General features: G+C 37.3%; 40 protein-coding genes, 1 tRNA gene and 3 pseudogenes. 7 read left to right on the top strand and 37 right to left on the bottom strand.

Going from position 1 to position 57,671, the window contains the following annotated elements:
* Positions 1-101: 101 nt before the first annotated feature.
* From WJM97_RS01745 to WJM97_RS01700, 10 genes are all read right to left on the bottom strand, one after another.
* Entirely contained in the window at positions 102-752 is a 651-nt protein-coding gene (locus WJM97_RS01745) for an LON peptidase substrate-binding domain-containing protein (protein ID WP_353931349.1), read from the bottom strand.
* A gap of 336 nt (positions 753-1,088) precedes the next feature.
* Positions 1,089-1,406 (bottom strand): 30S ribosomal protein S10, encoded by a 318-nt coding sequence (gene rpsJ, locus WJM97_RS01740; RefSeq protein ID WP_010998474.1) that lies wholly within the window; start codon positions 1,404-1,406, stop codon positions 1,089-1,091.
* Between the two features lie 156 nt (positions 1,407-1,562).
* Complete coding sequence (tuf, locus tag WJM97_RS01735) at positions 1,563-2,795, bottom strand: elongation factor Tu (RefSeq protein ID WP_353931348.1); 1,233 nt, start codon at positions 2,793-2,795, stop codon at positions 1,563-1,565.
* A 22-nt stretch (positions 2,796-2,817) separates the two neighbouring features.
* Positions 2,818-4,896: an elongation factor G gene (gene fusA, locus WJM97_RS01730; protein WP_353931347.1), complete on the bottom strand. Its 2,079-nt coding sequence runs from the start codon at positions 4,894-4,896 to the stop codon at positions 2,818-2,820.
* A gap of 138 nt (positions 4,897-5,034) precedes the next feature.
* Positions 5,035-5,505: a 30S ribosomal protein S7 gene (gene rpsG, locus WJM97_RS01725; protein WP_353931346.1), complete on the bottom strand. Its 471-nt coding sequence runs from the start codon at positions 5,503-5,505 to the stop codon at positions 5,035-5,037.
* A gap of 360 nt (positions 5,506-5,865) precedes the next feature.
* On the bottom strand, positions 5,866-6,249 hold the full coding sequence (gene rpsL, locus WJM97_RS01720) for a 30S ribosomal protein S12 (protein ID WP_353931345.1): 384 nt from the start codon (positions 6,247-6,249) through the stop codon (positions 5,866-5,868).
* A gap of 168 nt (positions 6,250-6,417) precedes the next feature.
* Complete coding sequence (locus WJM97_RS01715; protein WP_353931344.1) at positions 6,418-6,738, bottom strand: iron-sulfur cluster assembly accessory protein; 321 nt, start codon at positions 6,736-6,738, stop codon at positions 6,418-6,420.
* An 80-nt stretch (positions 6,739-6,818) separates the two neighbouring features.
* A complete protein-coding gene (locus tag WJM97_RS01710) occupies positions 6,819-7,235 on the bottom strand; it encodes a phosphomannose isomerase type II C-terminal cupin domain (RefSeq protein ID WP_353931343.1) in 417 nt (138 codons plus the stop codon).
* Between the two features lie 303 nt (positions 7,236-7,538).
* Positions 7,539-9,452 (bottom strand): phosphodiester glycosidase family protein, encoded by a 1,914-nt coding sequence (locus WJM97_RS01705; RefSeq protein WP_353931342.1) that lies wholly within the window; start codon positions 9,450-9,452, stop codon positions 7,539-7,541.
* Positions 9,453-9,725: 273 nt separating this feature from the next.
* Complete coding sequence (locus tag WJM97_RS01700; RefSeq protein ID WP_353931341.1) at positions 9,726-9,962, bottom strand: hypothetical protein; 237 nt, start codon at positions 9,960-9,962, stop codon at positions 9,726-9,728.
* Positions 9,963-10,359: 397 nt separating this feature from the next.
* Between WJM97_RS01700 and WJM97_RS01695 the strand changes: the two genes are divergently transcribed.
* Positions 10,360-15,036 carry a glutamate synthase-related protein gene (locus tag WJM97_RS01695; protein WP_353931340.1) on the top strand — a complete coding sequence of 1,559 codons (4,677 nt, stop codon included), beginning with the start codon at positions 10,360-10,362 and terminating at the stop codon, positions 15,034-15,036.
* A gap of 73 nt (positions 15,037-15,109) precedes the next feature.
* On the opposite strand, the gene WJM97_RS01690 is transcribed toward WJM97_RS01695, so the two are convergent.
* Both WJM97_RS01690 and WJM97_RS01685 read right to left on the bottom strand, forming a co-directional pair.
* Positions 15,110-16,021 (bottom strand): polysaccharide deacetylase family protein, encoded by a 912-nt coding sequence (locus WJM97_RS01690; protein WP_353931339.1) that lies wholly within the window; start codon positions 16,019-16,021, stop codon positions 15,110-15,112.
* 609 nt (positions 16,022-16,630) lie between these two features.
* A pseudogene (locus WJM97_RS01685) lies at positions 16,631-16,822 on the bottom strand (glycosyltransferase); the annotation flags it as partial.
* A 396-nt stretch (positions 16,823-17,218) separates the two neighbouring features.
* Here WJM97_RS01685 and WJM97_RS01680 point away from each other — a divergent pair.
* The 5 genes from WJM97_RS01680 (at position 17,219) to WJM97_RS01660 (ending at position 23,303) form a co-directional block, all read left to right on the top strand.
* The gene (locus tag WJM97_RS01680) at positions 17,219-18,043 is read left to right on the top strand and encodes a hypothetical protein (protein WP_353931338.1); all 825 of its coding nucleotides are present in this window, start codon (positions 17,219-17,221) and stop codon (positions 18,041-18,043) included.
* Positions 18,044-18,220: 177 nt separating this feature from the next.
* Positions 18,221-18,991 (top strand): DUF2207 domain-containing protein, encoded by a 771-nt coding sequence (locus WJM97_RS01675; protein ID WP_353931337.1) that lies wholly within the window; start codon positions 18,221-18,223, stop codon positions 18,989-18,991.
* 5 nt (positions 18,992-18,996) lie between these two features.
* Positions 18,997-19,662, top strand: coding sequence for a sigma-70 family RNA polymerase sigma factor (locus WJM97_RS01670; RefSeq protein ID WP_353931336.1), 666 nt, complete (start codon positions 18,997-18,999; stop codon positions 19,660-19,662).
* A 30-nt stretch (positions 19,663-19,692) separates the two neighbouring features.
* Complete coding sequence (locus WJM97_RS01665; protein ID WP_353931335.1) at positions 19,693-20,832, top strand: DUF1822 family protein; 1,140 nt, start codon at positions 19,693-19,695, stop codon at positions 20,830-20,832.
* A gap of 23 nt (positions 20,833-20,855) precedes the next feature.
* Positions 20,856-23,303, top strand: a complete 2,448-nt coding sequence (locus tag WJM97_RS01660) for an ABC transporter substrate-binding protein (protein WP_353931334.1) — start codon at positions 20,856-20,858, stop codon at positions 23,301-23,303.
* A gap of 316 nt (positions 23,304-23,619) precedes the next feature.
* On the opposite strand, the gene WJM97_RS01655 is transcribed toward WJM97_RS01660, so the two are convergent.
* The 20 genes and pseudogenes from WJM97_RS01655 to rpmB all read right to left on the bottom strand — a co-directional run bounded on the left by WJM97_RS01655 (position 23,620) and on the right by rpmB (position 49,243).
* Positions 23,620-24,660 carry an agmatinase family protein gene (locus WJM97_RS01655; protein WP_353931333.1) on the bottom strand — a complete coding sequence of 347 codons (1,041 nt, stop codon included), beginning with the start codon at positions 24,658-24,660 and terminating at the stop codon, positions 23,620-23,622.
* 1,227 nt (positions 24,661-25,887) lie between these two features.
* A pseudogene (locus tag WJM97_RS01650) lies at positions 25,888-26,046 on the bottom strand (D-aminoacyl-tRNA deacylase); the annotation flags it as partial.
* 258 nt (positions 26,047-26,304) lie between these two features.
* A complete protein-coding gene (locus WJM97_RS01645) occupies positions 26,305-27,411 on the bottom strand; it encodes a GTP-binding protein (RefSeq protein ID WP_353933084.1) in 1,107 nt (368 codons plus the stop codon).
* Between the two features lie 187 nt (positions 27,412-27,598).
* A complete protein-coding gene (locus WJM97_RS01640; RefSeq protein ID WP_353933083.1) occupies positions 27,599-28,999 on the bottom strand; it encodes a PP2C family protein-serine/threonine phosphatase in 1,401 nt (466 codons plus the stop codon).
* A gap of 1,161 nt (positions 29,000-30,160) precedes the next feature.
* Positions 30,161-31,798: a signal recognition particle-docking protein FtsY gene (gene ftsY, locus WJM97_RS01635; RefSeq protein WP_353931332.1), complete on the bottom strand. Its 1,638-nt coding sequence runs from the start codon at positions 31,796-31,798 to the stop codon at positions 30,161-30,163.
* Between the two features lie 145 nt (positions 31,799-31,943).
* Entirely contained in the window at positions 31,944-32,585 is a 642-nt protein-coding gene (gene nusB / locus WJM97_RS01630; protein WP_353931331.1) for a transcription antitermination factor NusB, read from the bottom strand.
* 171 nt (positions 32,586-32,756) lie between these two features.
* Positions 32,757-33,518: a DUF502 domain-containing protein gene (locus WJM97_RS01625; RefSeq protein WP_353931330.1), complete on the bottom strand. Its 762-nt coding sequence runs from the start codon at positions 33,516-33,518 to the stop codon at positions 32,757-32,759.
* A 381-nt stretch (positions 33,519-33,899) separates the two neighbouring features.
* The gene (locus WJM97_RS01620) at positions 33,900-34,745 is read right to left on the bottom strand and encodes a glycosyltransferase family 2 protein (RefSeq protein WP_353931329.1); all 846 of its coding nucleotides are present in this window, start codon (positions 34,743-34,745) and stop codon (positions 33,900-33,902) included.
* Positions 34,746-34,860: 115 nt separating this feature from the next.
* Complete coding sequence (locus tag WJM97_RS01615) at positions 34,861-35,700, bottom strand: HpsJ family protein (protein WP_353931328.1); 840 nt, start codon at positions 35,698-35,700, stop codon at positions 34,861-34,863.
* 248 nt (positions 35,701-35,948) lie between these two features.
* A complete protein-coding gene (locus tag WJM97_RS01610; protein WP_353931327.1) occupies positions 35,949-36,587 on the bottom strand; it encodes a TIGR04282 family arsenosugar biosynthesis glycosyltransferase in 639 nt (212 codons plus the stop codon).
* Positions 36,588-36,604: 17 nt separating this feature from the next.
* The gene (locus tag WJM97_RS01605) at positions 36,605-37,123 is read right to left on the bottom strand and encodes a prepilin-type N-terminal cleavage/methylation domain-containing protein (protein ID WP_353931326.1); all 519 of its coding nucleotides are present in this window, start codon (positions 37,121-37,123) and stop codon (positions 36,605-36,607) included.
* Between the two features lie 38 nt (positions 37,124-37,161).
* Positions 37,162-38,142, bottom strand: a complete 981-nt coding sequence (gene hpsC / locus WJM97_RS01600; protein WP_353931325.1) for a hormogonium polysaccharide secretion pseudopilin HpsC — start codon at positions 38,140-38,142, stop codon at positions 37,162-37,164.
* Positions 38,143-38,205: 63 nt separating this feature from the next.
* Positions 38,206-38,877: a hormogonium polysaccharide secretion pseudopilin HpsB gene (gene hpsB, locus WJM97_RS01595; protein ID WP_353931324.1), complete on the bottom strand. Its 672-nt coding sequence runs from the start codon at positions 38,875-38,877 to the stop codon at positions 38,206-38,208.
* A 94-nt stretch (positions 38,878-38,971) separates the two neighbouring features.
* Positions 38,972-43,309, bottom strand: a complete 4,338-nt coding sequence (hpsA, locus tag WJM97_RS01590; protein ID WP_353931323.1) for a hormogonium polysaccharide biosynthesis protein HpsA — start codon at positions 43,307-43,309, stop codon at positions 38,972-38,974.
* A 294-nt stretch (positions 43,310-43,603) separates the two neighbouring features.
* Positions 43,604-44,332, bottom strand: a complete 729-nt coding sequence (locus WJM97_RS01585; RefSeq protein WP_353931322.1) for a type II secretion system protein — start codon at positions 44,330-44,332, stop codon at positions 43,604-43,606.
* A 53-nt stretch (positions 44,333-44,385) separates the two neighbouring features.
* Positions 44,386-44,874 carry a type II secretion system protein gene (locus tag WJM97_RS01580; protein WP_353931321.1) on the bottom strand — a complete coding sequence of 163 codons (489 nt, stop codon included), beginning with the start codon at positions 44,872-44,874 and terminating at the stop codon, positions 44,386-44,388.
* Entirely contained in the window at positions 44,846-45,631 is a 786-nt protein-coding gene (locus WJM97_RS01575) for a prepilin-type N-terminal cleavage/methylation domain-containing protein (RefSeq protein WP_353931320.1), read from the bottom strand. The genes WJM97_RS01580 and WJM97_RS01575 overlap by 29 nt, the downstream gene beginning before the upstream one ends.
* A 20-nt stretch (positions 45,632-45,651) precedes the next feature.
* A complete protein-coding gene (locus tag WJM97_RS01570) occupies positions 45,652-47,169 on the bottom strand; it encodes a pilus assembly PilX N-terminal domain-containing protein (protein WP_353931319.1) in 1,518 nt (505 codons plus the stop codon).
* Positions 47,170-47,822: 653 nt separating this feature from the next.
* Complete coding sequence (locus tag WJM97_RS01565; protein ID WP_353931318.1) at positions 47,823-48,494, bottom strand: hypothetical protein; 672 nt, start codon at positions 48,492-48,494, stop codon at positions 47,823-47,825.
* 512 nt (positions 48,495-49,006) lie between these two features.
* Positions 49,007-49,243, bottom strand: coding sequence for a 50S ribosomal protein L28 (gene rpmB / locus WJM97_RS01560; RefSeq protein ID WP_353931317.1), 237 nt, complete (start codon positions 49,241-49,243; stop codon positions 49,007-49,009).
* A 48-nt stretch (positions 49,244-49,291) separates the two neighbouring features.
* Here rpmB and WJM97_RS01555 point away from each other — a divergent pair, with 48 nt between their 5' ends.
* Positions 49,292-50,116, top strand: a complete 825-nt coding sequence (locus WJM97_RS01555) for an alpha/beta hydrolase (protein WP_353931316.1) — start codon at positions 49,292-49,294, stop codon at positions 50,114-50,116.
* On the opposite strand, the gene WJM97_RS01550 is transcribed toward WJM97_RS01555, so the two are convergent.
* The 5 genes and pseudogenes from WJM97_RS01550 to WJM97_RS01530 all read right to left on the bottom strand — a co-directional run bounded on the left by WJM97_RS01550 (position 50,110) and on the right by WJM97_RS01530 (position 57,015).
* Positions 50,110-51,174, bottom strand: a complete 1,065-nt coding sequence (locus WJM97_RS01550) for a J domain-containing protein (RefSeq protein ID WP_353931315.1) — start codon at positions 51,172-51,174, stop codon at positions 50,110-50,112. The two genes, WJM97_RS01555 and WJM97_RS01550, sit on opposite strands and share 7 nt — an antisense overlap.
* A 66-nt stretch (positions 51,175-51,240) precedes the next feature.
* Positions 51,241-51,591: pseudogene (locus WJM97_RS01545) on the bottom strand (carotenoid oxygenase family protein); the annotation flags it as partial.
* A gap of 352 nt (positions 51,592-51,943) precedes the next feature.
* Positions 51,944-52,014 (bottom strand) — tRNA-Gly (locus tag WJM97_RS01540).
* Between the two features lie 223 nt (positions 52,015-52,237).
* Positions 52,238-53,377 (bottom strand): hypothetical protein, encoded by a 1,140-nt coding sequence (locus tag WJM97_RS01535; RefSeq protein ID WP_353931314.1) that lies wholly within the window; start codon positions 53,375-53,377, stop codon positions 52,238-52,240.
* A 107-nt stretch (positions 53,378-53,484) separates the two neighbouring features.
* Positions 53,485-57,015 (bottom strand): response regulator, encoded by a 3,531-nt coding sequence (locus WJM97_RS01530; protein ID WP_353931313.1) that lies wholly within the window; start codon positions 57,013-57,015, stop codon positions 53,485-53,487.
* Positions 57,016-57,671 lie beyond the last annotated feature (656 nt).

The following is a 57,671-nucleotide window of genomic DNA, read 5'->3' as shown; positions in this document are numbered from 1 at the left end:
ATAAAGCCGTCCTAGAAGGACGGGGCTTGTATCCCATTCTTTTGGTCAATTACCAACAAGTAACCAAAACAAAAACGGATTGAAGTTTTGAAAGTTAATAACTAACCCATATTATTAAAAGTGTCTTTTAAAACAGAGCGTGCAGCCAGATGATTACGAGTAGAAGTTAAAATTTCTGCTTCTCTTTGCAAACGAGCCGATGTATCTTGTAGTTCTAACAACGCTTGCTGTTCAGGAGCGACACCGTAAAGATTGCTCGCTACCCAGTAAGACAACTCAGTAGGTAAATCAGGTAAATCTTCTGGTAGTTCAATATCTTTTTCAGTTAACTTAGCTGAAAGACGAACAACATCACGTAGTAATTGTTCTACTTCTGTTGATAAAGAGTGTAAATCATCAGATGTTGGTTGGTCTTCAATCCATTCTACTAAACCCACACGATAGGGTTTTTCACGAACGTACTCTAAAACCCTAAACCTTTGCTGTCCCAGAGTTAACATTTCCATTCGGTCATCAGGTAGACGCTGACAATGAATAATTTCTGCACAGCAACCAACGTTAGCAATTGTACCTTGGATTGGATCGACCATTAAAACGCCAAACCTGCGATCGCTCTCCAAAATCGTATTCATCATGATTCGGTAACGAAATTCAAAGATATGTAAAGGTAATGGTCGAGTAGGAAAAAGAACCACTTCAGGCAATGGAAACAGAGGTAATTCACGGACGGCAATTTTAGAAGAAGATGTCATTGTTATTTGGATATAAATTTTATTCTTATTTATTCTTAAAATATATTTTTCCCTACTTTTCCCATACTTTGTTATTTTAACATTAATTTTACTAGGTATAGCAGGTGACAGGGAACAGGTGCTACGCCACGGTGACATAGACAGAAGTCTTTCAGTGTCTAAGTTTTAGTTCTGCTTAATGTCCTAACCGCCTTGTCCATTGCTATAAATAAAAAGCCCTGAGAGAAATCTGCTCAGAGCTTAGTTAAGATTAACACTATATGTAAGTAAACTTGCAATCATCAATTTTGAGTCAGTTTTTCTACAACTGACAGATGATCATTAATCACAGACTAATTACAATTTCACTTCGATATCTACACCAGATGGTAAATCTAACTTCATCAGCGCATCAATAGTCTTAGAAGAAGGCTGGTAAATATCAATAATCCGACGATGAGTACGGGTTTCAAAATGTTCGCGGGAATCTTTATCTACGTGAGGTGAGCGCAGGACACAATATATCTTTCGTTTTGTGGGTAAAGGAATCGGACCTATAGCTGTAGCGTTAGTGCGGTTAGCTGTATCTACAATCTTCTCGCAAGATGTATCCAATAAACGTCGGTCGAAAGCTTGTAAGCGAATTCTAATCTTCTGCTGCTGTAAAGTTGCCATCTTTAGTTTTCCAGGTTCTGTTAATTTTTAGATTGTGTGTTGAAGTGTAAGATTTTAGATACTATCGCAAATCTAAAACCATTGATCAGAAATAAAAGGAGCAGAGATGAATTGTACCATCTCTGCTCCCTTGTGATCAGAGCAAAAAGGTGAGTATTATTTCAGGATTTTAGCTACTACACCAGCACCAATAGTGCGGCCACCTTCACGAATAGCAAAACGCATACCTTGCTCAATCGCAATAGGGTTAATCAGTTCAACTGTCATTTTAATCCGGTCACCAGGCATAACCATTTCTACGTCACTGCCATCATCTGCGGTGTATGCGGTAATAGTTCCAGTTACATCGGTTGTACGTACATAGAACTGAGGACGATAACCAGCGAAAAAGGGAGTTTTGCGTCCTCCTTCTTTTTCAGTCAGAATATAAACTTCACCTTCAAACTGAGTGTGAGGAGTAATAGATTTAGGCTTGGCAATTACCATACCGCGCTCGATATCTGCCTTTTGGATACCGCGTAGCAATACACCAGCGTTATCACCAGCCATACCTTCATCAAGACTCTTCTTGAACATCTCAATTCCGGTAACGGTGGTAGCACGGGTATCTCTGATACCTACCAATTCAACGTTATCACCAACTTTAACTTTTCCGCGTTCAATCCGACCAGTCGCAACTGTACCACGACCTGTAATGGAGAATACGTCTTCTACCGCCATCAAGAAGTCTTTATCAACATCACGTTCGGGAGTGGGTATGTAAGAATCTACAGCATCCATCAATTCATAGATTTTATCAACCCACTCATTTTCCCCCTTTTTAGTTTTGGGGTTTGCTGTCATTGCTTCTAGAGCCTTTAGACCAGATCCTTTGATAATAGGAATATTATCACCGTCAAAGTCGTACTGAGAAAGTATTTCCCGAACTTCGAGTTCTACCAACTCCATCAATTCTTCATCATCTACCATGTCTTCTTTATTCAAGAAAACAACTAGGCTGGGAACACCTACTTGTTTTGCCAAGAGAATGTGTTCACGGGTTTGGGGCATGGGACCATCAGTAGCAGCCACTACCAGGATACCTCCATCCATTTGCGCTGCACCAGTAATCATATTCTTCACATAGTCAGCGTGACCAGGACAGTCTACGTGAGCATAGTGACGTTCTCCAGTTTCATACTCAACGTGGGCAGTATTAATTGTAATACCCCGTGCTTTTTCTTCGGGTGCATTATCAATGTCAGCGTATCCTTTACCTTTATTATTTTCATCAGCAGCTGCCAAAGTCATAGTGATAGCTGCTGTTAAAGTTGTTTTACCGTGGTCAACGTGGCCAACAGTACCAATATTTAAGTGGGGTTTATTTCTTTCAAACTTTGAGCGTGCCATGAATGATTGTTTCCTTTTTTAATTATGCGTTCCCTTTACTTTTGGCGATGATTGCCTCAGCCACGTTGCGAGGTACTTCATCGTAATGGCTAAATTCCATTGAGAATATGCCCCGTCCTTGAGTCTTAGAACGGATAACAGTGGCATAGCCAAACATTTCTGCCAATGGTACTTTAGCTGTCACTTTCGCTAGACCATCTTCAGATCCCATTCCTTCAATTTGTCCACGACGAGAGTTGAGGTCGCCCATGACATCCCCAAGGAAGTCTTCAGGAACTTCTACTTCAACTTTCATCATCGGCTCTAGAAGGACAGGTGAAGCTTTTGATACGGCGTTTTTCATCGCCATTGAACCAGCGATTTTGAAAGCCATTTCAGAGGAGTCTACATCATGGTAAGAACCATCTACTAAAGTGGCTTTGATATCAATTAGTGGATAGCCAGCTACTACACCAGATTCACAACATTCTTTCATTCCCTGCTCTGCGGGGTTGATGTACTCTTTTGGTACAGTACCACCTACAATTTTGGAAACGAATTCAAAGCCAGCACCTGGTTCTGCTGGTTCTAAGTCAATAACTACGTGACCGTATTGACCTTTACCACCACTTTGACGAATGAATTTACCTTCTACTTTGGTGACTGGTTTACGAATTGTCTCACGGTAAGCTACCTGGGGTGCGCCCACATTAGCTTCTACCTTAAATTCACGTAACATCCGATCTACCAGAATTTCTAGGTGTAATTCTCCCATCCCGGCAATTACGGTTTGGTTGGTTTCTGGATCAACACTGACACGGAAGGTGGGATCTTCTTCTGACAAAGATTGCAGTGCTTTGGACAATTTGTCCATGTCATTCTTGGTTTTGGGTTCAACCGCAACCGAGATTACAGGTTCAGGAATAAATAAAGATTCCAGAATTACAGGTGATCCTTCATCACATAAGGTGTCACCGGTTAAGGTATCTTTCAATCCTACTGCTGCACCTAAGTCACCAGCCCGTAGTTCATCTACGTCTTGGCGCTCGTCTGCTTTCATCAGCACTAGACGAGAAATACGCTCTTTCTTACCTTTACTGGCGTTAAGGACGTAACTACCTTTTTTAAGTACACCAGAGTAAACACGAATAAATGTGAGGCGACCATAAGGATCAGCCATGATCTTAAATGCCAAAGCCGCTAGTGGTTCGTTGTCATCAGCGTGACGCTCAACGGACTCACCATCTAGCAGTGTGCCTTGAATTGCTGGTACTTCTGTTGGTGCTGGCAGATAGTCTACAACTGCATCTAACATCAACTGCACGCCTTTATTTTTGAAGGCTGAACCACAAAGCACAGGTACAATTGTTCCTTTAATTGTACCTTTACGTAAAGCTGTACGGATTTCCTGTTCTGTAAGTTCTTCGCCCTCGAAGTACTTATTCATCAGTTCATCATCAGTTTCTGATACAGCTTCTATCAGCTTGGTGCGGTATTCTGCTGCCTTTTCTTGCAATTCGGCAGGAATATCTGTTGTTTGAATATCTGTTCCCAGGTCATTGGTGTAAATGTATGCACACATTTTTACCAGGTCAATGATGCCCTGGAATTCGCTTTCACCACCAATGGGTATTTGAATAGCAATGGCGTTTGCTCGCAAGCGATCGCGCATTTGCTCATGAACTTTGTAAAAGTTCGCACCTGTGCGATCCATTTTGTTAACAAACGCAATCCGAGGTACTTTATAACGGTCTGCTTGCCGCCATACTGTCTCGGATTGGGGTTGTACACCACCTACGGAACAAAATACAGCTATTACACCATCTAAAACACGCATGGAGCGTTCAACTTCGATGGTGAAGTCAACGTGACCTGGAGTGTCAATAATGTTAACTTGATGATCTTTCCAACTGGTACTAATCGCAGCAGCAGTAATGGTAATTCCTCTCTCCCGCTCCTGTGCCATCCAGTCTGTAACGGCAGTTCCTTCGTGAACTTCACCGATCTTATGAACTATACCAGAGTAAAATAATATTCTCTCTGTTGTAGTTGTTTTTCCCGCATCTATATGCGCCGCAATGCCGATATTGCGTACTTTCTCCAGCGGGTTTGTGCGTGCCACAGTAACCTCCTATAATTTTTGCCTCATGATATCTTGTATATTACTCTTTGTTAAGATTCTATACTTTTACGGAAAACCGTCTTTACTAAAACTCTGGCGATATACCGCTTTCTGTTGAGCGATATATCGTTGTTCCACTTAGTAACGGTAGTGTGCAAATGCTTTGTTGGCTTCGGCCATCCGGTGCGTTTCTTCACGCTTACGAATGGAACTGCCTGTTTCGTTAGCAGCATCCATTAATTCATTTGCTAGTCTACCAGCCATGGTTCGTCCTGCTCTTTCTCTGGAAAATCTTACCAACCAGCGTAATGCTAGAGTTGTACCACGATCAGAGCGTACTTCCATAGGTACCTGATAGGTCGCTCCCCCTACTCTTCGCGCTTTTACTTCAACTAGGGGTGTTGCGTTGCGGACTGCTCTTTCAAATACTTCTAGGGCATTGCTACCTGTCCGCTCTTCAATGGTTTTCATGGCATCATATACAATCCTGGCAGCAAGGGATTTTTTTCCATGACGCATTATCCGCCGCATCATCATGCTAACGAGACGACTATTATAAACTGAGTCAGGCGGAACAGGCCGCCTTTGACTAACTCCACGACGAGACATACTTCATCCTTGAATTCGGAATTTGGCAACGAAATTATATAGTATCAGAACATAGGGTCTTGATAGTGGTATAACTAACCACTCTCGTTCCCTTGATTTTTTCTTCCAGTATTAATTAAAGATCAACCAATGGATCTCTTAATGCTCTACTAGACAGGTAAGACGATAACATTATCAACTTTAATATTTACATCAAAGTGTAGCTATCGCTTAATTTATCGTGATTGACAACCCTGACAGTCGCACCTGAGTACAGGGTACAGATTTATTTATCAACAAGAAGAGACGTGAGATTCTTTCTTTTATCAGGGTCCAGGTTAAGACGATTAATCGTTTTTTATGTGATTAACCGCCTATATCCTATTTTTTCGCTTCTTTCGGGCGCTTTGTCCCATATTTGGAACGTCCTTGTTTCCGGTCTTTAACTCCAGCTGTATCGAGTGTGCCACGGATAATGTGATATCTCACACCAGGTAGGTCTTTTACCCGACCACCACGAATCATGACTACAGAGTGTTCTTGCAAGTTGTGGCCAATTCCTGGAATGTAAGCTGTGACTTCAAATCCAGAGGTAAGCCTTACCCTTGCCACTTTGCGGAGGGCTGAGTTAGGTTTTTTTGGTGTAGTTGTGTAGACTCTGGTACAAACACCCCGACGTTGGGGACATTCTTTCAGAGCGGGAGATTTGGTTTTCTGACGCGCTAGTTCGCGTTCACTACGTATTAATTGCTGTATTGTTGGCATGAGTGACAGCGCGTGAAGCTGCTTATGTTATATTTTAACAAATCCTGATTATAGCGTTTTTGGTGTTTTTACGTCAATTATTATTTTTGGGAGGATATCAAGGAGTCAGGAGAAGAGGGGAGAGGGAAAAAAGATTTTTCCCAATGACGAATAACCAATGACCAATAACTAAATAGCAAAAGAATTACCACAGCTACAGGTACTGGTAGCGATGGGGTTATGGAAACGAAAGCCCCCACCCATAAGATCCTCTGAATAATCTACAGTTAAATTGTCAAGATATCTTATACTTTCTTTATCTATGAGTAGCTGAATATCATTGACATCAAAAACCTGATCTTCTGCATTGACAACTGTATCAAAGGAAATATCGTATATCCAATCAGAACAGCCGCCTTGTCTCACGTGCAAGCGAAACAAAATATTCGGCTGTTGCTTACGTTTTAATCTTTCTATCTCACTGGTTGCTGCGGGACTCAAATGAATCATGGAATTTGGGCAAAGACGAGAAAATCCATATTCAATATTACAGGAGTCAGAATCAAGAATTATTTTTTCCCAATTCCCTACTACTTATCACTACGAGCATAGTCATCTTGGTAGCGAATAATATCATCTTCGCCTAAGTATTCACCATTTTGAACTTCAATTAAAACTAAGGGAATAACTCCAGGATTTTCTAAACGGTGAGTTGTACATTGCGGTACATAAGTTGACTGATTATTACTAAGTAAAATTTCTTGTTCTCCACAGACTACCTTCGCTGTACCTGAAACAACTATCCAGTGTTCGCTGCGGTGGTGGTGCATTTGCAAGCTAAGACGATGACCTGGGTTTACTTCTATCCGTTTAATTTTGTAACCTCTGCCTTCTTCTAAAACTGTAAACGAACCCCAAGGACGCATTTCACTGGCAGCTATTCCTCTGGAAGTGATGCTAGGAAGGGGTGAAATATTTTTTGCTACGGTTTCTGTTAGTTGAGCCATAATTACCTCGTGAAAAATCTATAAAATAGTTATTATTCTTAATAATTGTTAACACTGTTAACAGAATTATCTGTGTTATTGCTAAAGGGAAAATTAGCAATTTTAATTCTCTTTGATTACGATATCAAAACTAAGTCAACGAAAAAAACCCTTTAATAACAAAATTATTAGGTCTACATTAACTCTTCATAAATTAAAATGTCAGCTTGTTCTCAACTTTAAATTTCAAGTCCAAAACTTTTGTTTACAAAGAATATAAAATGCAGAGTTGAAATGATATTTTTTGAGTTTATCAGGGATTTATTAAGGGGTATTTAAGAAAATACCGATGGCATTGTGGACACGGGCTGCGGTATTAGGAGAACGATCTAGTAGTTGTCCCCCTAAGTATAAACTGGTAGAACTGCCACCGTCCAGATTTAAGGCGTTGACACAACCCATAGCTTGCATTAATTTAGCGTGTTCGGCTAAATTTGGTCCTGGCCCGCCAGCGCGATCATGTGTGGCAGCAATAATTAAATTACCTGTAGATGTGGTACAAATACCGCTACGAACTGCTTTTCCCGCAACAAAGGCTTTACTAAATTTTTCACTTTCACCATTGAGGACAATTTGCCGATTTTGGACTAATAGGGGACCTGCGCCGATAATGTGGGGATAACGGTTAAATTCACTGGGGGTAGTATTGCTAGAAATACTCACTTTTGTACCAGGTGTCAGTTTTGAGGCGTTATTGGTAGCCGTACCGCGTAAGGTGAGGAGGTAGCCGTTGTCAGGGATGGGAATGGGAGTAGTGTTGGCTTTACCGCCGATGATCTGGTTGGTAATTTGGTTATTTTGGACGATAAGGATAATTTCGTTGTCTATGATGGGGGTGTAAGTAGAACCCCAAGATCGTGTATATCGGGCTATACCATTCTGCACAAACCCACTGTTGAGAAAAAGAATTGGTAAAGATTCGTTGTTGTTGATAGTTAAATTTTCTGTTAAGGTGAGGCGGCCAAAATAAAATTCTCCGTTATCATTCCAGGCGATCGCCCCTCTGTTTAAAATTGGTCCTGACATCCACTGATTATCAGTACGTACAGCACCTAAAGGTAATTTATTATTACGGTTAAAATAACCACCATTGATACCTGCGACTGCTGAATAACGTTTGGCGGTTTGAATTAAAGGTGCTATCCCTGTTTGGCTTTCTGAGTTAGCAAAAATAGGTCTGATTTTTAACTGTGCTGTGCGAGGATTGATTTCCAACCAAACGACGGAAAACTTATCTGCTCCTAAATTTATATATTTTTGCTGCCAGCGTAATCCCTGAGACCAGGTGATATCTTTAGTAACTAAAGCATCAGGTCGAATATCTACAACTAAACGATTTGGGTTAGCGAGGGTAATAATTTGTGGATATGAACCAAGGGGGACACTGAGACTGATTTTAGTTTGATTATTGACCAGATCCACTTTTTGAATCAGTGGTATTGGATCTGTTGCTGATGGTAGTTGTTTTAATTGATTTGGTGGTGCTGGTTGGGGGGTGTAGCGTTGAATTAAGCCAGAATCAGCCGTACTATCTAAAGTAACAATCCATTCTCTGTAAGTTTGTCCGGGGGGTTGGGAGTCAGGGTTATCAGATTCTACGGGTGCTTTAATAGTTTGTCCTGGTGTAACTTGCCAAGGTGTAGGATTATCTAAATCTATCACCAGGCGATCGCCCCATGATTGTCTTCCCTGTCGAATATTATTAATTTTAGCTGGGGGAGTGGAAATAACTAATCTATTACCTTGAACTTGGACTTGCCAATTCTTGGTTTGAGCAAAATTAGAAATATCTAAATAACGATATCCTCCTAATAACCTAGCGGTGAAAGTTGGTGATGATGTACTTTGGGAAAACCACTCTACAGGTTGTAACTGAGGATTGCTAGTATTGAGCAAATCTACACCAAGGAATTGTCTTAACGCCCCATCACTAATATGAGTTATGAATCTACCAGATGCTTCCTGTTGCTGTAACCATGCTCCCGGTAAAGTTTTACCATTGAGAATAATTTGATTACCAGAAAACTTTGCTGGTAGTGCAGAAGTCAAACCGGGTGATGATTTAGCCTTGGGAGGATATTCTTGAGCGTTGGTAGCATGAGTGGTAAAACATAGTGTAGCCGCAAGAATAGGAAATAGAGAATATTTTATCAATAGCAATTGATTAATAATGGTCATAAGATTAAAATTTATTTTTTGGGTTTTTGGGAATAATTACGCATTTTTACTATCCTTAGCTAGATATTTGTTATCCGTATTTGATCATATTTTCCCTGCTATCAATTTAGCATCTCCAATTAAGCCTCACTAAATTATCAGGGAATCTTCAAAAAAAATTACTTTTATCATCAACAAACGTGATAATATTTAACGTGGCTATTCATACTTTGTGAAAACTGGCAAGCAATATTTCCACCCAAACTACTAACAACTGTTTTAAATAGCACGTTTTTACAAACAGGCTATAATAGTAGTCCCGGTAAGTGAACCAAAATAAAGATATTCCATAATCACCAATAGTACAGCCTGGTGTTTACCATTGGCTGCTGTCACCACTTGAGTAAAAGTTGGTAGCGAAAATGGTGGCAATGGATCAGCAGCAAAAATATGACAATTAGGATATTTTCGCAACCCTACAAATGGGAATATGGTGTTATATTTCTTAATACGCTGTATTTGCTGCTGCATCAAGATAATTGAGGCTTTGGAGACAAGAGAATGTTGACTTGACAATTAATTGCAGGTACACCACCAAAGCAGGTTATCCTGAAAAATACCTTTTATCTGGCTAAAAGGGATGGAAAAATACTTAGCTTCAAGATCGTAAATAAACGTAAATGTAAAGTAATGTCAGGGAAAGCAGTTTGTCCAGATAAAGGTACTTTTTATAGCAGTGTAGGCCGTAGACACTTAAAAAAAAATAGCGTGCACATTTTAACACGGGTTAACCCAAAAGTAAACCTGAAGTTAAAATTTTTTTTCCCTAAATTTTCGTGATTATGTGTTTCTTGGCTAAATTGAAAGTTTTTATCTTTCATTAGGCAAAGCAGTAAAATCCGTAACTCAATAATTTCAGGAATAGAATATGAATCATCCATCATTACATCAGGGTCAGAATCAGACATCATCAACCATGGAAAACACGGAAATTTATCCAGGGCAACGATGGTTAGTAGAAGAAAGAGATGCTTGTGGTGTGGGTTTTATTGCCCATCGTCAAAACATTGCTAACCATGAAATATTAGCCAAAGCACTAGATGCGCTCACTTGTCTAGAACATAGAGGAGGTTGTAGTGCGGATCAAGATTCAGGAGATGGGGCTGGGATTTTGACAGCGATTCCTTGGGAATTGTTTCAGCAAGAAGGAATAAATATTTCCAATAATGGCAACATAGCCGTAGGAATGATTTTCTTACCCCAAGAGCAAGAATCAGCCAAAAAATTAAAAGCAATATTCGAACAAGTAGCGACTGAAGAAAACTTGACTGTTTTAGGTTGGCGAGAAGTTCCTGTCAGTCCAGAAGTTTTAGGGGTGCAAGCAAGAGAAAACCAACCTTATATAGAACAGGTTTTTCTGAGTTCACCTGATAAAAGTGGCGATGAATTAGAACGGGAAATGTATCTTACCCGTCGCCGGGTGGTGAAAGCTGCTAAAAATATTGCTGACGAGTTTTATGTTTGTTCTCTTTCCAGCCGCACCATTGTTTATAAAGGCATGGTGAGATCGGCAGTATTAGGAGAATTTTACCAAGATTTAAAAAACCCAGCTTTCAAATGTGCCTTTGCTGTTTATCACCGCCGCTTCAGCACCAACACCATGCCCAAATGGCCTCTAGCTCAACCCATGCGGTTGTTAGGTCATAATGGGGAAATTAACACCCTTTTGGGTAACATTAACTGGATGATGGCACGGGAAGCGACCTTAGATCATCCCATTTGGAAAGGCAGAGCCGAAGAATTTAAACCACTGGTAAATATTGACAGTAGTGATTCTGCCACATTAGATAATGTGCTGGAATTGCTGGTACGTTCTGGCCGTAGCCCCTTGGAAGCCTTAATGATGATGGTGCCAGAGGCTTATAAAAATCAACCTTCTCTGCAAAACTATCCTGAGATTACTGATTTTTACGAATATTACAGCGGTTTACAGGAGGCTTGGGATGGTCCGGCGCTGTTGGTATTTAGTGATGGGAAAAGAGTTGGTGCAACCTTAGATAGAAATGGTTTAAGACCGGCTCGTTATCTGATTACCAAAGATGACTACATTGTGGTTGGTTCAGAAGCGGGTGTAGTTGATTTCCCAGAAGCTAATATTTTGGAAAAAGGCAGACTTGGACCAGGACAGATGATTGCTGTAGATTTAAGCAGCAATGAAATTTTAAAGAATTGGGAACTTAAACAGCGGATTGCGAATTTACATCCTTATGGGGATTGGTTGCAACAACATCGCCAAGAGTTGAAAGATTTAGTCAAGTCGTCATCTAGCAATGGTAATGGTCATTATGTAAGTAATGGACTAGAGACTAATAACCTAGTAGATAAACAAACCTTACTGCAACAACAAATTGCTTTTGGCTACACCAGCGAAGATGTGGAAATGATCATCCAGCCAATGGCGCAAAATGGCGGAGAACCGACTTTCTGTATGGGGGATGATATTCCTCTGGCGGTGTTGTCGGAAAAACCTCATTTACTTTATAACTATTTCAAACAAAGATTTGCTCAGGTAACAAACCCACCGATTGATCCGTTACGGGAAAAATTGGTAATGTCCTTGACGGTGGAATTGGGGGAAAGAGGTAATTTACTAGAACCCAAGGCAGAACACGCTCGCAGACTCAAATTAGATTCTCCTGTTTTAACTGATTCTGAGTTAGAAGCAATTAAGTTATCTGGTTTTGGTACTGCTGAATTATCAACATTGTTTTCTATTTCCGCAGGGCCTGAAGGCTTGAAAGTAGCGGTAGAAGCTTTGCAAAAACAAGCGGCTGAGTCTGTAAAAGCTGGGGCGAAAATTTTGATCTTGAGTGATCAGATTGCCCCCAATGGTGAAGCAGGGATAACTTCTGAATATACTTACATTCCGCCGATGTTGGCTGTGGGTGCAGTTCACCATCACCTGATCCGTGAAGGGGTACGGATGCAGACTTCTTTGGTTGTGCATACTGCCCAATGTTGGAGTACCCACCATTTTGCTTGTTTGTTGGGCTATGGTGCGGGTGCGATTTGCCCTTATATGGCTTTGGATACTGTGCGGAGTTGGTGGGCTGATCCTAAGACTCAACAGTTTATGGAACGGGGAAAAATTAATTCTCTGAGTTTGGATCAGGCGATCGCTAATTATCGTCAGGCTGTAGAATCTGGATTGTTGAAAATTCTCTCAAAAATGGGAATTTCTCTCCTTTCTAGTTATCAAGCAGCGCAGATTTTTGAGGCTATTGGTATCGGTGGAGAGTTGTTAAATTTAGGTTTCCGGGGTACTACTTCCCGCATTGGTGGTTTAAGTTGTGCTGAGTTGGCGCAAGAGATTCTTTCTTTCCACGGTAAGGCTTTCCCAGAATTAACAACTAAGAAATTAGAAAATTTAGGTTTTGTCCAATTCCGTCCCGGTGGTGAATACCATAGCAATAGTCCAGAGTTGGTGAAGTCTCTCCACAAGGCTGTTGATGGTAAGCAGTATGACCATTATGAGGTTTATAAACAACATTTACAAAATCGTCCTGTAACAGCTTTACGGGATTTATTGGATTTCCAAAGTGAACGTCCCTCTATCCCCATTGAAGAAGTAGAGTCAGTGGCAGAAATTGCTAAACGCTTCTGTACTGGGGGAATGTCTTTAGGTGCATTGTCTAGGGAAGCACATGAAACTTTGGCGATCGCCATGAACCGGATCGGTGGTAAATCTAACTCTGGAGAAGGTGGCGAAGATCCAGTCCGTTACAACGTTTTAAGTGATGTTGATCCCACTGGACATTCACCCACTCTTCCTCACTTGAATGGTTTAAGAAATGGTGACACCGCTTCCAGCGCCATCAAACAGGTCGCTTCCGGCCGTTTTGGTGTTACCCCTGGATATTTAGCCAGCGCCAGACAAATTGAAATTAAAATGGCTCAAGGTGCAAAACCAGGAGAAGGTGGACAGCTACCAGGCCCCAAGGTTAGCCCCTACATTGCCATGTTGCGCCGTTCTAAACCCGGTGTGACTTTGATTTCTCCCCCTCCCCACCATGACATTTACTCCATTGAAGATTTAGCACAGTTAATTTTTGACCTGCATCAAATTAACCCCAAAGCCCAGGTATCTGTGAAACTGGTCGCAGAAATCGGCATTGGTACAATTGCCGCAGGTGTAGCTAAGGCTAACGCCGACATCATCCAAATTTCTGGTCATGATGGCGGTACTGGTGCTTCTCCTTTAAGTTCCATTAAACACGCTGGTAGTCCCTGGGAATTGGGATTAACAGAAGTGCATCGGGTATTGATGGAAAATGGTTTACGCGATCGCGTCACATTAAGAGTTGATGGCGGTTTAAAGAGTGGCTGGGATGTCCTCATTGCTGCATTAATGGGAGCGGAAGAGTTCGGTTTTGGTTCTATTGCCATGATCGCCGAAGGTTGTATTATGGCGCGGGTATGTCATTTAAACACCTGTCCCAAAGGTGTAGCCACTCAGAAGGAAGAACTACGTAAACGTTTTACAGGTGTGCCTGAAAATGTGGTTAATTTCTTCTATTTTGTCGCCGAAGAAGTCCGTAGTTTATTGGCAAAATTGGGTTATCGTTCCTTAAACGAGTTGACTGGTAGGGCGGATCTGTTAACTGTGCGTTCCGATGTCAAGTTAACAAAAACCCAATCTTTGAATTTAGACTGTTTGACCAAATTACCAGATGCTAAATCAAACCGTAGCTGGTTGGTGCATGAAGATGTACACAGCAATGGTGATGTTTTGGATGATCAGATTTTGGCTGATGGAGATATTCAAGCCGCAATTCAAAATCAGGCGACTGTGACTAAGACTTTTAAAGTTGTGAATACTGATAGAACAGTAGGATCAAGACTTGCTGGGGCGATCGCTTCTAAGTATGGAGATAGCGGTTTTGAAGGTCAAATTAACTTGAATTTCCAAGGTAGTGTTGGTCAAAGTTTTGGTGCATTTAACCTCCCTGGTTTAACCTTAACCCTCGATGGGGAAGCTAACGACTATGTAGGTAAGGGAATGCACGGTGGGGAGATTATTATTAAACCCCCCGCAGAGGCGACTTACAACTCAGCCGAAAATGTGATTGTTGGTAATACCTGTTTGTACGGTTCAACTGGTGGTGTGTTATTTGCCAATGGTTTAGCCGGAGAAAGGTTTGCTGTCCGTAATTCCAAAGGTACAGCGGTCATTGAAGGGGCTGGGGATCACTGCTGCGAGTATATGACTGGCGGTGTGGTTGTGGTTCTTGGTAAAGTTGGCCGTAACGTCGGCGCAGGTATGACCGGAGGACTAGGTTACTTCTTAGATGAAGATGGTAATTTCCCAGAATTGGTAAATCACAGCATTGTCAAAATTCAGCGTGTAGTTACAGAAGCTGGTGAGAAACAATTGCATGACTTAATTAAAGCTCATGGCGATCGCACTGGTTCACCCAAAGCACAGCTAATTTTACAAAATTGGTCAGAATATTTACCTAAGTTCTGGCAAGTTGTCCCACCTTCCGAAGCAGATAGTGCTGAAGCTAACGCGGAAGTTGGAAGTAAGCAGTTGAGTTCAGTTTAGTTAGGGAACAGGTGACAGGTGACAGGGAACAGATAAAGAATTTTCACCCACTCACCCACTCACCCTCTCTCCCTTACTCCTTCTTCTTTGCAAGTGAGGCTTGATGTTCGTCTTGCATTTCTAGCAGTTCTGGAACAGTGACAAACTCATAACCTTGCTTGCGAAACCTACTGATAATTTCTGGTAAAGCTTGAACGGTGCGGGTGCGATCGCCTCCACCGTCGTGCATTAAGACAATACCACCCGGTTTTGCTGATCTAAAAATATTATTGATTAATTTTGGTACACCAGGACGGGAATAATCTATAGAGTCAGAAGACCACATAATAACGGCATATTTATTATTACGTGCATAGTTGACAACTCCATTGGTCATTATTCCCCCTGGTGGACGAAATAAACCCGTTTTTACCCCTGTAGTTTTGAGAATAATATCGGAAGTATTAGCAACTTCGTAAGCTGCGGTTTGTGCATTCATGTGATGATACCAATGATGCCAGGTATGATTAGCAATAGAATGACCTTCCGCTACTATTTGCCTAGTTAAGTCTGGGTAATTTTGGACGTTTCTACCCACTACAAAAAATGTACCCTTGATATCATTTTTTTTAAGAATATCTAATACTTGGGCTGTACTTTTTGGCCATGGTCCATCATCAAAGGTAAGTGCAATTACTTTTTTGTCTGGAGGAAGGGTAGCAGTTTTAATTGTTGCGCCTTGAAACCTTGATGGTACATCAACAACGATACCCTTTGCTTGTGCTTCCTGCTGCCAAGTATTGAGCATTGCCGCCTTAAACTGCTCTACACGCTTCTGAGTTCCTACACTAACAGTAATATTATTTATGTCTATATTTTGTTGGCTTTGAGCTTCTGATATTTTCGGCTTAAATAGCATCATCGCACCAATACCTACTGTACCAGTTAGGCACAGTAAAATAATTAATATTCCCTGTGGCCACAAAAATAGCTTATTATTTTCCACTGCATAACTCCTTCAAGGGTTGAACCGTCAATGACGCTTCTGACGGTAGGTTATAACACATTTTTTGTTAGTATTCAGCATTTAGAAGTTAGTAGGAAGTTGAAAACCTGAACAGATGAATGTCAATTGTCCTACTAAACTCTTTCAAATTAGACTGAATGTGTTTTTAGCAGCAAGCTGATCACTAAAATTTTTTCTGGATAATTAGATGATCATCTGCTTACTGATGTCTATAAAAATATGGATACAATATTACATAAATTCCACATTTTAGTTAGAAAATTATACTTATTTACCAAGTACAATGATAGGAAAAACAAAGGTGCGTGATAAAATTTAATTCAGCATCAATACCTTTAATGTATATTTTATTGCCTAAGATTACACCTCGTTATTAAATAAAAATTAAGCTTTTTAGATACCAATATTGTTTTTACTGGGATCTAAAGAAAACAGACTAAAACAACTAAAAATAGTTTCCCATAATTAAGGTTAGTTGATTTGTTAGGGTAGATACGCTTCAAGAACACAGTAATAACTATTTATTGAGAATTTAACAAATTTGGGGAAATTAATTTTTTAGTTTTTTATTAAATTTCCAGTTTCTTTCGTATATTTTACATCTCCAGCATAGCGGGGATTTATTTCAAACAGTACAGATGTTTGTTCAAAACCTACCCAAGCAGATCAACCCCGAATATAACGATTGTATTTTGGCATAGCAGTGAGAATACTTACTACCTGTCTATCCATTAAATAGAAATATCCTGTAGATACAGGAATATCAACTTTAGTTAAACGACTTTAGATTTAGTTCATATTTTCTTCGTTATTATAAATGAGAATAACTAGGGAGTAGATGGACTGATTTATGAATTTTTAGATGATTAAATTGGCGATATATAAAAATATCATCATATCATAAAGTTCGATGATTAATCATCTCATCCTAAGCATTTATGTTGACCATATTTAATCCATTGTTCTATGAGTATAAATGCAGAAATACCAATCATCATTAGCAAGGTTTGATATTTTAATTTGCCAGGAATACAGCAATAGTTGATACCCCAGTGGGTGCTTTATATTTTCTCATGTTCATATTTCCCAAAAATATTAAGTTATGTAAAGATTTAGATAACACCGCTCTGCATTGACAGAAGAACCCATAGAACTAAGATTACATCTTTAAAATCTATGAATCTTCAACAAGCGGAATTATATCAACGTATCCAAGAATTTTCTTTAGATGAAAAAAACTCCTGTTTTTCCTTTAGTAAAAAATTAGCAAAAGAAAACAACTGGACACCTGAATATACTCAACGTGCAATTGATGAATATAAAAAATTCGCCTTCATTGCTGCCGTGACAGGAAATTCAGTATCACCATCAGATACAATAGATCAAGTTTGGCATTTACATTTAACATATACCCAATCTTATTGGCAAGAATTTTGTCAAATATTGGGTATGAAATTACATCATTTTCCTAGTCGTGGTGGAAATCAAGAAACAGATAAATTTGATAATTTGTATTTGCATACTCTAGCCAGTTATCAACAATTTTTTGGAGAAAATCCTCCTTCAGATATTTGGACAAAACCTAATATTCCCTTTGATGTTAAAAGCAATTTTCGGAGAGTAGATATCAATAATAATTGGGTTATTCCTAAACCAAACTTTAAATTTCTTCATATCAATATTCCAGCTTTAATTCCTCAGAAGTTTTATTTAGGATTGCTATTTAGCTTCACATTAATAATTACTAATTCTCAAATTGTCTTAGCATCAAATAACAGCAATTCTCAAAATTCTTCAACTTCCGCAATGCCAGTTATTTTATTTTTCCTGGGAGTAATTTTATTAATAAAACTTGCATCTCGTGGAGGTGGTGGAGGTAGCGGTGGAGGTGGTGGAGGTGGCTGCGGTGGTGGTGGTGGCTGCGGTGGTGGTGGTGGTGGCTGCGGTGGTGGTGGTGGTGGCTGCGGTGGTGGTGGTGGTGGCTGCGGTGGTGGTGGTTGATCAATTTTCTCTAAATTATGATTAGACATTTTTATGTTTAGGACTTACGCATAATTAAAAAATAAATGAACCGCAGAGGCGCAGAGTTTGCAGAGAAAGGAGATTTTTAGATATATTTTGCGTCAGTCCTAATATTTTTTCTCTTCAGTCTTTTGTAAAAATCAATGATTTTTAACCATGAATAAACTAAGAACCAGAAAAATCTTGTTTTCATTAATCACTATCTTAGTGGCAATTCTAGTTGCATTTTCTCCAGCATTAGCACAGCAAAATTCCTTTTATTGGGACTATGTAAATGTAAATATTGATGTGCAGAATAATGGCGATATGCTAGTAACTGAAGAACAAAAATATGTTTTTACTTCTCAATATTCTCAACAAAGATATCGCTATATTCGTTTACATAAAGTAGATGAAATCAAAGATATTACAGTCACGGAAAATAATCAGGTTATTCCTAGTACCACAGGAATTAAAAACAATTACATTTGGATTCGTTGGCAACATCCACTCAAAGCACCAGAATCACATACTTTTTTGATCAACTATCGTGTAATCGGTGGATTACATACCAAAAATAAAAATACTCTAGTTTATTGGAAAGCTATTTTTGCTAAACGCACAGCACCTATTCAAAATGCAAAAGTAAGAGTAAACTTACCGGAAGCATTAGCAGGTAAAGTTGTGGATTTTAGGAGTTTTGGAGTATCAGCTAAATCGCGTCAAATCAATCCCACAGCCTTTGAGTTTATAGCGAATCAGCCTGTTGTACCAGAACAAGAGTTAGAAGTTCAAGTCACATTTCCCAAAGATGTGCTTAACATACCTGAATCTAATTGGCAAAGAGAAATTCTTAAAAAAATAATATTGTTTCTACCCTTTATCTTTTTGCTATTAGGTATCATAATCTTTATAATCAGGAGTAAACTACTGAAAAATCAATCATAATAAGCATGACTGAAATAGAAGCAAAAATCATCCAACTAATTCAAGAAATTTGTCAATATCCTAGCGGTAGCTCAGAAAGACAAAAGGGGTTAAACAAACTAATTATGCTAATTCAAAGTACGGGTAAATTACTTCGAGGTTGGGGTATTCCTGATGCAGAAGAAGCATTACAAGAAACCTGGTGGTATTTTTGCAGAAATCTTTGTGAAGCAACTACCGCAAAAGAACCTTTTAATCCTGAAAAAAGTAGTATTTTTACTTGGATAAACAACTATCTTCGCTACCGTTTAAAGGATAAACAAATTAGATTTTATGAACAACAGAATCAATTTACAACACCTTTTGAAAAGGATGAAAAAGAAATAGATCCCACAGATTTAATTCCTGCACCTGCACAACCAAGACTAATATTAGATGAAATTGAAGAATGGTTAAAAACAAACTACCAAAAACTCAAACGTATTCATATTAGAAATCGTCCAGATATTAACTGTTACGTGTTAATTTCTCGGCGTTTACCACCGGAAACATCTTGGTCTGATTTATCTACAGAGTTTGATATTCCTATCGCTACTCTGAGTAATTTTTATCAACGTCAATGTTTTCCTCTGCTGCTCAATTTTGGTAAATCTCAGGAGTATTTTGATAACGAAGGTTACTTTGATATTTAGGTTAAAATTTAGTTTGATATTGAGTGAATTATGAACTACGATAACGAAAAACAATACATCTCTATTCCCATTCCTGCCAAATTTCGAGATACAGCTTTAAAATTTGCCCAGGAACAACCAAATAAACCAAAAGCTAAACAAGTTTATCTGAATACTTTAGCAGTACAAGTAGTTAATAATTACTTGCAAATGTTAGATATTCCTACTGCTTTAGAAGCTAGTCATAGTTGGGATGACTGGGTTAGAACACTAGCAGATACAGCAGATTTAGTATTACCAGGAATTGGAAATTTAGAATGTAGATATATCAGAACAGGGGATTTATATTTTTATGTTCCTGGGGAAGTACAAACAAATCAGTTTGGTTATTTGTTTGTAGAAATAAATTACACTTGTCAAGAAGCTAAACTGAGAGGATTTTTACCACAGCTTAACAGTCAAGAAATAAATTTAGAAGAATTACAAACACTTGATGATTTTATAGAATATTATCATCAACATTCTTTAGTCAAATTGCGCCAATGGTTGGAAGGGATCTATACATCTAAATGGCAAAGTATTGAAGAATTTAGTAAATACCAACATAGAGATGTCGTATTTCGTTCTTTCACACTGAGAGGATTAGAAATTGATAGTAATCAAGAAGTTTGGCAGACTATTAAACAATTATATCCACAGAAAAGATTATCAGCAATACTGCCATCACAATTATTGAATCGAATTAATTCTGATCCAAATTCAGATATTTTCTTAACAGACACTCTTGCTTATTTATTGCAGAATGAATCAGATGAAGAAATGCGCTGGACTGTAGCAGAAATACTATGGGAAATAGCACCTCAACATCCTCTTATTGCTGCTAGAAGAATTATGGACTTAGGAATGTGGTTAGGAGGAAATGCAGTTGCGTTAATGCTTGCTTTTGTACCTACTAAAAATCAAACTTTTTCGATTTTATTGAAAGTATATCCGATGGGGAATAAAAAATATTTACCTACTGGATTGCAATTATTAGGACTATATGAAAATGGAGAAACATTTTTAGAAGCTGAAGCAAGAGAAGCAAAAGATAATTATATTCAGTTAAAGTTTTGTGCAGAAATCAACGAAAAATTTCAAGTTATGGTTAAAATAGGTGATGTTAGCATAACAGAAAAATTTATCATTTAAGTAGATAAATTAAGGTAATTACAGTGGGTAAACGGGTAATATTTGAGATTGGAGAAGGAAATTTTGAACAAGGATTTCCTGTTAAAATCAGAATTGGGGAAGAAGGTAAACTACACTTTGCAGAAATTAATGGTAATTTACCAGCATTCCCCGAACTTCCCCAAGTTTATTATCAATGGCAATCAGCATATAATAAATTACCAGGAAATTGGTTAATTACTGTTCCTGATGCACAAATTACTAACGTCTCTACTTCAGAAATTTGCCATCAAGCTGCTAACAAATTTCTCACAAGTTTTAATAATTGGTTAAATCAAAAATCGGTAAGAAAATTAGAAAGACAATTTTTAAGAAAAATAGGTGAATGGGAGAATGTGCGGTGTATTTTACAAACACAAGATCCTTTATTAAGAAAGTTACCTTGGCATTTATGGGAAGTGTTTGATGATCACCATATTAAACCAGAAGTTGTCATTAGTTCAGAATATAAACCGGACAAAGTTAAATTAAAAAGTCCTGTCAAAATTCTGGCTATTTTTGGTAATAACAAAGATATTAATATTGAATCTGACTTCCACTCATTAATGGAAAAATTACCAGATGCAATTATTGAACCTTTACTACAACCATCAAGAGAAGATTTATTAGATAAATTATGGCATCAATCCTGGGATATTCTATTTTTTGCTGGACATAGTAGCAGTCAAGCAGATGGAAGTTTGGGAGAAATTCAAATTAATGAAAAACAAACTTTACCCATTTCTGATTTACGTCATTCTTTAAAATATGCAGTCCAAAAAGGTTTAAAATTAGCAATTTTTAATTCCTGTGATGGGTTGGGTTTAGCCCATAATTTATCAGATTTACGCATCCCTTATATGATTGTTATGCGTGAACCTGTACCTGATATTGTGGCACAATCTTTTTTAAGGTATTTTCTCACCTTTTTTGCATCTGGGGAATCTTTATATACTTCTGTACAACATTCCCGTGTGCGTTTACAGGAAGAGTTAGAAACAGAATATCCCTGTGCTTCTTGGATACCTGTAATTTTCCAAAATCCTGCCGCATCAGTTTTGAAATATCCTAAATATCGTTATGTTCATAAAATAATCTTTAAGTCATCAATGATGACAGGTTTGATATTTTTATTGATGATTATTTTTGGTTATTGTCTAGAGGAATTTAAGTTTAGACAACGTTTTAGTGAAGGTGAAAAAGTTTTAATTGATTCTGATGTTGATTTCGATAAAGAAGCAGGAGTTAAAGCATTATGGTGGAAAAAACATCAATTAGCAATTAAACATTTTACAGATTATTTAAAAGATTATCCCCATGATGCAGAAGCAAGAATATATTTAGAAAATGCCAAAATTAAAAATCAACCATCAGTAAAAATAGGTGTAGCTGTACCTACGGGTAGTAATCCTAATGTTGCTTTAGAAATTTTACGGGGAGTTGCACAAGCACAACAGGAAATAAATAATGACGGTGGTATAGGGGAAAAGTTTTTAAAAATCCAAATTGCTAACGATGATAACCAACCAAAAATTGCTAAAAAAATCGCTAGTAGATTTGTAGAAAGTCGGGATATTTTAGCTGTAGTTGGTCATAATAGTAGTGATGCTAGTGTACCTGCGTCGAATATTTATCAAGCTGGGAAATTAGTGATGATTTCCCCCACAAGTACCTCAATTCAATTAACTCACGGTAATAATAAAACTGATGGTAATTATATTTATAGAAGTGTAATTAGCTTTGCTGTGATTGCGGAAAATTTGGTGGAATATGCTAAAAAAGCTGAAAAAAATAATATTTTAATTTGTAGTGATACTAAAGCTGCTGACCAGTCTTTTGAAATATCTTTTACCAATGCGATGACAAGCAAAGGTATTAAATTTATGAATGATATTAATTGTGATTTTGCGGATAGTAATTTTCAAAGTACAGAGATTGTTAAACAAGCTATAGAGAAAAAAGTAGATGCAATTTTATTAAATCCTCAAGTTGATAGAATTAATAAAGCTTTTGATATTGGTAAAGCCAATAAAGGTGAAATTTCACTATTGGGAAATCCTAGTTTACACACTCAAAAAACCTTAGAATCTGGTAGTTTTGTGAATGGAATGATTATGGCAGTTCCTTGGCAAGCTGCTGTTTCACCTAATCAAAAGTTTGTAGAAAATGCAAATAGAATTTGGCGAAATTCCAGTTTAATTACTTGGAGAACAGCGACAGCTTTTGATGCGACTAAAATCATTGCTGATGCTATCGAGAAAAAGGGGAGTAAAAGGAAAGATATTCAAGATGTTTTAAGTCGTAATTTTGTGTTTTCTGGTGCGACGGGGACAGTTAAGTTTTTACATTATGGTGATAGGATGGGTGATAGGGTTGGTGATGCAGTTTTGGTGCAAGTACAACCCGATGCGGAAAGGGTGGGTAAGTATGAGTTTGTGTATAAGGGAAATTGATTTTGCTAAGAGGATGTTTGAAAAGTCTAAATTCATAACTCTCTGGGCAGTTATAAATCGCGGCTACACAGACAAAACCCACATTTGTGCGTTCAGAAGCCTTGATTTTTCATTAGTCCACGTTCGCGTAGCGTTCCGAAGGAATAGGTGGAGTCGGCGATGTTGTTGTTTGTGACAACTTGTCAGGTTTATAGCGGTATGTACTTGCATAAGATACAAAATTGACATCAAAAACCTTGTCACTATTTAAGGAGTTTTAATGCTGACTGCTGTTAGCTAAAAGCTGCTGTAGAATTTGATGATGACAAAAAAATTCTTATTTCTTTTGGGATAAATCCAAAAAATTAGCTAACTTATAAGCTATTCTCGAACCAACATTAGCATCCCATTCAGCATCACCAACTTCACAAATATCAAACCCAATAATTTTTTTGCCACTCTTCACAACTTCCCGAAATAAACAATAAACTTGCTCTAATTCCAATCCTCCCGGAACAGGTGTTCCCGTATTTGGACATAGTTTAGGATCTAAACCATCTACATCAAAACTGATATGTACATTCTCTGGTAAATTAGAGATGATTTCCTGACATAAATCTAACCAATTTTTACCAGCATATTTTTGTTGTTTTATCATTGTATCATAGTAAGCAATTACCCGACCTTGAGAGTTATTAATAATTTCCACTTCATCAATACAAATATCCCGTAAACCCACTTGAACTAACTTAGAAATTTGTGGTATTTTCAAAGCATTAAACATAATAGACGCATGGGAAAATTCAAATCCTTCGTAAGCATCGCGTAAATCTGCGTGTGCATCAATATGTAAAATGCCAAAATCAGCATATTGACTAGCTAAAGCTTGAAAATAACCTAAAGGTGAACTATGATCACCACCAATTACAGCAACTTTTTTACCTTGATTCATTGCTTGTTGACACTGATGAAATAACCATTGATTTACCTGTTCACCAGCTTGATTAATTTCTGTGAGTATAGGTGTTAAATCTGGTGTATTTGTTAATGGTTTACCTTCTTCTTGTCTAGTGATAATTTTAGCAGCTTGTTGACGATAGTAGTTATTTTTATCTAATATATCTTCTGGTATTTCTGCAAAGTAAATTCCTTGTTTCCAACCATTAGGGTTATCGAAATCAAAGATGTCTATTTGATAGGACGCATCTAAAATTTTTTGTGGTGCATTAGCTGTTCCTGCACCATAGGAAACAGTAACTTCCCAAGGAACAGAAAAAATAATTAAATTAGCAGTTTCATAGTTTTTCGGTAGTCCCCAAAGATTACCATTAACTTCGCCTATGCCACTAGGATTGTAGTCTGAAATTTGATTAATCATTTGATTTATCCTGGATTTATAGCAATATTAACATCAAAAAAGGGTTTGGCTGTTAACCAAACCTCTAAAATTGCTGTGCTTAACAACGTACTAAATTAATTTAATTCTTGTTTGCTTATGAATCATCTTCCTATGGGATATATGCAAATGCCTTGATTACTGATATGGCGTTATTTTATTAATATCTTCTAGTCTGGTTTATTCAAAAGTATAAAAATCTATAGGCTTCTATCTTGAGCATGAAAAAGGCTTGGACTAAAGCCAAGCCTCTATATATACCAGGTGTTTACCATATATAACTAATTTAAACTATATTTGATTCTCGTTCATCTCTCTATTAGGTGAGTACAAAATTTAGAAAAACTGCTATTGAATCGGATTCTCATTATGTAAAGCAGCTATGAATGATTAGCGGTAAAACCCTTTTGGTGCAAATATTGGTAATCAGGCAAAAAAATAATCAACCGCAGTTTCTAGATGATATTTCTAGATGATATGAGATTGTTAATAAAAAAAGCCCTGAATATAATTCCAGGGCAATTACACGTTTTTCAGGCATTAATACATTAATCTTAATTTCTATAAATGGAAATTTCTACTACCTCAAGGAGAGTTAAATGATATTTTTATGGTTTAGGAGAGTAATATCTAACATATTGAATAAAAAAAAGGTTTAGCTCTGCTAAACCTCCATAGAAAGCAGTTATTCGACACACCAATATAAAATTAAATCTATTCTTGTTTATAGTCATCTCCCCATAGCAAGTTTTCAAAAGATATAATATATGCTGTGAAATGATATAAAACATGAGAAAATTATTAACGCCATAGTGACAGCCAACATTAAAATACCCAAAGGTGAACACTATCCCTATCCCTGTTCTGTTACCTTCGGGATTAAGTAAGTAGTAAATGAACTAATATTATCCAGAAGAATAAAAGGGGTTAAATCCATTCATCGCGCTAATAAGATGATTTAATCCCATTGGTGACAAGTTAAGGATGTAAGTCTCTTGTCAAGAGGCTTTGATTTGAGAGAATCGCTGGAAAAAAACCCTAAACAATACGAAAAAATGAACTTTTATCTTCTTTGCAATATTTACGCAATCGCATACAACAATTATTCGAGCAACTTACATTTGACGAGGTGATATCTATCTCATCTTATAACTTTTTATAACTTTATTCTAGAAGCTCTTTTCTATGCAGCTTCATATTAAATTGGTATAACTCGGTCTCAGTATCATCCTCGGCAATACCAACAAGTAAATTTAATCCCTGTCCAATTTTACCGATAATTTCGCCATTTACAGTTACTTGAGATGATTTGACTCGTTGAATAATTAGGGTTTGCTGATAAAGTCTTGTCGTGGAGACAGGTGACAGGTGACAGGTGACAGGTGACAGTTTCAAGAGTTGGATGGGAACTATTTTTCCTTGAAGCAGGAATTAAATGCAAGGTTTTTCAGTTCTCACCTCATCAAAGCTTGCATTTTTTGAAAGTCAAAATCGCTAAAATCGTTTACCTGTAATGTTTTGAGATTTATTCAGCAAGCCCTAATTATCGGCATTTTCAATATTTTTTAGTAATAAGTTAGGAGTCAAAAGTCATATAATTAATGACTAATGACTAATGACTAATAATTATTTCCCAAACCCTTTACCTTTACTAACTGAAGGTAAACAAAGACAATTTTCTAATTGTTGAAGTAAAGCTTCTTGATCTAAATTTTGACCAATTAAAACAATTTGGTTTTTCTTTTCACCTTTCCACTGATCATCATCAATGGTGAAGCGTTTACCGCACAGATGGAAAATATGACGTTGGGGACTTTCTTCAAACCACATAATACCCTTAGCACGGAAGACATTTGTGGGTAGTTGGTTGTCTAAGAAATATTGAAATTTACGGATAGAGAAAGGTTTATCACTTTGGAAAGAAATAGAAATAAAACCATCATTTTCTAAGTGATCTGAATGGTGGTCATGTTCATGGTCATGATGATCATGTCCGCAGGTAGAATGGTCATGGTCATGGTGATCATGTTCACAGGTAGAATGATCATGATGTTCATGTTCATGTTCTTCTGAATCAAAATATTGATCAGATTCAAATAAACCCACACTGAGAATTAAAGGCAGTGGAACTTGAGAGTTTTTAGTTCTGATGATTCTTGAACCTTCTTTAACATCATTAATCTTTTTCTCTAATGCTGTTAAAGTGATTTCATCAACTAAATCAGTTTTATTCAGTAGAATTACATCACCATAAGTAATTTGACTAAGTGCAGCTTGAGAGTTAAATAAGTCTAAACTATAATTTGCTGCATCTACTACGGTAACAATGGAATCTAATCTGGTTAAATCTCGCAGTTCAGATCCCAAAAATGTCATTGCTACGGGTAAAGGATCTGCTAATCCTGTGGTTTCTACAACTAGATAATCTAGCTTTTCTTCCCTTTCTAAAACTTGGTAAACTGCATCAACTAAGTCATTATTAATGGTGCAACAAATACAACCATTGCTAAGTTCCACCATATTATCATTGGTGGATACAATTAATTCGTTATCAATGCCAATCTCGCCAAATTCGTTCACTAAAACAGCGGTTTTTACGCCTTGCTGATTAGTTAAAATATGATTGAGTAAAGTTGTTTTTCCACTGCCCAAGAACCCTGTAATAATTGTTACTGGTAATCCTTGTTTTGGAGCTTGCATGGTTTGAGACTCGTTAGTAACTGTTGATGTCATATTCATGAAATAGGATTTTTGTCTATTTTGAATCTTAGCTTGATTTTGGGTACTTGGCATTCCTGGTTGAGCAGATACCATTTACATTTATGCTAGTTGAGATCAATCCTAATATCTGTATGACCTGATTTATCCTATGCTTAGACAAATGGCGTAAATATTTCCAAAAAATTCAACTCCAAAAAATTCAACTCTGTAAAATTTGTAAAACCACCAAAGTCATATCATCAGTATTTTGCCGTTCAGCGCCGATAAAATCCTCAACCTTATCAAATAAATAATCAACTATTTCTTGGGGTCCATTACAATAACGACAAGCAGCTTTCAAAGAAGTAATAAAATTATCTTCATCAAAGCGATCGCCACTACCCGCCGCTGCATCCGTCAAACCATCTGTATAATAGATAACTGTATCTCCAGGTTCTAATTGTGCTTCTCCATTCTCGTATTGACTGTTAGCATCTAAACCAATCAGCATTCCCACTGTATCTAATCTACTAACTGTTTTAGTAGCAGCGTGCCACCACAAAGGTGGATTATGGGCAGCATTGCTATATGATAAAACACGGGTATAAGGATTATATTCTGAATAAAACATAGTCACGAAGCGGTGGGAATTTTCTAAATCCGCATACATAACGCGATTTAAATTTTGTAGAATTCCCGCAGCTGAATTTCCATGTAATACTTCACCTCTGAGCATTCCTCTTAACATGGTCATAATTAAACCCGCAGGAACACCTTTACCCATCACATCCCCAATAACTAAAGCCCAATTAATATCTTCTTTACTGCTAGTATGAGTATTAGATTTTAATTGATTGTGATTGGTACAAATAAAATCATAATAATCTCCACCCACACGGTTAGCTGGTTTACAACGCGCTGCTAAAACAGCACCGGGAATATTAGGACATTGACGTGGTAAAAGTCGGCGTTGAATTTCCGCACCAATTTCTAATTCTTGATCTAATCTTTCTTTTTTCTTCAGTTCTACTGCTAATTCATCATTCTCAATTGCTACTGCGGTTTGATCTGCAACTAACCTGACTAATTTTTGTCTAGTCTCTGTCCAACTATATTCTGGATCACGGCTTAAAACATAAAGCCATCCCCTTTCTGTATGCTTAACTAAAATTGCTGTCCCAAAAATTTGTACATCTGAACCCAAATACCTGTGCATCTGATCATCTAAAAGCCCTGTTGATGTCGCTAGAGGAACAGAATTGGGTAAAAGCGTAATTTGACTACTGGCAATTTCTAAGGCTTTGCGGATATTTTTTCTTTGTTGGCTATCTTGCCAATGTAGCTGTTCTAATCTAATTTGACCATTGGGTTTATAAAGAAATAGGGCGCTACCATCAGCATCGGTAACTCTTGTGGCCATAAGAGGAATCAATTCTAAAAACTGATTCAAATTATTGAAACTTCTCAGGGCAAACCCTAAAGAACTAAGCAAGTCTTGAATTTTATTTTGTTCTCGATTAAGTCTGGCCACCAGTTCTCTCAATGCCACAACTGGAGTGACATCTGTGGTGGCACTATTATTAGTTTCTGTGGAATGAGGAGGAAATTGAGACACAGGTATTTATACTATTATTTGTGATATTAACAGATGGTAAATTAGGATTTTTGATCAATTCCTTATTTTAGGTATCGCTCAATCATATTCGGCAAAATTGATGATTTTAGCAAGAGTATAAAGACTGAGGATTTGATTGTAATTAGTTTTGCATTGTTTGGTAAGTTTGACTGCTATTTATTAAAGTTTATAGTTTTTGTGTATTAAAACCTTGTCTACTATCAGATGATAATTTTGATGACGCTAGAAATAGCTGACAATATCTATTTTTGAATGAAAATCTGTAAATTACTGCTGTCTTTGATGTACTTAGCCTATGCTGTACTGTTAGTAATTAGCTAAAATTTTGGCTAATTAATCAACATTGAATCATTAGTTGCAGAAATGATAATACTAATAGTTGATGTTATGATTCCCCCTTTTGTAGCAACCTCCTGAAAATGGGGTAGAAGATTGTTAAGGCTAAATTTTTTAAGATTGCTTGGCTGGATATTCCCTATTTTGAAACTTTAACTAAACAGTGCTAAGTGAATTTTCTACTGTTCCAATCAAGTCAGTAGTGAAAAATGCTTATTTTCATATTTGTGAAAGCCAAGAATAAGTTATGAATTGTAAACATTTAACTGGTATAACACAAATTTCCAGAATATTCACTTAGCTATGAGTTTTTTACAATTTTTAGATGCAATAAATAGATGCTATGTTTCATAATCTGTTATTTAGCTCCATACTAAATTTCCTGGAATCTATCTCAATAGAACCAAATTTAATAAATTACCCGATAATTTTGTAAGCAAAGATTATTCTGGGCAATTTATGACAACCATGATATTTATATTGTCTCCATGGTTGATAGTCATTATTCGTGAGTAATTTTTTTAGTAGAACCTGATAACGAGTCTATGAGTATCTAGCCAGTTTATTCACTCTCATCTACTTGTTTGCATATCTTCTGCTGTTAGCCAGTTATGCTAGTCCAGTATTAGATTCAACCATTAGGTAGTTATAAAAATGGCTTTAGTGTGCAATTCTACCAGAAGTTAATCATTTTTTGTAAAAAAAAAGAATTATTTTTATTTTTAGGGGTCAGCCCGGAAAATTTGCCCAGGGGAAGGAATCAGGATAGGATGTTTTCCTTCACCCCAGACCCACCATCACTAAATTACCCTACCCGTTTAATAGTGCTTCTACAAATTCATAGCTAGAGAAGGGACGTAAATCTTCGATTCCTTCTCCTGCGCCAATAAAACGAATTGGTAAACCTAACTGTTGAACGACTGCTAAGGCGACACCACCTTTGGCTGTACCATCTAGTTTTGTTAAAACTACACCGCTGAGTTGGGCTGCTTGGGAAAATACTTCTGCTTGTCTTAATCCGTTTTGCCCCAAGGTTGAATCTAAAACTAAGAGAGATTCTACATGGGTATCTGGTGCTTTTTTATCTATAATGCGGCGAACTTTACTCAATTCGTCCATTAAGTTCTTTTTATTTTGCAGTCGTCCGGCGGTATCTATTAATAATAATTCCGTTCCTCGTGATTGGGCAGCGGCGATCGCATCAAATACGACTGCGGCTGGATCTGTATTTTTGCCGGGATTAGCTATTACTTCGACACCGCTTCTTTGTCCCCAAACTTTGACTTGTTCGACAGCAGCAGCCCGGAAGGTATCAGCAGCGCCAATTAAGCATTTATAACCTGATTTTTGGGCTAAATGAGCTATTTTCCCGATAGTGGTAGTTTTACCAGCGCCGTTAACCCCTGTCATTAACCAAATTGTGAGTTGATCTTTTTCTGGGGCAAAGCTAGATTTTGGTGTTGCTTGACTGGGTGCGTCTAACATATCCCGGAGGATTTTTTTCAGGTAGGCGATCGCCTGTTCTGGTGGTGTAACTTCATCCCTTAATTTTTGCTGGAGGGCATTAACAATAAAATCTGTAGCTTCTACACCCACATCAGCTTGAAGAAGTAATGCCTCAATTTCGTCTACAGCATCCTGATTTAAGGGGCCTTGACCAACAATTGCTTTCAGTTGGTTAAGAATATTCCGCCGAGTTTTATCTAAACCTTGGCGTAGTTTCTTCAACCAGGTAATTTCTTCGATGGAAATATCTTCTGCGCGTCTACCTTGGGCTGCTAAAACTTCTGTTGACCAGATAAAACCATCATCAAATTCTATATCGGGAATTTCCGCTTCTGTTTCTGTTGAGTTTGTACTTGATGTGGAAGTTACTGTTGTTTCTGGTTCTGGAACTTCAACAGCACTGGCTATCAATCTTTCTTGCTTGGCTTGTCTTTCTGCTGCGGCCCTTTCTAAAAAAGATAGTGTCGCTGGTTGTGTCTGACTAACTGGTTTGACTTCCTCTGTAGTTGCTTCCGTCGGTTCTTCAGTGACAGCAGTTGGGGTGACTTCCTCTGTAGTTGTTTCCGTCGGTTCTTCAGTGACAGCAGTGGGTATAACTTCTTCTGTGGTTGTTTCCGCAGGCTCTTCAGTGACAGCAGTGGGTATAACTTCTTCTGTAGTTGCTTCCGTAGGTTCTTCGGTAACAGTAGTCGGTGTGACTTCCTCTGTAGTTGCTTCCGTCGGTTCTTCAGTTACAGTGGTTTCTGATGTTTGAGGCTGCTGTTTTTGTTGAATATTTTTATAAGCGGCTTTAGCATAAGCCAACAAGTCCGCTGTATCTGGTGTAGTTTCGGTGGCTGCTTCTGGCTGTGTTTCTTGTACAGGTGGATTTTCCCCTTCTGGTTGCTGTGGGGGAGTTTGGGAAGAATCATTTTGTTGACGGCGGAACCAATTAAAAACCATTGCAGCAATATTATTAGTTATTTAGTTATCAGTTATTAGTTAATTATTAGTTTAATTTAATTCGTCATGTTTTCTGGTGATGGCAGTTGTGGGAATATCCTCACTTTTAACGCATTCAAAAACTGGGAGAAGTGAGGATAGTTGTTTATGCGGTTTTTTTCTGTTCTGTCACCCGGCGCAAAACACCATTAATAAAGCGGTGTCCTTCATCTCCACTGTAGCGTTTAGCTAGTTCTACCGCTTCGTTGATGGCAATACTAGCAGGAACTGCCATAAATTCCATTTCTGCCACAGAAATGTGCAGAATATCTCGATCTATTTGAGCAAGACGTGTGACTTGCCAATCAATCAAAGCTTCAGAGATTATCTTGTCAATCAGGCTGCGGTTTTCATCAACGGTAATTACTATTTCTTTAGCGTAGTTACGGACTTCTCTGTCTTGATTAGCTAATTGAATTAGTTCTGGAAAATCAACTGCTGTACCCAATTGATTGATAGCCGTTTGGGTGTAGGTGATTGCTTCTTGCAGCATGGTTCTGGCGGTATTTAGGTCAGAAGCCCTTGTTTGGCTAGTCAGAAGGCGATCGTTACTGCGTTGGAGTTCTCCGGCGGCATTATTGAGGGTGTCTTGAACTTCTGTGGTTAAGGTGCGGACTGCGCCTAAAACTAATTTAGCTACTAGCTGTTCATCTGGTAGTTTTGCTAATTTTTTCGGATTGACTGGCAGCTGGCTCAGGCTCAACAGTGCCAGTTCTCTGGCAATTTGCTGGGGTTTACGACGTTGCATAATGGTATTGGTAGTTGGGGAAGAAGAAATTGGCTCAATGGGGCAAACTTATAAATATATCAATTTTGGCACATTTGCACAACTGGTTTAACTGTTAAGATGTTGGTTGATCTAATCAGACTCTATTGTTAGGTTGTACCGTTTAGTTGTTTAAGTCACCCACAAGCCCAATCAAGTTTCTTCCACAGACATCAGATGATTTTCTTTTGCTGTTTCCGAAGTTGATGTTGCTACCACTAAGGGGGGTACACCTGAACCAGAAGCGACTATACCACCGGAAACAACTATTTTGAACGCATCTTCTATAGAGATAGAGAGATTAATTACGTCGTCTTCTGGTACTATTGCATACCATCCAGTGGTAGGGTTAGGGGTGGTAGGTATAAAAACACTTAACATTGGTCGCTCCATCTTCTCTTGAATCTGATTGCTAATTGCTCCAGTGACAAAGGCAATAGACCACATTTCCCTGCGAGGATATTCTAATAAAACCACTCGACGGAATTTACCGTTGGAGTCTTTGAGTATTGTTTCTAATAGTTGCTTGAGGGTTTTATATACTTGTCCAGCTAAAGGAATAGCTTGCAAGAGTCTTTCCCCAAAATCTAGCAGCCATTTACCAACGATGTTTCGAGCCATCAAGCCGATCACAAGAATGCTTAGTAGTGGTACAGCTAGTCCAACTAGCAAGTTTAAGAGATTGACTAATATGGGGTGTAAACCATCGAAGGGATTTACCTGTTTGGGTATTTGGGTGAGAAAGTTAATAACCCAATTGGCAATAGTAATAGTCAACCAAATAGTTGTTGCTAGGGGTATGACCACTAATAAGCCAGCTATCAGGTCATTTTTTAAGTCCTGTTTCAGGCGTTCAATTACCAAGCCCCCGTTCTCCTTTTCTAGGCTACTAAAATTTTTGTGATTGTTATCCATACCACAAATACTTGTTGAGAGTATTAATTACTGAGTCTTAAGTTAAGATTTGTTACTTATTCCTTAATCATCAGTCTTTAGAATCTGCAAATAGACGTGTAAAAACCATGCTTTTGACTGGTTAATTTTTAATAGTGTTACTTTTCGTTGTAATACCTGTAAATGATTGTTGCAAGTTTCTGGGTATTACTAATCCTAGCGTGCTATCTGACAAGATGCTAAAAATTGTTAATTCGGTTATCAGGAGGGGCGAACGGCCGTTCGCCCGTACAGGAGCAAGATTCCGATTTCAACTAATAACTATTCAGTTATCAGTTATCAGAGAATGGTTAATCAAGGCTTTTTCCAATTTGGACAAGGTATTGTATTGTTAATAGGGGATCATTTTTGATTACTCGGTATTGACTGCTGAGTGTTGCTGTATTTCATTTCCCAAACTTTCAGCAAAATCAGATATTCATAAAATGCTTGTAAAGTACACCATGCTAAACCAGGTTGTCCATCTAAACAACCACCTAAGATAAAGTACATATAAAGAAAGCGAATAAATGGTCTCAGTGGTGTACGCAAAGATAAGTCTTTAAGGGCGCGTCGTCTTTCTACCTCTGTTTTTCCCAGAAATAATTGTTGCCAGTCAATTGTGCCATTTTCTAATTGATACAATGTTTCTCTAGCTTCATCAGTGGAATAACGGTTATGTTTTTCCAGCCAGCGGGTTAGACCTTTGCTACAAGTGTAATGGGGATAGGTTTCTTTAATAAATCCTGTGGCGCCATCACAGACTTCTCTTTCTGTATGACCATAATCTGTAAACCAAACTTTACCATGACGGAATAGGCGTAGTTGATAACGGGGGTATTGAGTGCTGTAACGAATCCAATGATCCATAAACATAACCCGTTCAGCGACATAGTAACCAATATATTCAGGATTTTTAGTGGCGGCTATGCACTCATTAAATAGTTCTGGTGTCATCCGCTCATCGGCTTCGAGAATGTACACCCATTCATATTTGGGCGTAATAGATTCTAACATCCAGGTGCGTTGTTGACCATGACTTTCAAAGGGATGTTGAACTGTGCGAACAGGGTAATTACTAGCAATTTCTAGGGTGCGATCGCTACTGCATGAGTCTACAATTATGATGTCGTCAGATAACATGACTGACTCAATACAGGCTGCAATATCTATTTCTTCGTTATAAGTAAGTATGTAAATTGATAACATTTTTGCTTATATAAAAAGTTGACTAATTTTGATTTTTGTGAATGTTTTGATCGTATTGATTGATAATAAACCGCCAACTTGAGTTGACGGTTAATACTACTTAAATGCCAATGGTTTAACGAGCGGGAGCTTTGCGTTTACCACCTTGTACAGCACCCATTCCTTTCAAGCCTGTCCAACCAATGATGATATATCCAATAGATAACAATAAGCTGCTGATACCTATTCTGACTCCTGATCTCCAAGCTGCATCTTTTGCATTTTTCTCTGCTTCTTCTTTGCGTTGGCGAATGTCGTTAATTCTTTGTTGTGCTACTTGGTTAGGATCAGTTTGTTGGGCAATAAATTTGTCCAATTCTTGGGGGTTAGCTTTGAAATTTTTCAGTAGTTCTTTTTGTTGTGCAGGCAGTTGAGGGTTTTCTATTGCTTGTTTATATTTGGTTTCATCATTTAACAAGTCGGTAAATTGTGCCTTAGCTCGACTTCGCAGTTGTTCTATTTGGGCTTTACCCTGGTCGTTATTTAACTGATTGAGAAATTGGGTTAGCTGGCTGTTGAGTTGGGTTTCTGCTTGTTCTGCTTGTTGGTTAATTTGATTAACTCTTTGGGTGCTGGCTTGACGCACGTTGTTAAGATGTAGGGGAAAAACCAACAAAAACATTAAACCTAAGAGACTAGAAAGTATTAAAGATGGTACTCTAAGATTAAGGCCTGAGCGATCGCTTCCTTGTTCAGCACTATCCATCCAATAAGAAGCTAGGATCATACCTAAACCTACCATTGGCACAATTCCCCGATCAACTACTCCTGTAGTAAAGCCAATTTGTGATTGTTTGTCTGTAGGACTAAAACCCATTAACAGAATCGCAAAATCAACGAAAAACGATAAAATACAGACAAGTCCCACTACTTTCAGAGCCAGGGAACTATTTGAAGAAGTCACACGATTAACCATATTTTTGTAAATTTGTTGTCAATAAAACTGAATTGTCATTTATAAAGTTACAACTCTGAGAGCATAAAGCCTATCATATTGAGAGTGAATATCTGAATATTTACAAATGAGGCAAACTTTTCTGGCTAGTGTTTTAGTTTTGAAATATACCACAATTATAAATATGTTCAGTCATACAATAATAATGCTGTATATTAGACCTCTTGCCAGTCAAGTATTTACGACTATGTAAAAACTCGGTCTAGTTTTTAATATGCAGTGGCTATTTGCTGCCAAACTATGAGGTCTTCTGGGCGGTCAACATCAGCTAAACTGGATAAGTATGCAGACGATAGGTTAAGTTTTTGGGCTATTTCTACGGTCTGTGAAAATACTTGAGCAGTTCCCCAAGGAATATTAGAGAATAGTTCTGGTACAAGTTGACGTAAACCGATTAGGTAGTAACCACCATCTATTGCTGGTCCGAGTACCAATTCACATCCCTGTAATTTCTCTAAGGCTGATATTAAAATTTGACAATCTAAACCAGGACAATCAGTACCGATAATGATAACTTGTTCGCAGTTGTTAGCAAAAGCATCTGTAAGCGATCGCATCATTCGCTGACCTAAATCTCCTTCACCTTGATTTTTATACAGAAGGTCAAGACCTAACCAATTTTGCATTAGTTCGCAACTACCCCCAGAGAACCTTACTTCCACAGTTATAGCAGATGTTGTTGTTAATTTCCTTACTTGGGATAGAGTATGTTCTGTCATCTGTTTTTGTAGACTGGCAGCACCCATATCTCCCAAAGCAGGTATCAGTCTGGTTTTTGTCTTACCTGGTTCTGGATAACGGGTAAAAATAATTATATGTTGTTTAGCAATGCTAGGTAATTTCTGCACAAAAATTATTTAAAACTTTAATAACAATATTTATCATTTTCAGGAGTAGGATTTTCTTTGGCAGTTCGTAATGCTCCTAAAATTGTGGATATAAATACACAACGTTTTGATTTTCCCCCAGATTTACTCGATATGGTAATTCTGCCTAAAGGTGGTTTTCTAATACTACCTAAATAATCAAACTGAACATATCTAATGCTATCAGACTGACGTAATGTTGTTTCTGTATCTAGGCGAACGTTAGAATCTATATTATTCCAGGCTACATTGGTTGATTCAATTGCTTCTGGATGAACTGCCCATTGCAGTGTATCATTTTGTTCTCTAAAACTCACCTGCCAAGTTGATTTTTTGGTTTTAGCTTGGCTTTGTGCTTGGCGTATTGCTTGATACAGTTGACTTTGGGCAGTATTTAAACGCATATTCTGCAAAATAGATAACCAAACTGGTGCAACTATTCCAGCTAATATACCAATTATCAAAATAATAATTAAATTTTCTAGTAAAGTAAAGCCACTATTTGAGTTAGATTTCATAGTTGTAAACCCATTAATCACTAATCACCACTTACTAATTATTTATATAAAAAACCTCTTCCTTGGACTTTAATATTAGTCCGGGGAAAATAAGTTTCTCGCTGCTCACTGTAATCTATATTTTGATTATGAATACGAGCCAAGGCATTACCGCGAATAAATACTTGTACTGTTGTATTGAGATTATCAACACAAGCATAAAAACTGGTCATTTTTCCTGTTTCTGTGGTGTTAAAACTATCAGGAGTTACCTTAGACCAAGTAATATTAGGACTTGTCGAATTAGGAGGACAAACTGCTGGCGGTGGGTTATTTATAGTTTGATCAATATAATCAACCAGCACTAATGTATTAGCAGTATAGGCATCACTACCTCTTTGCCAATCATTCATTCTTTCCGCTACAGTACCTTGACTATTTAAATCAAAGGGTTTAAAACCAGGACTGGGACAATATTCGTTAGGGTCACTACTAGAACCTTGAACATATTTACCCGTAAATCCTGAACATGAAATTGTTGTATCATCATCCATGCTATTAGCTAAAACACCATCTCTGATTTTCCATTTACCAATGCGGGCTATTTTAGACCAATTAGAACCAGAACTCCTAGTATCTTTGATTAAAAAATAAACAACTAAAGAATAAGCAAAAGCATCATCTTTACCTCTGCCGGCAATTGGGAGGACATCTTCAATTAATTCCCGTTGCCAAAAAACCAGTACAGGAACTCTATCTATATCATTGGGAGGAGCAGGTAGTTGATGATTTATGGCTTCTATACCTTGAGCATCATAGATATAAAAAGCTTGTTGTAAATCACGGGAAATATATTCTAATGCTGCTTGTATTTCTTGTTCTGATGTTACTTTTGCTTTTTCTTTTCTGTCTATTTCCATCACATTAATCATAAATCCTAATAAGGTAGTAATTATGATGGATGACATTACTAAACCAACCATTAATTCGACTAATGTAAACCCTTTTTGGTTGTTGATTATTTTGGAATTTTTTTTCATAGTATATGAATGAACGACAAATAAAGATAAGAAGAAGAGGATGAGAAGAATAAATTTAGTTGTTTATTTACATGATATTGGTTCTGTTGTTGATGTATTTACAGGAGTACCTAAACGCTGGCATAAAGCATAAAAGTTAGTATTCATATTACCTATGTCGGTGGTTATTTCTATTAATGGTGCTTGTTTATCTCCTATATTGGCAGTGATTGGTGATGCAGTTTGTTTAGTTTCTGAACCTGTGTTGATTTTGATGGTTTGACCAAAATCAATATCTGCTCGATAAACTCGAATTGCTAACCGATAACCATCATTTTTTTCTGTGGTTTGTACGATGCGTCCTGCTTGAATATAGAAGAGGTTATTTTCACAGTTTGTATTGTTGATGATGCCATTTTTATCAGCACAATATAGTTCGCCTGATGATGCAGGTGCGGGCATTTCTGAAGTATTAATTAAGTAGTCTTCTGGAGTAGTGGCAACATTTCTAGGTGAATTTTGAGTAGCACTCAGTTGGGATACTATGGTTGGTTCAGCAATAGAACCTAACCTGACACCATCAATAAATGTTCTTGCTACTTGAGATGCCATTTCTATTCTTTTAGATTCTACACGGATGGCGGTTGACATTATTAATACTGGGGCGATCGCTGCTAGTAAGATGGAAGCAACAACCATGCCTACTAATGCTTCTAAAATTGTGAATCCTTGGTTTGTTTTTTCTGGTTTAATCATGAGTTTAATTTTTTTTAAACGAACCGCAGAGGCGCAGAGGACGCAGAGAAATGTATTTTTTGGGGTTGTTTTTTTAAGTTGCTTGCTATTTTTTTTAGTTACAATTTGGCCTTTGATCTGTGTCTATGGCATAACCACCACTGCTATTCTTTGCACATAATAAAGTTTCTATCCAGTTATCGTCTCGACCAATTTCTCGAAAATATTCACTGGGTAAAGTGTTGGAGGTTGTGACTAATTTTTGGGAAAATAAATCAGGAGTTTGTAATAAAAGTCCTACATCATAACTCCATGTTCTTCGAGGGGGAAAATGACCAGATGACATACCATTATTAAGAGTGGTTTTGTACAAAAAATCGCTAGATTGAGTATTGATAGATGTGCTGTAAGTTCCTGTACTATAAGCACTTTTTTTCATTTGCATGAAAGCACCATTTATTTTCAAAGGAATATCATGCCAATTTTCTAAGAAACGGACTAGGTTGGGTAAACCTCCGTTGTCTTCTGTGGGGCGGCCTGGTGTATCTCCTGTAGCAATAATCAAGTTAAAAGTATTTTCTTTAGCAATTTGTAACCAGTTATTATGTGAACTAGAGGAAATGCTGTCATTATTATTAGAATCATCTGGGGTGGCAAAGGGTTGTTTTATTTGTAAAACTGGTTGCCAATTTCCATTTTCATCTACTTTTAACCAGGGTATTAAATATGTGTCACCTGCGCTATTTTTTGCTGTTCTGGGTAATTGTGAACCATCGGCGGGAAAGGTGGAAATTTTATTTCTATTATCTACTCCGTAAATTTGTAATGGGGTTGTTAATTCTCCTGTGTCAATATCTCTTTGAAAGGCTATTCTTCGAGGTAAGTTCTCATCTTGCCAACCGTTACTAGGTGGGTTTGCATAACCCAATGATCCGGTTTTAATTGAACTCATTGGTTGACCTTCTATATTTCTGCCCCCATCACGCCAGTTATTTTGTCCTTGTCCGTCATAATTTTGGTAAGAAACATTAGTAATTACCCATAGTTTAGGATCGTTATTACAAAGTTCAATATCTGGTACGGAACAAACTTCTAATAAATATTCTCTGGCTTCTATTTGTTTAACTATAGGTGTGACAAAATTATGAAAATAAGAACTGCCTTGAATACCCCTAGTATTAGCATCTAAATCTAATTTGGGGATACCTTCACTGTTATAATTTTCGGTAATAGTGGGAGCGTAGGCATTATATTTAAAATTTTCGGGACGATTTTCTAGTAATATTGGATCATCACTGTTATTGTTCCAATCATAATCACCTTCGTCTCGAAAACCAAATCTGAAGTTATCAGAAAGTAAGGTGATGGAGTCGCTTAAAACTACGGCATTTCTCCACTCATCGCCACTATTACAATTTACCCTGCCAGGTTGTCCAGGACGACAGGCAAAGTTAGTATTAGTACCACTGCGAGTGTAAAAATTCCCCCAATTAGATGCTATTTCAGAATTAAATTCTGATTGGGTATGTTTATTAAAATCACCTTTAATATAAACAGGTAAATTACTGGCGAAAATTAAACCTTTTGCGCCTGAAATATAACTGTTACTATCACCTCGAAATAGTTTGGTTGCTGACCCATCACTGGTGGCGATCATAATGGCGTTGGGGCGACGGCTAGGATCAAGTTTGAAGTCTACGGCACTTTCTGATTTTGCACTTGCTGATGTACCAGCACTCATATCTGCAAGGGCATCATCACGGGTAGCATAAATTATGCCACTTTTAGGTAGTAAGTATTCTGAACCTATGGATGTAGTACGCAGTAAGTTTAAGTCTATGACTGTGGCGCGAATTTCTAAGGGTTGGCGGTCTTGTAGTGGTAAATCATAAGACAAGTCAGTATCTGGACTACTGGTTTGATTGGCTTTGATTTGTTGACTATCTAGAAAGGCTATTTCCTTAATTGCACCGTGGGGAATAGGAGGAGAACCACTAACCGGACTAATGTTACCATCCATTATTTGCAAGGCACACAGGGCAGCATCTACGGCGGAATGTTCGGAAATGGTGCGATCTCTCTCTCCTTTTTCTAAGGCTTTTCTGAGCGGTTCATTTACCCAGCGTCCATTGGCATACTGCAAACTAGCTTGATAATTCAGTAAGTCCGTATAACCCGCAGCACTACCAACTGGTGGGCTATAAACTATACCGTTGTTAGATAAGCCATTCACATCTTTTTCTATGCCTACTACATCAGGTAATATACTTATATTTTTGGCTGTGGTGCTGTTGGTGGGAACATAAAAACTACTGATACAAGCTAATGGTCTGGGATGCCTCTGACTATTGACTGCTTTATAGTGATAAACTACCGTCGCTCGCATTTTTAAATAAGGAGTCGTTATGTCACTTTCAAGCATCTTAGGTAAATAAAAATTTAGTGATGAATCATACATTGAGTAGGGGTTACTTGTACTTGATACTGGCGCTTGGGGGACTGGCATCATGTCCGACCAAATTTGTGTGGAAGCATCTATAAAATTTCTATCATTAGCTGTATTATTTCTTGGTAAATAAATTCCCGCCCCCGTAACTACACGTAAACCACCAACAAGATTTTCTTGTTCTGAATTTGGTATTTTAGCTGCTGCATATTCCCAGTCTCCATCTCTTTCTGTGGCTGCAATATCAGCTAAGGTGTGTGAAATAGTCCGACGAGTACGTTGGGTGGGTTCTTGACTCAGATCCCAATTTATACTGCCTATATCTTGGGTATCATCTATGTTTGTACTAAAAAATTGTTCTGTTTCTTCATCCCACCATTTTTCAGGTAAGTTATTACCAACAATGGTTCTATCACCTAAATATTGTTCTACACTAGCTAATTCTTTTTGTAGTTTATCTACTGGTTCAGTTGCACTGGGTTTGAGTGAACCACCTGCGATATTTAAGGACATTTGACTATATCCAGATGCAGATATGCCATCACTACCAAAAGGATAAGCCCATTTATCTATCGGACGTAGTGTATCACCACTACCTTGTAAGGGATTACCGCTGTTAGTGTCTCTTGCTTCTTCTCCAAATGCAACTTCCCCAAATGGTACGCGGCGAGTACGTCTTTTAAAGTATATTTCTAATTGATGACGGCGAATAATATCATCTAAATCTCTTGTATATCCTGAACCTAATTCTTCAATTTTACTATCAATTGCATCTGTTACTTCTTGAGGATCTGAGCCACTAGAACTATAAAATTGAGCATCAACTAATCTATTAATTCTTTTGGCATAGGCTAGATTATTATAAGCTAAATCACTCGGAGCATTTGTAACTGATTTATTAGCAGTCACATTAGGATTATAACCCGCTTCACTTTCAGGATTTGTGTTTTTATCTTTAAATAAATCTATTGTGGTTGCTGTTCCTGCATCTGCACTATCTGTAAAACCTCCTGCACCTAAATTACCAGCTACTAAAATTTTAGAATTTTCTGCTTCGTAAAAACAAGATTCAGGACTACTAATTTGATAAATTCTCACATTGGCAGATTTTCCCGCTGTTAATAAATTGCCATTTGTTAATATCTTACCGTTAATGTTAAAGTCTTGATCTGGGGTAATTTCTAAATCATCTTCATAGATAATTGCGTAATTGTTAGGAGGAATTTGGACTCTATCTTGGTGATATTCTAAAGCTGCAAAGCTGCGATTTCCTTGATAAATTTCATAACTATCTGCACCGCCGGAGGTGATACTTTCTGAGCTAGTTATCGGTACTGTGGTGGTGTAAACAAAGATAGCTTTTTTCATTTTGCTACCCATTTTAAACCAGCCGTTAATATCTATTAATTCAGGATTTGTACCAAAAAGTGCATGACATTTGCTAGTTAAATCACTAGGATTCATGGGTGTAGTTCTAGCTTCTACGGTATTCCTAGCTCGAAAATATCTATTATTATCACTATTTTTAGGAGGATTTTTATAATAAATTGCGTACAATGTATAACTATCAAATTTACCGTTATTATCTGTATCTACGGGAAATTTCCAAGCTGAATTTAAGGTGTTATTATTAGCTGTTAATTGTAGTGGTGTTTCATCACCAAATGTATATTCTGGAATATATTCATTAAATATTTCATCTAATTCTTGATCTGATGGTAAGGATGTGGAAATACGTTTATCTTGAAATAGTTTATTTATTTTTGCTCTTCCGCGATCAATTGCAGGTGCAGCAGCATTAATTACGGTTTGATTTACTCTCACATTACTGGCGTGTTTTGCTCTTTCAAAGGAGCGAAATATAATGATTAAAGTGAGTAAAACAACGGCTATTGATACCATTGCTACTGTTGGTAACACGAAACCTGCATTGGCTGATGTTCGCTTTTTTTGGCGGCGAAAAATAGATTTTATAACTTTAGTAATTGTTTTTGTAAATGCACTCACAGTTTTGAGGATTATCCTGTGGAAAATCCTAATCATGGCTTTAACAAGCCGATATTTTTTGGGCATAGATGCAACCCTGTTTTTTTCGGTGTTTGGTAGTTTATATTAATTACCCATGTATTGACTTTTAATAATTGTCTTTACATGGGTTTATAGTTGTTTATTTTGATATATCTGGCTATGTTTTATGTAGCGTATTTATACGGGAATTTTGCTAGAGCGTTGTTACAGACTCATTATCTATGGGGTAATAATAAATGAATTTAGTTGATTTCGCGTCGGGGTGTTGCTGTTTTAATTGACTGACTCCGCTCTAGTAAATACTGTACTTTTGACTTCCATTGTCTCACTTGTGTCATCTGATAATTTACCATATAAATATAGGTCAGCTTTATTTCCACTGTCATATATACAGGCATAAAAACCATTACGTCCAGTGACTGGATCTGCTGGACTTAGTGTACTGCCATCTGCACAATTGGGTATACAAGTACCAGAAGTGGTTTCATAGACAGTGCCATTTGGACAAGTGAGAGGGTTGCCTTCACGTACTGGAGCTTTAATTGCATCAACAATAAAATTACCATTACGTGTAATGGATTTTGATGGTGGATTAGAATTATCAGCCCATACACCAGTGCTATCGCCTATAGAGTAGGTAACAGTATTAGAGTTATCGAACTCATAAGATAGTGCATCATTCGGTGTAGGGTTGGTAACACCTACTGGATAATTTATTGTGAGTGTAGGGATTGTTAAGCTCATCACTTCTGAATCACTTCCAGCACTTATTGTATTTGCCATCCTAATTTCGTTAGCAATATAATCTAAGGCACGATTTAAGTTAGTACGCCTCTGAGTTTCAAATTCTGCTTTTTTGTTTTGTTGGAGTATAGATACAAATGCTGTTCCAGCTAAAGTAACAACAAGTGACATGATGACTGTTGCTACCAGGAGTTCTATTAATGTAAATCCTTTCTCGACCACAAAATCAGATTTGATTTTCTTGATTTGAGATTTCATTGTTTCCACCTAGATCATTAATCAATTCTTTCTAATCTTTCTAAAATATATTTCTAGGGATTACAGTTAGCAAAAGTAGTACCAGTACCAGTGTAATCACCCTTGCCAATTAATCCCAGTGGACTAGATACAACTAAACATTTTTTGAGATTGTTGTTAACATTATGAGTTACAACAACCGTAACCTGGGATGATGATTCCCCCGACAAATTAAAGTTAAAATCAGAGATAGAGGTTGCTAATGACACATTTTCTAATGTGCGATCGCCTGTTATCAAACAGGTATTTCCGTTGCTAGTAACTCTAGGTATAGTTGTATCAAAAGCTATATTACAAGTCTTTGACTTAGCGATGGCTTGTCTCTGAGCTTCTTTGATTGCACCTTCAATATTAGTGATTGCAGAGTCTACTTGTTTTCTGTGATTCCAAGCCAAGAAACTAGGGGCAGAAAAAGCCATCAAAATACCAACAATTACTACTACAGTTAGAACTTCTGTAATTGTAAATCCCTGATTATTGTTTAAGGCATTGATATGACGCATTGGGTATTACCTCACTAGAAACTTCAGCTATGAATCGGTCAGGATTATTATCTGGATTACCATTATTGTCTGGAACAACTAAATAGTTAATCTTTAAGACATCATAAGGGGAAGCGTTAACGGTAGTATCTTCTCGCATTACCCATATTTTCTTCTCTGTTTTCGGTATGGTATAAGGAGCGTAACCAGAAACAGCTTTATAAGCTACATTCTCATAAGAAAATCCTGTTTGGGAAATCAGATCAGTTACTGTTTTTGTCCGCAATTTCGCAGCCAATCCTGTGCTTTCGCTTGCAGCATTACATAATGTATTATTGACAAGTACAGTATCATTAGATACAGAAGTCTCTAAGCCCGGTAATGCTAGTGTAATTTCGTTATCTATAGAGTTTATGGAAAAATCTTTGTAAACATCTGGTGTTCCTGTAAATTGAACTTCATCACTAGTTGTTAAATTCTCAACTGAGCTTAACTTTATGGTTCTTGTATTTGGATTTGCAATGAGCAGACCATTAACATCAGCTGTTGTCACAATTGCTTGAGGAAATTCATATTCACTGGCCTTATTTCTGATCCGTTCCAGGTCTTCCTGAATTAAGTTACTTGCTGTTGTGTACACTTTAGCTTTGGCTTTAAAAGTAGCAGAAATTACCATCATTTGCATAGCCGCTGCTGTAAAGAAAGTAACTACTATGATGGAAACCAAAACTTCGAGTAAGCTAAAGCCAGAATCTGGATGGGGTTTTTGCTTGTTCATAAAATTAATACCTATTTAATTTAATTCACCTCTTTTCTTGTCCATGCACCTGTAGGATTAACGATTGGTGGCAGTTGAGAATCCATTGTTATTGCCCCTGCAACAGCGTCCCATGTTCCCTCTTGTTGTACATGAACGTGGCTACCACCAGCACTAGAACTACATCCAGTTGCTTCCCCCCAACGTTTAGCCCAAACTGCCCCTTTATAATTAATTGCGTTTCCTCCTCCGTTAACTCCTACGTCATAGTTGGGAGCTAAAATAAAAGCCTCAATTCTTCTGCCACCATTGATACAAATCTGTGGATTACTCTCAGTAGAAGTTCCAAAGATTGTTAAACTCATAGGTTCACAAGCACCATCGGTTTCACAGATGATATCCACATTTCGAGAAATACTTCCTGAGAAATAGAAAACTACTTTTGTATTGGGTTTAATTTTTATGGTTGTGTTATTGGCAATGCTACTGATCGTGTAATAATAGGCATCTTCACCAGCAAAATCCATCCTGAAATGCTCATCTTTAGGTTTAGGTCTACTAGGATTACTAAAATCCTCAGTATTATTAGGAAGAGTGATATTACCACTAACTGCTCCCAAGGGAATAGTACCTGGCACATGAGCGTTATCATCGAACGGATCGGTAGGAGGATTTTCAGGAGGACTACCAATAATTCTTTCGTCTGGCTGCGGTGGTATGGATGGCATGATCAAATCTGTCTTGATCACCTTATGATTGCCGATAATGCCACTGGTTTCCATTGTGCTGAGGTCAGCATCACAATTATTTATAAGTATATCGCCGTCTATTCGATTACGACCTGTACCATCAGTATCACTAGAACCACCAACCCATACTGCTGGGAATGGAATACCATTAATATCACCGGGACGGATGGGAATACTTGCCTCTAACCTAGCAATAGATGTAGTAGTATTGTTTTGCCCTTCTGGAGTTATTCGACCTTCAACAGTTAATCTACCTATGCCTGGTTGCGATGTTAGTTCACCACGTCTATATATGTAAGAAACAAGTCTAAATTGTTTTTTTCCTGGTTGAAAGTTTGGATCTGGGTTAAGTGGGTCGTCTACATCTTTCCAATCCGTACTAGCATATATATCCCTAATATCGTCTAAATCTGTAACATTACAAGCTGATGTCATCCCTTGGATATTTTGTAAGTTTGACCAACTCATTTCCCTAACAAGAGTGGTAGTCGCACTATCATTACACCCTGCTCCAGGATCACTGTTAGTACGGTTTATACAATCTGGATATTGAGATAGTCGCCTATTCGCACCACTTTTATTGAAAAATGTTTTGTAAAAAGCAATACCGCTTTCAGCTGCGGCTAATGCCTGTTGTGTTTGCTTTTGGTTTGAGGCGACAATTGTATCTCCTTGAGACCTGATAGTCATAGTTAACCCCACCAAAATCATAATTATCCCTAGAGTAACAGCGATTACTATAGCAAATCCCGATTCTCCACGGTGGAGAAGCAAAGCCATTTTTAATCTGGTATTGATAGTTTTTTGCATGGTATGGTTACTTCATTGACTACGAAGATATAAGATTAATACCTAATTAGCGACATAATAGATATGTGCTTTTATACCGAATTAATAAAACTTAAAAGGATATATAATGCTTTGTTAAGATTATATTATCCAAGTGTTTACAGCGTTTTTGTGATCTCAATCTAAATAAAAATACAATCAGAAAATGAGATTGTAAGTGTTGCTTTATTCTTAGTGTACCCTATTTTATTGTCATTTATTTCAGTAACTATACTGTATATTTGAAGTTTAAGTAAAGATAGGGCTTCAATGATTTTACTGTATTCATATTAGGAGTTACTCACTGACAATCCGTTTTAAATATGGGTTTGTAAAAAAATATATCTTGTGTATGAAGTTGAGAAATGCGAAACTTCTAGCCATATCAATCTTATTGACAATCAAAATTATTGTGAATAATAGACGTAAATGACCTATTTTGGTAAAATTATACCATGGTGAATTTATACAGCGCGTAAGTCCTAGAATAAACCGATGTTCACTTGCATATAAAAAAACAGTAGAACTCAAAATGTATGTTCTACTGTTCTTTATGAGGAGATGCCGCTCATTTCCCGACAATGTGATATTTACTATCCATTTTCTATTGTATTTCGGGACATTAAGCGATTAAATTAAGCCTTTTTTACCAATTTCAATTTGCGCTGACAAGCCAAGAAACCAACAGTTGCTAATAAGCCAAACATAGCAGAAGGTTCGGGAACGGATCTAGAAATAGTTCCTACCAAAGCCAGTGAAGGGGATGCTGCGGTATTGAAGTCAATAACCAACGAATTTATAGACTGTCCAGAAGCAATACCAAAATCATCTAAATTGACTTTAGCTACATTGATTGGGAAACGATTAACATCGTTAGTATATTCGTTTGTGAAAACACTTTGATAACTATTAGTTATACCATTGATAATTACCTTGAATATCGCTTCTGAACTATCCAAATCAAATAATGCTAGGTCAAATCCTGAACCATTCAATATTGGGTTATTAAAACCCATGCGAACTAGAGCGTTAGAGGATGTTGCATAAGCGTAAGTGTTAATAGCATTTTCACCTTGATCAATTAATACGCTGGTTACAGTTCCGCCAGATGTTGCGAAACTCCCAACAGTTCTTACTGAAGTAGCAAATCCATCATCGCTTAATTCAACACCACCAATTGTCACCGCACTTGCAGACTCAGCAGAAACACCTGCACCCAAAGCCATAGCTGTTGTAGCTACACCCACACCAATAGACTGTAAAGCTTTCTTGGATAATGACTGACAAAAATTCTTTAAGTTACTCATCTGAGGTATTTCCTGTGTATAGAATAAGGTTTTTTTGGATTAATAAATGCAATTTTGCTGTACCGAATGTACTTTCTTGTAAGAAGTAGTAACAGTATCAATATAGTCACTATTAGTTTACTTGCACATCAGTATAAGCACCAGTTTTTAGTCTATGTGTATAAGTATAAGCAATAAAGCTATCACTGAGTACATGAATAGAAAACTTTATGAAAGCTTTACATAAAAAAATACATAGTTTTCGTGATTATTGCCAGATAATGATGGAAAAATCACAAGCATATATGGCTTTAAAAAACAGGTTAATAGAAAAATACTCAATCTTTTAAGTATTTAAAATTACATATTTTTTTGTGAACAAGCTTCTTGATAATGTGTTTTTTTTGTAAAGTTTTACTTAAATACTTCTGTAGATAGATGAAATATTTACGTTAAAATGATTTTTGTTACAAGTATAAACATTTAAAGCCAAATGGAGTATCAACAGACACTCCATTACTGACATTAAAAGATTAGTAATGATTCAAATTGATACCTGCTTCTTTTGCCATTGCCTCTAAACCTTTGCTGTCTAGGGTTTTAATGGCTTTAGTAGAAAGTTTTAGTTTCACCCAACGATTACCACCAGGCCACCAAACCCGCTTATTTTGCAGGTTAGCGTGTTGTAAACGCTTGGTGCGACGGTGGGAGTGGGAAATGGACATGGCATTATTAGCTTTCTTACCAGTCAATTGACAACGACGGGACATTTATATTCTCCTAATTGTTATTTGGGTACAACCTTTCTATTTTAGACTATGAATCAGCAACGTCTGAGAAAACTATTAATTGGCGATTTTACTTGGTCAAGAATGCTTAAATCCTTAGTCTTAATCTATATAGTATTTGCCGTATATGTATATTTCCGTGCAGATAGTATGATTTTTCTTCCCCCCAGTCCTGGATATGAAGACACAAAAGAGATTATAAAACTCAAAACCAGGAATAATCAGCGAATTTCCGCTATTTACCTCCAAAATCCCACTGCTAAATATACAATTATGTATATTCACGGAAACGCTGAAGATTTGGGTTCTGTTCGCTCAACCTTGGAAAAAATAAGAGATTTAGGCTTCAGTGTTTTTGCTTATGACTATCGTGGTTATGGAACGAGTGAGGGAACACCCACAGAAACATCAGCTTATGAAGATATTGAAACTGCTTACAATTATTTAATTCAAGAATTACAAATCACATCAGAAAAAATCATAGTTTTTGGACGTTCTGTAGGTGGTGGTTCAGCGGTAGATTTAGCAGTAAGAAAACCTGTGGGTGGTTTAGTGCTGGAAAGTGCTTTTACTTCAGCTTTTCGGGTAGTTGTACCTGTACCGATTTTACCTTTTGATATATTTAATAATATAGATAAAATTCAAAAAGTCAAATGTCCGGTTTTGATAATGCACGGTAAACAGGATGAAATTGTTCCTTTTCAGCATGGTAAAAAGTTGTTTGCATCTGTCAAATCACCTAAACTTTATTTGTGGGTAGACTCAGCAAAACATAATGATTTTGATTTAGTTGCAGGAGATAAATATGGACAAACTCTAAGGGATTTTGTGCAAATTATTTCCTCAAATCATTGAAAAATAATTACTCCACCTAACTCTTCCATTATTTCTTCTAGCAGTGCTTCCATCATTTCATCACTGGAATCACGTAAACTTTCTGGACCTTCTAGGAATTCCTTGATAGTCATTTTTTTATCTTTAAACGCCTGAACAAAATCACGGATTTCTTCAATCACATTAATTTGGGAATCTAGGGTTTTTAACATTAAATCAATGGGATCGAATCCTTGTTTTTTAGCTTTGCGGAAGTCAGAAACCATTGACCCTTCTGGGGTATTTTTAGCTAAACTTAGTTCTTGCCTTAATTTATCATATTGATTTTTGAGAATTTCGTTTTGCTGCTCTAGTTTTTTACATCTGCGAGTTAAATCATCTTCATTATTATTATCAATATTTTCTCCCAACTGGTGCTGATTTTCAATTTCTAATAATCGTGCTAAATCCCCTTCTTGATAAGCTTTATTAATTTCTTTCATGATCTCTGTGTGAGATTTGTGGGTGTCTGGATCTTGTACTTTGTCAGGATGAAAGATTTCTGCTAGTTTTAAGAATGTCTGTCTCACTTTTTTAGAGTCTTCGGTTCTGGGCGCTGATGCTGTTTCTAATTCATCTTGTGAATACCAATATTGATGACGATTTTGATGATTTTCATCATCATTAAATTCTGGATTTTCAAATAATTCATCTAATTCTGGATCATCATCATCTTCTTCTTCTCCAAGTGCTTTGGGGCTGATGATTCCTTCCATTTGCAAACTCATGTACAAAGATTCTATTTTCTTTTGGGTTTGTTTACCAAACTTTCTAGTTGTGAAAATTTCTGTAAAAATGGCATGAATTTCTTGATCTAAATCTGCCCTTTTTTGAAAAATAGGGCTGGATTTTTGAAACATTTCTGTGGCTATATCACGCATTCTTTCCACAAAATTATTTAATTCTGTGCGTTTCTTTTTAATCTTTTTGAGTATTGATTGATGGTCTTTTTCTAGAGATTCTAAATATATATGTAGGTCTGAGAGTGCTAAGGTTGGGTTTGTAGATTTTGGGGATGCAGATTTGGTTTTTTTAGGCATGATAAATCAGGGAATGGGTGATGGGTGATGGGTAATTGAGAATGAAAATTACCCAATCACCAATTATTAGCTTAATTGTGTTTCTGAAACCCAAGCACCTTGGAAACCATAGGGTACTCGTTGAGGAGTTATCACTCTTGCAACTGCTTCACTGGTGATATTTTGAGCGTTTATAACTACTAATTCAGAAGTTTGTGAATTTTTATCATAAACAAAGGTGATTAACTAAACATCATCTTATGCGGCTGCATTTAAACGGAGTGCAAAAACGGCTTTACCACCGTATCTATGTTTTCCGAATTCATGGGTTTGAGTTGTACCATAATTAAAATTGTACTTAATTATGCCTTCAAATAAAGGTAAAGAATTTTGAGCCATTTTCCCTGCATAACCATATTGGGTGTTTCTTCCCAGAATGTAGGGGCGGGGTCTCCCCACCTTTTATTCATAGATTACTAAAATCAACACTCCATATCCAGCATGAAATATAACCCCGAAATTCATCATCGCCAATCAATTCGTCTACAGGGTTATGATTATTCACAGCCAGAAGCATATTTCATTACAATCTGTACCCAACACCGTGAGTGTAATTTAGGCGAAATCATTAATGGGGAAATAAAATTCACCGTCAGGGAAACCCCGCCCCTATGGAAAAAAATAACGTTGGGACAAATTATCGCGTATTACAAATATCAAACAATAAAGATCCAAACAACTGCTGTAGGGTCGGGATTTCTCCACCTTTTTATCGTTAATTTTTTCTCAAAGCGGGTGGCGGGAATCGAACCCGCATCAATAGCTTGGAAGGCTATGGTTTTACCACTAAACTACACCCGCACTGGGACAAGCTTTTTGAAAGCCTGATATTATTGCTTGACTTTCTACAGACTAGGAGCTATGGACTAATACTAAGGTCAACACAAACCAATATAACATACAGATTGCGGAAAATACAACCCCCTATGAAAAAATCTCAAATTTTTTATCTTTAACCGCTTATAAGCCTTTGTGTATTAGTTTTTACATATCTAGCGGGAAGTGCTGTACTGGAAATTAGCTTCTAGTCTACCAATCTTCGTTCAGAGTTATTAATTATATCAATTCTAATCCTCATATATAAGTTACTTAATCCTGGTTTTGATCCATCTAGATTATAAGCAGGGACAAAATTTTCGTTTTTAAAAACCTCGTTTAAAGCCTGTTCATAGATGTCTTTCTCACCCACAACTGTAACCGGTTCAATAGTAATAATTTCTGCTTTTTGACAATTACCATTTTGATCAATTATCAAACTGGCCATTACATTAGCTGGTTTTAATCCATATTCACCCAGAACAATATCTAATTCTATTTCTTTGGTAGAACTACCTTGATATTCTGCGAAAACATCCGGTAAAGCATCTACTCTGATTTTATTGTCTTGTCTTAATTTTTCTACTTCGTCTTTCTCTATAGGATTAATGTTAACTCTAATTCCTACTCCTTTTACAGTGGGAGTAACTTCTGGTGTGGGAATTGGTGAGTTTTCTGGTATAGGAATTGGTGAGTTTTCTGGTATGGGAATTGGTGAGTTTTCTGGTGTGGGAATTGGTGAATCTGATGTCAGATTACCAGGTAATGCAGTACCTTCTCCCAGCTTAATTTCTTGACGACGATTCCAAGGAAGATCATTTAATGGAATTGTCTGCTGTGGTGTGGGTATAGGTATGGGAGGAATTTTTATTTCCGGTTTTGTTTCTGGTATAACTGTAGGTTGAGGCGTTGGTTTTGGTTTGGTTTTTACAGGTTGGTTACTAACAGAAATATTCTCATTTTTACTCTGGTTGGAAAAATCTAAATCAGAATTTATAACTGGATTATCTATTATTTTTTCAGTGCTTTGTGTAGTTTTTGGTAAAGAACTTGTAACAGATTTTGGCTCATTTCGTTGAGCAGTTAACTGAGGTTTTGGTTCAAGTTTAGGAGTTGAATTTGCTTCTTCTTTAGGGGAAATTTCTATAAACTCAATACTAATGGCATCTTGACTAGGTTGAGGAATCCAATGTTTAAATTTATCTAAAGATGGTAGTAGAAACAAAACCGCTAATAAATGAAGAGACATGGAACTGATCAACACAAAAATCCACAACCAAGGTGGATCTGTATGTTTATATTTAGTATTTTTATCCTGTAAATTAAGACTGGGATTAATACTATTCATAATTGATCAACCAGTAAAAGATTATAGTTAACAATTTATTTTATAGTGGTATGCGCTGGGATGAGATACACAATTAATTGACGACAAAACCCTTACATTCAGATACTTTAAAGTGTGTCACCCGTTAAGTCTGGTGTGACTATAAAAGTAAGAACTGTTTCATCTATACCTTTTAATTCTAAAGGACTACCCTTAGTAATTTCTTCTTCCTGCAAATAATCTGCCACAGCAGCAGAGACTAGAATCGTACCAGGGATAGCAGCAGCTTGCAGCCTAGCAGCAATATTCACACTAGGACCGATGGCTGTATAGTCTGCACACTCTGAACTACCGAACATTCCTACTACTGCTGTACCTTGATGAATACCACAACGGAATTGTACACCTTTACGTCCATCGGTTTCAAATATTCCTTGTTCTGACCAACGCCTATTTAAATTTATCAGTGCGTTTTGCATTCCTCTGGCGGTATTAATAGCACGACGTACCTGTTCATTAGGGGTTAATTCTTCTGGCGCTCCGTACAAGGCTAAAATAGCATCACCCATAAATTTATCCACCGTACCCCCATTACTAAATACTACCTTGCTCATAGTTTCTAAATATTCATTGAGTACCTCTGCAACTTTCCGAGATCGGAGGGTATTAGATAGTTGGGTAAAACCGACAATATCGCTAAATAAAACCGTAACTAACCGTGGTTCTGGGCGCAAATCTAAGGATAAAGTTCCCGCAGCAGCTTTTTTAACTAATGCAGATGGTAAAAAACGTTTGAGGACTGATTCTGTTAAGTAAGTGTTTAACTCCAAGACTCGTTTTTCATTTTCTTTAAGTGCTAACAGATTTCTTACTTCTGCTAGTAGTTCTCGATCATTAAATGGTTTAGCTAAATAAGCATCAGCGCCATATTCTGTTCCTTCAATGCGGGTTTCTTCATCAGCTTTTGCTGTTAACAGAACTGTAGGTATGCCTCGTACCATGTCATCACTACGGATCATCTGAATCATTTCTAGTCCTGTCACTAGGGGCATCATCAGATCAGTAATAATTAAACTAGGGAAAATTTCCCGCGCTAGGTTATATCCTTCATAACCATTCCTAGCTGTAGCTACTTGATAGCCATTTTGACGCATAATTTCCCCTACATAGAAACGCATATCTGGGTTATCATCTACAACTAAAATTAGTTGTTCATTGAATGATGAACTGTGAGCTTCTCCAAAGGAATCTAGTGTTTGGGGATGACGTGATACTTCTGTGATCACAAATTCTTGTTCATTTTCTGCTGATTCTATCTGTTCTAAATCTGCTAGTTCTACATTGGCACGGTTGAGATTTAATTCTAAAGGTGTATCTATGACTTGTTCTGGCGGTAAGTGTTCTGAGCCAGTTAACAACCGGATATTAAATTGAGTGCCTTGACCATAAACAGATTCAACAGTGACTTCACCGCCGTGGAGTTCTACTAATTCTTTAACTAAGGATAGGCCTAAACCACTGCCTTCATAGCTGCGATTTTCTGAACCTTCTGCTTGACGGAATCTTTCAAATAAGTAAGGAATTTGTTCGGGAAGAATGCCAATGCCTGTATCTTGAATTTGTAATATGCAACCATTACCGTCATTGAATAATCGCACAGTAATTTTACCGCCGTCGGGAGTAAATTTCATGGCATTTGACAGGAGGTTGTATAGTACCTTGTCAAACTTTTCCATGTCTAAATAAACTGTGGGACATTCAAGCAAATCCGTTAGAATCCTGAGTCCTTTTTTCTCGCCATAAAGACGAAATGATTCAACAATTTGGGTGACAAATTCTACTAGATCACAAGGATGAAAACTAGGCTGCATTCTACCAGCGTCTAAGCGCTGTAAATCTAGTAGCTGATTAACTAATCGCAGCAGACGACGGGAGTTACGCAGAGCGATGACACATTGGGAGTCAGATAATCCTTCTTTGTTATTGACTGCTGATTCTAATGGTCCCTGAATTAAGGTGATGGGAGTTCTAAATTCATGGGAGATGTTTTGGAAAAATTCAGTTTTTTGTCTGTCTAGTTGCAGTAATCTTTCCGCTTGTTCACGGGTAGTTTGATATAACCTTGATTGTTGAACGGCGATCGCTGCTTGGGCGGCTACTGCTTTGGCCAGTTCAATTTCCGATGGCAACCACTTACGGATTTTGTCACCTTCTCTGAGAGTGATACTACCAATACATTTACCATCCCTGAGAAGAGGTACAACCATGAGCGATCGCGGTCTCATTCTCAGAGGTAAATCAAAGGCTTGTACATCCCTAGGCGAATGGGCAATATCAGCAATTACCACAGGTTCTTGTGTTCTGAGAATTTCTTGTAAAATTGGATTTTTATGAATAGGTGATTGGGAACTAGATAAGTTCTGAGTTAAAGAACGCTTGTTTTTATCAAAATTACGTTCTTGGAAATTATTGATATTTTTAGAGCTATCGTATAAACCTACACATTGAACAAACTCGTCATCTTCTGTCCATAAAGACAAAACACAGCCGTCTACTTGCAAAGCTTCTCCTAATTTCTGGGTAATGGCTGCAAATATATCCTGGGGATCTAAACTAGAGCGAATTTCACTGGTAATTATATTAATTAAAGATTCTCGCTTTGCTAAAGCTTCTACTTCTTCATAAGCATAGGCTTGGGATAAGGCCAAAGCGGCCTGATCAGCAACAATTGATACCAGTTGTACTTCGTCTTCTTCCCAAATACGCGATTGGTCACACTGATGTAAAGCTAATACGGCCCTCACTTCTTGCTGACAAATCAGTGGTACAACTAGGCTAGATAAAATATTAGCATTTCTAAATGCCGTAGCCCGTTCTTCATGAGATTGAATAAGCTGATCCTCAGCAGCATCTTGAATTACCTGGACTTCGCTAGTTTCCCAGACTGTATGTGCTAAAAGAGTTAGTGGGGTAACAGAATTTGTAGTGTTCTGAAGATAAATTTGTTGATTTTCAGTTGTGGAAGAACTTTCTGATATCTGAATTATTTCTTGACGAGATTTTTGATAAATAAAGCCTTCATCTGCTAATTCGTTATCCTGAAAGGGACGTAACAAACAGACATCAACTTCCAGCATATGTCCTACTGTATCAACAATAGTTTGTAAAATTTGCCGATAGTCCAGAGCGCTGCGGATTGTATTTGTAACAGTATTAAGTAGGGACTCTCTCCGTAAAGTCCTTGTTAATTCACGGGTTCTGGCTTTGAGGACATTATGGGTATCCAAAGCTTGGCGGACTACTGCTTTAAGTTCTTCGGCTTCCCACGGTTTTGTAACATACTTAAATACTTTGCCAGAGTTAATCGCCTCCACCAAATCTTCTACATCGGTGTAGCCAGTTAAAATAATCCGAATAATATCTGGGTATTGAGTTGCTGTCAGACTTAAAAATTCTGTCCCGCTCATCATTGGCATCCGCTGATCGGAGATAATGACAGCTATATCCCCCTCTTGTGCCAATAGTTCTAATGCCGCAGGACCAGAGTTCGCCCTCAGCACCTGATACTCCCGATAGAAACTACGATAAAGTAGGTCTAGGTTGTCCGGTTCATCATCAACAACCAAGATTTTGGGTTTACTGTTTGCTTGTAATGTCATGCACCGCTTTCCTGCTGCAACGGCAATCGGGTAAAGAATAATCTACTCATATAAGGATGCTTCTGAATCATGCAGGTTTTGAGCATTTCGACCAATAAACTGTTGGGCCACATGACGGCTAAATATAAAGGTGTCTAGTCAAAGTAATTAAAGTCAATTAATAACTACTGCAAAAACTGTTTGGGGTTTTCCTGTAACTGTTGAATTGAGTTGGTTTTGTTGTGATTAATGACGTTGTTTTGTATTAACAAAATTGTTTGTCACCTCCTTTTATGAGTTTTGATTGCTACATACGAGTTTCTTTTGTGTATGAGAGATGATCGTGAGGTTGTATCTTGATTTTTCTCATTCCAGCCGTAATACTAACACTTGTAGGTCAATTTTCTGAATAGTAGTTATGCTAGAGTCATGAATATCACACAAAATCTTAGCTTGGCTAGACAAAGTATACTATCAAACAAGTATATCTTGCTAGTTTCATCATCATAACTAAAATATTGGGGAAGATAGCAGTAAATAAATCATTCCGTCAATCCTCGCCATTTCACTACCCGAAAATTCTTCGCAAAAGTATAATAAACTTCACAGTTGACGTATCTAAATATTTGCAATGCTATCTTGATTTTATGGCTTTTTTTAATTCATACCCTTTTATA

The organism is Okeanomitos corallinicola TIOX110, assembly GCF_038050375.1.
Taxonomy (GTDB): Bacteria; Cyanobacteriota; Cyanobacteriia; order Cyanobacteriales; family Nostocaceae; genus Okeanomitos; species Okeanomitos corallinicola.
This window is presented reverse-complemented; position numbering and strand designations above follow the sequence as displayed.

Excerpts from the sequence above, each read along its gene's own strand:
- nusB (WP_353931331.1), bottom strand. The coding sequence starts at position 32,585 with ATGCAACGTCGTAAACCCCAGCAAATTGCCAGAGAACTGGCACTGTTG.
- WJM97_RS01535 (WP_353931314.1), bottom strand. The coding sequence starts at position 53,377 with ATGAATAGTATTAATCCCAGTCTTAATTTACAGGATAAAAATACTAAA.
- rpsG (WP_353931346.1), bottom strand. The coding sequence starts at position 5,505 with ATGTCTCGTCGTGGAGTTAGTCAAAGGCGGCCTGTTCCGCCTGACTCA.
- WJM97_RS01665 (WP_353931335.1), top strand. The coding sequence starts at position 19,693 with ATGAACTACGATAACGAAAAACAATACATCTCTATTCCCATTCCTGCC.
- WJM97_RS01565 (WP_353931318.1), bottom strand. The coding sequence starts at position 48,494 with ATGAGTAACTTAAAGAATTTTTGTCAGTCATTATCCAAGAAAGCTTTA.
- WJM97_RS01605 (WP_353931326.1), bottom strand. The coding sequence starts at position 37,123 with ATGAAATCTAACTCAAATAGTGGCTTTACTTTACTAGAAAATTTAATT.
- WJM97_RS01715 (WP_353931344.1), bottom strand. The coding sequence starts at position 6,738 with ATGATTCATTTGAGTCCCGCAGCAACCAGTGAGATAGAAAGATTAAAA.
- WJM97_RS01615 (WP_353931328.1), bottom strand. The coding sequence starts at position 35,700 with ATGGTTAATCGTGTGACTTCTTCAAATAGTTCCCTGGCTCTGAAAGTA.
- WJM97_RS01670 (WP_353931336.1), top strand. The coding sequence starts at position 18,997 with ATGACTGAAATAGAAGCAAAAATCATCCAACTAATTCAAGAAATTTGT.
- WJM97_RS01695 (WP_353931340.1), top strand. The coding sequence starts at position 10,360 with ATGAATCATCCATCATTACATCAGGGTCAGAATCAGACATCATCAACC.
- WJM97_RS01705 (WP_353931342.1), bottom strand. The coding sequence starts at position 9,452 with ATGACCATTATTAATCAATTGCTATTGATAAAATATTCTCTATTTCCT.
- rpsJ (WP_010998474.1), bottom strand. The coding sequence starts at position 1,406 with ATGGCAACTTTACAGCAGCAGAAGATTAGAATTCGCTTACAAGCTTTC.
- WJM97_RS01575 (WP_353931320.1), bottom strand. The coding sequence starts at position 45,631 with ATGAACAAGCAAAAACCCCATCCAGATTCTGGCTTTAGCTTACTCGAA.
- WJM97_RS01555 (WP_353931316.1), top strand. The coding sequence starts at position 49,292 with ATGAATCAGCAACGTCTGAGAAAACTATTAATTGGCGATTTTACTTGG.
- WJM97_RS01645 (WP_353933084.1), bottom strand. The coding sequence starts at position 27,411 with ATGACATCAACAGTTACTAACGAGTCTCAAACCATGCAAGCTCCAAAA.
- tuf (WP_353931348.1), bottom strand. The coding sequence starts at position 2,795 with ATGGCACGCTCAAAGTTTGAAAGAAATAAACCCCACTTAAATATTGGT.
- WJM97_RS01700 (WP_353931341.1), bottom strand. The coding sequence starts at position 9,962 with ATGCAGCAGCAAATACAGCGTATTAAGAAATATAACACCATATTCCCA.
- WJM97_RS01710 (WP_353931343.1), bottom strand. The coding sequence starts at position 7,235 with ATGGCTCAACTAACAGAAACCGTAGCAAAAAATATTTCACCCCTTCCT.
- rpmB (WP_353931317.1), bottom strand. The coding sequence starts at position 49,243 with ATGTCCCGTCGTTGTCAATTGACTGGTAAGAAAGCTAATAATGCCATG.
- WJM97_RS01675 (WP_353931337.1), top strand. The coding sequence starts at position 18,221 with ATGAATAAACTAAGAACCAGAAAAATCTTGTTTTCATTAATCACTATC.
- WJM97_RS01585 (WP_353931322.1), bottom strand. The coding sequence starts at position 44,332 with ATGAAATCTCAAATCAAGAAAATCAAATCTGATTTTGTGGTCGAGAAA.
- WJM97_RS01680 (WP_353931338.1), top strand. The coding sequence starts at position 17,219 with ATGAATCTTCAACAAGCGGAATTATATCAACGTATCCAAGAATTTTCT.
- WJM97_RS01655 (WP_353931333.1), bottom strand. The coding sequence starts at position 24,660 with ATGATTAATCAAATTTCAGACTACAATCCTAGTGGCATAGGCGAAGTT.
- WJM97_RS01530 (WP_353931313.1), bottom strand. The coding sequence starts at position 57,015 with ATGACATTACAAGCAAACAGTAAACCCAAAATCTTGGTTGTTGATGAT.
- WJM97_RS01570 (WP_353931319.1), bottom strand. The coding sequence starts at position 47,169 with ATGCAAAAAACTATCAATACCAGATTAAAAATGGCTTTGCTTCTCCAC.
- WJM97_RS01620 (WP_353931329.1), bottom strand. The coding sequence starts at position 34,745 with ATGTTATCAATTTACATACTTACTTATAACGAAGAAATAGATATTGCA.
- WJM97_RS01625 (WP_353931330.1), bottom strand. The coding sequence starts at position 33,518 with ATGGATAACAATCACAAAAATTTTAGTAGCCTAGAAAAGGAGAACGGG.
- ftsY (WP_353931332.1), bottom strand. The coding sequence starts at position 31,798 with ATGGTTTTTAATTGGTTCCGCCGTCAACAAAATGATTCTTCCCAAACT.
- WJM97_RS01745 (WP_353931349.1), bottom strand. The coding sequence starts at position 752 with ATGACATCTTCTTCTAAAATTGCCGTCCGTGAATTACCTCTGTTTCCA.
- hpsB (WP_353931324.1), bottom strand. The coding sequence starts at position 38,877 with ATGATTAAACCAGAAAAAACAAACCAAGGATTCACAATTTTAGAAGCA.
- WJM97_RS01580 (WP_353931321.1), bottom strand. The coding sequence starts at position 44,874 with ATGCGTCATATCAATGCCTTAAACAATAATCAGGGATTTACAATTACA.
- WJM97_RS01550 (WP_353931315.1), bottom strand. The coding sequence starts at position 51,174 with ATGCCTAAAAAAACCAAATCTGCATCCCCAAAATCTACAAACCCAACC.
- hpsC (WP_353931325.1), bottom strand. The coding sequence starts at position 38,142 with ATGAAAAAAAATTCCAAAATAATCAACAACCAAAAAGGGTTTACATTA.
- rpsL (WP_353931345.1), bottom strand. The coding sequence starts at position 6,249 with ATGCCAACAATACAGCAATTAATACGTAGTGAACGCGAACTAGCGCGT.